This window comes from Massiliimicrobium timonense (genome assembly GCF_002160865.1).
Classification (GTDB): Bacteria; Bacillota_I; Bacilli_A; order Erysipelotrichales; family Coprobacillaceae; genus Allocoprobacillus.
In genome coordinates, this window is the sequence record NZ_NFLJ01000016.1 from 1 (window position 1) to 57671 (window position 57671).

A 57671-nucleotide genomic window follows, 5' to 3' on the forward strand; every position below is an offset into this window, starting at 1 on the left:
CCGAACACAGAAGTTAAGCATCATAGCGGCGAAGATAGTGGGCAACTGCGACAATAGCACGCTGCCAGTTCACATGACGGTCCAGTCTTCTTCTGGTTCCGTCCTTTTTTTTATTCTTTCATCATGATTTCCTTAAGATGGAGTTATTTAAAATCATTTCATTTTTCCTGACATATTAGATATGCTTTTTTGATTCCCTGTGAATTTCTTTATTTCATAGGGAGTTTTTTGCAATTTAATGTAAATTTATATTAAACCGCTTCCTACATTCGTTTTAATAAAACCCATTTATTAAAAAACTGTGGTGATTTAGAAATGACTTCATTATTTTCTAATATTTTGAACATCTTATTACGTTGATCAATAGTGGTATGTTTATTTTCTAGAGATATTTTCATTCATATCATTAACCTATAAAATGATGAACAGATATTCAATAGTATATAACAATAAAATTCCTAATATTAAATCCCACTTTATTTTTTTAAGCAGAATTTACTTTTACAATTAACCCCACTAAAAAAAGATTTCAAAAGATATAAAAAATGCTTGATTTAAAAGGAAAAATAGTGTAAAATGCATTTGTTGTGAATGCGAAGAAGTGCGAGGTTGCTGAAACGCTGAAAGCCGTTGTCATGAGCGGAGGACGTATTCAGGGAATTCGCATCGAGCAGCCAATAAATTGGCAAGAAGGAGGAATAATTCATGGCAAACAACAAAATTAGAATTCGTTTGAAATCATTTGATCACAAAATCTTGGATACTTCTGCTGAAAAAATTGTTTCAGCTGCTAAGAAGTCAGGGGCTCAAGTTGTAGGTCCTGTACCTCTACCAACTGAAAAAGAAGTTTATACAATTTTAAGAGCAGTTCACAAGTATAAAGATTCTCGTGAACAATTTGAAATCAGAACTCACAAACGTCTAATTGACATTGTGAATCCAACACCAGAAACAGTTGATGTATTAACTCGTTTAGAATTACCAAGTGGTGTGGATATTGAAATTAAATTATAAGGAAAGGTAAAGGTGTAACTCATGAAAGGAATCTTAGGTCGTAAGATTGGAATGACTCAAGTGTTCACTACTGATGGAAAATTAATCCCAGTAACAGTTGTAGAAGCAACACCAAATGTTGTTTTACAAAAGAAAACAGTTGCTACTGATGGATATGATGCTATCCAAGTTGGTTTTGAAGACAAGAGAGAAAAATTAGCAACTAAACCACACATGGGACATGTTGCAAAAGCTAAAACAGCTCCTAAGCGCTTCATTAAAGAATTTCGTTTTGACGAAATGATGAGTTATGAAGTTGGTCAAGAAATAAAGGTTGATAGCTTTGTAGCTGGTGAAGTGGTTGATGTAACTGGAACTAGCAAAGGTAAAGGTTATCAAGGTGTTATAAAAAGACATGGACAACAAAGAGGTCCAATGGGGCATGGTTCAGGTGCTCATAGAATCGTAGGTTCAATGGGACCAATCGCTCCAAATAGAATCGCTCCAGGTAAGAAATTACCAGGACATATGGGTAATGTAACAAGAACAGTTCAAAACTTGGAAATCGTTGCTGTTGATGTAGAAAACAATGTATTGTTAATTAGCGGATCAATTCCAGGACCTAAAAAAGGTTTGGTTGTTGTAAAATCAGCAATCAAAGGAAATGGAAAAGTGAATCCTGCTAAAGATTTAGTTGTATATGAAACTGAAAGCCCAGTAGTAGAAGAAACTACTGATGCAGTGGAAACTGCTAAATAATGAAGCGAAAGGAGGAAAACTAATGTTAAAAGTTGCAGTATATAATCAAGAAGGACAAAAAGTAAAAGATACAGAATTAAATGAATCTGTATTTGGTATTGAACCAAACAACCAAGCAATCTTTGATATGGTCTTACTACAAAGAGCTTCATGGAGACAAGGGACTCATAAAGTGAAAAACCGTACTGAAGTTAAAGGTGGAGGGAAGAAACCTTGGCGTCAAAAAGGTACAGGTAGAGCAAGACAAGGATCTATCCGTGCTCCACAATGGAGAGGTGGAGGAGTTGTATTTGGGCCTACACCAGATAGAAACTATAAATTAAAAATGAATAAAAAAGTAAGACGTTTAGCACTTAAATCAGCTTTAAGTCAAAAAGTGATTGATAGTGAATTAACAGTATTAGATAACATCGCTATGGAAGCACCAAAGACAAAAGCAATGGTTAAAGTGTTAGAAAACTTAGAAGCAAATAGAAAAACATTAATCGTTATGGATGAAGTTGATGAAAACGTAGCTTTATCAGCAAGAAATATTCCTGGTGTTAAAGTTATTAATTCAAAAGGTCTTAACGTTTATGATATTGTAGATAGCACTAAGCTAGTTATGACTGAAGGAGCTATCAAAGCTGTTGAGGAGGTATTGGCATAATGGCACATATAACTGATGTATTAAAGAAACCAGTACTTACTGAAAAATCTTTATTGTTACAACAAAACGAAAACAAATATACATTTGATGTTGATGTAAACACAAATAAAACTGAAGTAAAAGTTGCAGTTGAAAAAATGTTTGACGTTAAAGTTGAAAAAGTAAACATTATGAATGTGAAACCTAAAACAAAAAGAATGGGTAGATACGTTGGTAAAACAAAAAGAAGAAAGAAAGCTATTGTAAAATTAAAAGAAGGATATTCAATCGATTTATTCGGTGAAGAATAATTCGATATACTATTGGAATGTACTCCATTCCAGATAAGAAAAATAAGGAGGAAAACAGATGCCTATTAAAGTATATAAGCCTACAACAAATGGTCGTCGTAATATGACTTCTTTAACTTATGAAGAAATTACTACTAATAAGCCTGAGAAATCATTGACTGTTCGTTTATCAAAAACTGGTGGGCGTAATAATCAAGGTGTAATCACTACTCGCCATCACGGTGGTGGACATAAACGTTTATATCGTATTATTGATTTTAAACGTAATAAAGATGATATTGTTGGTAAAGTTGCAACAATTGAATATGATCCAAATAGATCTGCAAATATTGCATTAATTCACTATGTAGATGGTGAAAAAAGATATATTTTAGCTCCTAAAGGATTAGAAGTTGGAATGAAAATTGTTTCTGGAGAAAATGCTGATATTATTGTTGGTAATAGTTTACCAATGGGAAATATGCCTGAAGGTACAGTTATCCACAATATTGAAATGCATCCAGGAAAAGGTGGACAAATTGCTAGATCTGCAGGTGTTTCTGCTCAAATCTTAGGTAAAGAAGGAAAATATGTAACTGTAAGATTAGCTTCTGGTGAAGTAAGAAAATTCTTAGCAGTTTGTAGAGCAACAGTTGGTGTTGTTGGAAATGAAGATCATGGATTAGTTAACATTGGTAAAGCAGGACGTAACAGATGGAAAGGTATTAGACCTACAGTTCGTGGTTCTGTTATGAACCCTAATGATCACCCTCATGGTGGTGGTGAAGGTAGAACTTCAATCGGTCGTAAAGCACCAATGACTCCATGGGGTAAAAAAGCACTTGGTGTTAAAACAAGAAATACAAAGAAAGCTTCAAATAAATTAATCGTACGTCGTCGTAACGGTAAATAAGAAGGAGGGTTATAGAATATGGCAAGAAGTTTGAAAAAAGGTCCATTCGTGGATGAACACTTAATGAAAAAAGTTGAAGCATTAAATGCTGCAAACAAAAAAGAAGTCATTAAAACATGGTCAAGACGTTCTACAATCTTCCCACAATTTATTGAACATACGTTCGCAGTTTATAACGGAAGAGAACACATCCCAGTATATGTTACTGAAGATATGGTTGGACATAAATTAGGAGAATTTGCTCCTACAAGAACTTATCATGGTCATGATGCTGATGATAAAAAATCTGGTAAATAGAAAGAGAGGAGAAAATAAACATGGAAGCAAGAGCTCAAGCTAAAATGATTCGTGTTTCACCTCAAAAAGCAAGATTAGTTGTTGACTTGGTAAGAGGGAAGCAAGTAAAAGAAGCACTTGGAATTTTAGAATTCGTTAATAAAAGTGCAACTCCTGCAATCATTAAAGTCGTTAAATCTGCTGCACAAAACGCTGTATTCAATGAAGGTGCAGAAGAAGATAAATTATACATCAAAGAAATTTATGTAGACGAAGGTCCTACATTAAAAAGATTCCGTGCAAGAGCAAAAGGAAGCGGAACTCAAATTTTAAAAAGAACAAGCCACATCACTTGTGTGGTTGCTGAAAGATAGGAGGGCAAAGTATGGGTCAAAAAGTAAGTCCAGTAGGATTACGTGTTGGCGTTAACCGTAATTGGAATTCAAGATGGTACGCTAATGATAAAGACTTTGCTTCATTATTACACGAAGATATCAAAATTCGTGAATTCTTATATGCAAAGTTAAAAGGCGCTTATGTCGCTAATATTGAAATTGAAAGATCTAAAAATCGTGTAAGCATCTATGTTCATACATCTCGTCCAGGTGTTGTTATTGGAAAAGATGGTGAAGCTGTTGATGCATTAAGAAAAGAAGTTGCAAAAATGGTTAATGGTAAACAAGTGTTTATCAATATCGTTGAAATTAAAAATCCAGATGTTGTTGCTCAACTTGTAGCAAACAAGATTGCTGAACAATTAGAAAACCGTGCTTCATTTAGAACAGTTCAAAAAAGAGCTATTCAAGCTGCTATGAGAGCTGGTGCTAAAGGAATCAAAACAGCTGTTTCAGGACGTTTAGGTGGTGCTGATATGGCAAGAACTGAAGGTTATTCTGAAGGTGTTGTACCTCTTCATACATTAAGAGCTGACATTGATTATGCGACTGCTGAAGCTGACACAACTTATGGAAAATTAGGAGTAAAAGTTTGGATTTGTAAGGGAGAAATTCTTCCTGCAAAGAAGAAAGGGGATAAATAATCATGTTGATGCCTAAGAGAACTAAATATAGAAGACCTCATAGAATCAAATATGAAGGTAAAGCTAAAGGTGGAACTCAAGTTTCTTTTGGTGAATATGGATTACAAGCTCAAGAAGGTGCTTGGATTACTTCAAGACAAATCGAAGCAGCTCGTATTGCTATGAACCGTTATATGAAACGTGGTGGGCAAGTTTGGATTAGAATCTTCCCTCATTTAGCTAAAACAAAGAAACCTCTTGAAGTCCGTATGGGTTCAGGTAAAGGTGCTCCAGAAGAATGGGTAGCAGTTGTAAAAACAGGTCGCGTTATGTTCGAAGTTGCTGGTGTAGAAGAAGAAGTTGCAAGAGAAGCATTAAGACTTGCATCTCACAAATTACCAGTGAAATGTAAGATTATTGGAAGAGGTGAGTAATTGTGACAGTTCAAGATATTAGAAATACAGAAACTCAAGAATTACTTAACAAAGTAGAAGAGTACAAAAAAGAATTATTTGGATTAAGATTCCAACAGGCAACAGGACAATTAGAAAATACTGCTCGTATTAGAACAGTTAGAAAAAATATCGCAAGAATTAAAACAATTATTAGAGAAAGAGAATTAAACAAATAGAAGGAGTAGACTATGGAAAGAAATAATCGTAAGGTTTACACTGGAACAGTTGTTTCTACAAAAATGGATAAAACAATTACTGTTTTAGTTGAAACTCATGTTAAACACAAAAAATACGGAAAACGTGTTAAATCTTCTAAAAAGTTTAAGGCTCATGATGAAGAAAACATTGCTAGAGATGGAGACGTTGTAAAAATCATGGCAACTCGTCCATTATCAGCAACTAAACGTTTCCGTTTAGTAGAAGTTGTAAAAAAAGCAGAAATTATTTAATGAATAGAATCTGAAAGGAGGTCACTTGAATGATCCAAAATGAAAGCAGATTAAAAGTTGCTGACAATACAGGAGCAAAAGAAGTACTAGTAATCAGAAACCTTGGTGGTTCAAATAGAAAATTTAGTAACATCGGTGATATAGTCGTAGCGACAGTGAAACAAGCGACTCCAGGTGGTACAGTTAAAAAAGGTGAAGTTGTAAAAGCTGTTATCGTAAGAACAAAATATGGTGTTAACCGTGAAAATGGTTCATATATTAAATTTGATGATAATGCTTGTGTTATTATCAAAGATGATAATTCACCTAGAGGAACTCGTATCTTTGGACCGGTAGCAAGAGAGTTAAGAGATGCTGATTTTATGAAAATCGTATCATTAGCTCCTGAGGTATTATAGGAGGAAACGAGAAGATGAAATTACGTGTAGGTGATACAGTTCAAGTTATCGCTGGTAGCGATAAAGGGAAAACTGGAGAAATTATTCAAATTCTAAGAAAAGAAGATAGAGTGATTGTTGAAGGTGTGAACATGGTAACAAAACACATTAAACCTTCACAAGCAGATCCAGAAGGTGGTATTGTAACAAGAGAAGCACCTATTCATGTTTCTAATGTTGCATATTATGATTCAAAAGCAAAACAAGCTGTTAAAATTGGTTATGCTTTTGATGAAGATGGTAAAAAATACCGTATTAATAAAAAAACAGGTAAAGCCTTAGATAAAACTACAAAGAAGAAAAAGTAATCGGAAGGAGGTTAAATAATGAACCGACTAAAGGAACGTTATGAAAATGAAATCGTTAAGTCATTAATGACTAAATTTAACTATAGTTCTGTAATGCAAGTTCCAGCTATGGAAAAAATCGTTATCAACATTGGTGTTGGTGATGCAGTTAGCAACTCTAAATTATTAGATGAAGCTGTTGAAGAATTAACTTTAATTTCAGGACAAAAACCAGTGATTACGAAAGCTAAAAAATCAATTGCTGGATTTAAATTACGTGAAGGAATGCCAATTGGTTGTAAAGTTACTTTACGTGGAGAAAGAATGTATGAATTCTTAGATAAATTAATTAGTATTTCTTTACCTCGTGTAAGAGATTTTAGAGGTGTACCAAAGAATTCTTTTGATGGGAGAGGAAATTATACTTTAGGTGTTAAAGAACAATTAATTTTCCCAGAAATCAATTTTGATAAAGTAAACAAAATCAGAGGAATGGATATTGTATTCGTAACAACTGCTAAAACTGATGAAGAAGGTCATGAATTATTAGCACAATTAGGAATGCCATTCCATAAATAAGGAGGACTTAATTAATGGCTAAAACATCAATGAAAGTTAAACAACAACGTCCTCAAAAATACAAAGTTCGTGAATATACAAGATGCGAACGTTGTGGACGTCCACATGCAGTAATTAGAAAATTTAAATTATGCCGTATTTGCTTCAGAGAATTAGCTTACAAAGGTGAAATTCCTGGTGTTAAAAAAGCAAGTTGGTAATCAAATCATCCAAATGGAAGGAGGACATTTCAAATGACAGATCCAATTGCAGATATGTTAACAAGAATTCGTAATGCGAATCAACAACGTCATGAAGAAGTTATGATTCCTGCATCAAAATTAAAAGTGCAATTAGCTGAAATTTTGAAAAACGAAGGATTTATTAAAGGATATAAAGTTGAGGGTGAAGGTGTCATTAAAAACATTGTCATCACTTTAAAATATAAAGGAAATGATAGAGTCATCACTGGATTAAAGAGAGTATCTAAACCAGGACTTCGTCAGTACGCTAAAGTAAATGAAATTCCTAAAGTATTAAATGGTTTAGGAATCGTTGTATTATCTACTTCTCAAGGATTAATGACTGATAAAGAAGCAAGAGCTAAACAAATCGGTGGAGAAGTATTAGCATATATCTGGTAATAAAATAAGAAAACAGGAGGTGTAACTGATGTCTCGTGTAGGTAATAAGATTATCAATGTACCTGAAGGTGTAAAAGTTGAAATCGCTGATGATAATACTGTTACAGTTACAGGTGCAAAAGGGACTTTAGTCAGACAATTTTCTCCATTAATTAATATTAATATGGATGAAAATGTTATTACAGTAAGCAGAACAAGTGAACAAAAACATGTAAAACAATTACACGGAACAACAAGAGCATTACTTGCTAATATGATCGAAGGTGTACACAACGGTTATAAAAAAGAGCTTGAAGTTGTTGGTATTGGATACCGTGCTCAAATGCAAGGTAATAAATTAGTATTAAATGTTGGATTTTCTCATCCAGTAGAAGTTGAAGGTGAAGAAGGAGTTAAAATTGAAACTCCATCTCAGACATCAATTATTGTATCAGGAATCTCTAAAGAAAGAGTTGGAGAAATTGCAGCAAGAATTAGAGCTGTGAAAAAACCTGAACCTTACAAAGGAAAAGGTATTAAATACGTTGATGAAAGAATTATTAGAAAAGAAGGTAAAACTGCTGGTAAGAAGTAGTTGATGAAATAAGGAAGGAGCTAAAATCATGGCTAAATCTATGTCAAGAAACGATTTACGTAAAAAACGTCATGCGAGAGTTCGTAGAAAAATCAGTGGAACTCCTGAATGTCCTCGTTTAAATGTATTCCGTTCAAGCTCTCATATCCACGCACAAATTATTGATGATGTTAATGGTGTAACATTAGTTGCAGCATCATCAGTAGATATGAAATTAGCAAACGGTGGAAATATTGAAGCTGCAACTCAAGTTGGTACTGAAATTGCAAAGAGAGCTATTGCCAAAAATATTGAAAATGTAGTATTTGATCGTGGTGGATATATTTATCATGGTCGTGTGAAAGCACTAGCTGAAGCTGCTAGAGAAGCTGGATTAAAATTCTAATAGGAGGTTAAAGAATGGAACAACGTAAACCAAGAGAAAATGGACCAAGAAGAAATGGACCAAGAAGAAATGGACCAAGAAGAAATGGACCAAGAGTTGAAAAAGAATTCGAAGAACGTGTTGTCACAATTAACCGTGTAACTAAAGTTGTTAAAGGGGGACGTAAATTCCGCTTTGCTGCATTAGTTGTTATCGGTGATAAAAAAGGTCGCGTTGGATTTGGAACAGGTAAAGCTAACGAAGTACCTGATGCTATTAGAAAAGCATCTGAAGCAGCTAAAAGAAATGTTATTAATGTACCAATTATTCATGGAACAATTCCTCATGAAATTAATGGTATGTATGGATCAGGAAATGTATTCTTAAGACCTGCATCTGAAGGTACTGGAATCATTGCTGGTGGTCCAGTTCGTGCGGTTGTTGAATTAGCTGGATATTCAGATATTATTTCTAAATCAATTGGTTCTAGAACTCCAATCAACATGGTTCGTGCAACAGTTGAAGGTTTAAAATTATTAAAAACAGTACAACAAGTTGCTGAATTAAGAGATAAAAAAGTAGAAGAAATTTACGGATAGGAGGAGCGTAAGAAATGGCAGAAAATAATAAAGTTATCATTACGCTTGTAAAAAGTCCAATTGGTGCAAAAAAGAATCAAAAGGATACTCTTAAAGCGTTAGGTTTAACAAAAATGCATAAATCAGTTGAAAAAGTTAACAACGAATTTATTCAAGGTATGATTAATACTGTTAGCCACCTTGTTAAAGTTGAAGAAAGTAAGTAGGAGGTGTAAAAATGAAATTACACGAATTACAATATACTGAAGGAGCACGTAGAAATAGAAAACGTGTTGGACGTGGAACGAGTTCAGGACATGGTAAAACTTCTGGTAGAGGTCAAAAAGGTGCTGGAGCAAGAAGTGGTGGAGGAAAGAAACCTGGATTTGAAGGGGGACAAACACCATTATTCATGCGTTTACCTAAACGTGGTTTCACAAACTTCAATAGAGTTGAATATGCTATTGTCAATGTAGAAGACTTAAATAAATTTGAAGCTGGAAGTGTCGTAGATATGGAAGCTTTAAAAGCATGTGGACTTGTGAAAAAAGAATTAGATGGTTTAAAAGTTTTAGGTAATGGAAAATTAGAAGTTGCTTTAACAGTTAAAGCAAAGAAATTCTCAAAGTCAGCCATTGCTGCAATTGAAGCCGCAGGTGGAAAAACTGAGGTGATCTAGGATGTTAAACTTTTTTAAGAATGTTTTTAAAAAAGGTGAATTACGTCGTAGAATTATATTTACACTTGGTATGTTGTTTGTATTCCGTTTAGGTGCCGCTATTACAATTCCATCAATTAATGCTGATGCAATTACTGCTTCAGCAGCTAATAGTGGTATCTTAGGAATTATGAACATGTTAGGTGGGGGAATGCTGGAAAGATTTTCAATTTTTTCATTAGGGATTTCTCCATATATTACAGCATCCATTATTATTGAATTGTTATCAATGGATGTTATCCCAGTATTAGCTCAATGGCAAAAAGAAGGAAATACTGGAAAAAAGAAAAAGGATCGTGTTACTCGATATGTAACTCTTGTTTTAGCAGCAATCCAGGGTGGATCATTGACATATGCATTTGATAAAATGTATGGAATCCTTGATTCATCATCATTGTTGAGTTATGCATACGTAGTTATAGTTATGATGGCAGGAAGTATGTTAGCCATGTGGATTGGCGATCAAATTACTCAAAAAGGTGTTGGTAATGGAACTTCATTACTTATCTTTACGGGGATTGTTGCCAATTTACCAGCAAACTTTATTACAACATTCAATAACTTAGTTTCTTTTTCTGAAGGAACACAAACTATGGTTTTTGGAATTTTATGGTATGCATTATTTGTTGTTGTATATCTTGCAATTGTTATCTTTGTTGTTTTCAATGAAGGTGCAGTTAGAAAAATTCCGATTATGTATGCAACAAATTCTAATCCAACAATGCGAACAAAAGATACAACACATATGCCTATTAAAATTAATAGTTCTGGAGTGTTACCAGTTATCTTTGCTTCATCAGTTTTAGCTGCTCCTAGAACAATCATTAGTTTTATGGAGTCAAATGATGTAACGCAGATGATTGATACAATCTTAAATTATCAAGAACCTTTTGGTTTTTGCCTATATTTAGTCATGATTGTTTTGTTTGCTTTCTTCTATTCTAATTTGCAAATTGATGCACATAAGATTAGTGAGGATTTGAAGAAAAATGGTGGTTCTATTCCAGGAGTAAGAACTGGAAAAGATACCGAACATTTTATCAGTACAGTTTTAAATAGAGTTACTGTCGTTGGATCAATTTTCTTAGTGATTGTTGCGGCAATTCCTATTATGACACCAGTCATCTGGTCACAAACTTCTAATGCTTCATTAACATTAGGAGGAACTGGTTTAATTATCATCACAGGGGTTGCATTAGAAACAACAAGACAAATTAAAACTTTAATTACTCGTAAAGAGTATCATGGATATATAAGAAAATAGTATAATAAAAGGGGTGTAGAAAAATGAACATTATTTTAATGGGGCCTCCTGGTGCTGGTAAAGGGACTCAAGCTGAAAGACTTGTTAATAAATACGGCTTAACACAAATATCAACTGGCGATTTATTTAGAAAGGCTTTGCGTGAACAAACAAAATTTGGTGTTATCGCTAAATATTTCATGCAATTTGGGCACCTTGTACCAGACGATTATACGATTGAAATGGTAAGGGAATATTTAAAAGAAAATACTTTTGAAAATGGATTTATTTTAGATGGTTTCCCTCGAACAATAGTTCAAGCAAGAGAGCTTGAAAGTATTGCGAAAGAATTTGATTTTACAATTGATGCAATTATTAACTTAGATATTCCTGTTGAAAAATTGATTACAAGATTATCTGGAAGAAGAACTTGCAAAAATTGTGGAGCAACATTCCATGTTGAGTTTAATCCACCTAAAGTTGAAGGCATTTGTGATAAATGTGGTGGAGCTTTATATCAAAGAGAAGATGAAAGCGAAGAAGCAGTCAAGATTAGACTTGATACTTATAACAAACAAACAAGACCTTTAATTGATTATTATACAATGAAAGGTTCAATCATTAATATTAATGGTGACCAACCAATGGAAGACGTCTTTAAGGACATTGAAAAAAGCTTGGAGGGTAAATAATGATTGTCACAAAAGACCAAAGAGAAATTGAATTAATGCGTGAAGCTGGTCGCATTGTGGCACTTGTTCACAGTCAATTAAAAGAATTTATTAAACCGGGTATAACGACTGCTCAAATTAATAAATTTTGTGAAAAGGTCATACGTGATGCTGGTGCAACACCATCATTTCTCAATCTTTATGGTTTTCCGGGAGCTGTTTGCACTTCAATTAATGAAGTTGTAGTTCATGGAATTCCTAGTCAAAGAAAATTAAAAGATGGTGATATTATTTCAGTGGATGTTGGTGCTTGTTATAAGGGTTATCATGGTGATAGTGCATGGACATATGCAGTAGGCCAAATTAGTGATGAAGCTGCTCATTTAATGAAAGTGACAGAAGAATCACTTTATGCAGGTTTATCTCAAGTGAAACCTGGCAATCGTTTATCCGATATATCTCATGCTGTACAAACATATCTAGAAAGTCATGGGTGTTCTACACCAAGAGATTATACAGGTCATGGTATTGGAACAAAGGTTCATGAAGATCCTTCAGTTCCTAATTATGGAGCACCTGGTAAAGGACCTAGATTAAAAGAGGGAATGACTCTTGCAATAGAGCCAATGGCACATTTGGGAAGATGTGAAACAAATGTGTTAGATGATGATTGGACTGTTGTAACGAAAGATGGCTCTCTTGCAGCTCACTATGAACATACTATTGTCATTACAAGTGATGGGTATGAGATTTTGACAAAACTTTAAAAGGGAGTTATAATCAATGGCAAAAAAAGATGACGTTATTGAAGTAGAAGCAACTGTTCTTGAAACATTACCAAATGCAATGTTTAAAGTAGAGTTGCAAAATGGAGCGGTTATTCTGGCTCACGTTTCTGGTAAAATCCGTATGAATTACATTCGCATTTTACCGGGGGATAAAGTAACCGTAGAGATTTCTCCATATGATTTAACACGTGGGCGAATCACATTTAGACATAAGTAGAAAATCTTCCCAAAGGAGGTAAAGATTAAGATGAAAGTAAGACCATCTGTAAAACCAATATGCGATAAATGCAGAGTAATTAAACGTAAGGGTAGAGTAATGGTAATCTGTGAAAACCCAAAACATAAACAAAGACAAGGTTAATAGGAGGAGAAACAATGGCTCGTATAGCAGGTGTTGATATCCCACGTGATAAACGTGTGGTAGTTTCTTTAACTTATATTTATGGTATCGGTTTATCTACAGCTCAAAAAATTTGTGCTGCAACTGGCATCAGTGAAGATGTAAGAGTTAAAGACTTAACAGAAGAAGAAGAAGGAAAATTAAGAAAAGAAGTAGAAAATTATAAAGTTGAAGGAGATCTTCGTAGAGAAGTTGCATTAAATATTAAACGTTTAATGGAAATTGGATGCTATAGAGGAATCCGTCATCGTAAAGGACTTCCAGTACGTGGACAAAAAACAAAAACAAATGCTCGTACTCGTAAAGGTAAAGCTCGTCCAATTGCTGGTAAGAAAAAATAGGAGGTTGAACGAAAATGGCAAGAAACAATACTCGTGGTAAAAGACGTGTTAAAAAGAATATAGCAAAAGGTGTCGCACATGTACATTCAACTTTCAATAACACAATTGTTACTGTAACTGATGAACATGGGAATGTAATCACTTGGTCAAGTGCTGGTGCACTTGGTTTCAAAGGATCAAGAAAATCTACTCCATATGCTGCTCAAATGGCTGCTGAAGCTGCTGCAAAAGCATCGATGGATCATGGTATGAAAACTGTTGACGTCTGTGTTAAAGGACCTGGACCAGGACGTGAAGCTGCAGTTAGAGCTTTACAAGCTGCTGGATTAGAAGTTACTTCAATTAATGATGTGACACCAATTCCACATAATGGTTGTCGTCCACCAAAACGTCCTCGTGGATAATGAAGTTAAAAAGTAGTTATTTCTAAGTGAGGAGGGAAATAATGCAAAAGTTTGAAAAAGCAAATTTTAATGTCGCAGAATATGATGAAACAGATTTCTATGGTAAGTTTGTAATTGAACCACTTGAAAGAGGGTTTGGGACAACTTTAGGAAATGCATTACGTAGAGTTTTGTTGTCATCTATTCCTGGATGTGCAGTACATGCAATTAAAGTTCAGGGAGCAATCCATGAATTTTCTGCAGTTGATGGTGTCGTTGAAGATGTCACTTCAATTATCTTAAACATTAAAAAATTGGTTTTTGCAATTGATGGTGATGATGATGTAACGATGGTTATTGATGTTAAGGGACCAGCTGTTGTTACTGGTGCTGATATTCAATGCCCATCTAATGTGACTATGATTTCAAATGATATGGAAATTGCACATGTTGCAGAAGGAGCACATTTCTATATGGAAATGTATGCTCATAAAGATCGTGGTTACATGAGTGCTGATCAAAATAAGAAAATGATTAATACAATTGGTGTTATTGCAACAGATTCCATTTATTCACCAGTTGTAAAAGTTGCTTATGATGTTGAGCCAACTCGTGTAGGTCAAAGTGCAAAATATGATCAACTGACTTTAGAAGTCACTACTGACGGTTCTATTCAGCCACATGAAGCTTTAGCGTTAGCTGCTAAAATTTTAGTGGAACACTTAAATATGTTTGTTGAGTTAACTGATATGGCAATGAACATGGAAGTTATGAGTGAAACTGAAGAAGATACAAGTAATAAAGTATTAGATATGACTATTGAAGAATTAGACTTATCTGTACGTTCATATAATTGCTTAAAAAGAGCTGGTATTCAAACAGTTCAAGAACTCGCTTCTAAGAGTGAAGACGATATGATTAAAGTAAGAAACTTAGGTAAGAAATCTCTTAAAGAGGTTAAAGAAAAATTAATCGAATTAGGTTTAGGATTTAAACAAGTTGATTAATGATAGACGAAAAATATTGGAAGGAGCACTAATTTATGGCACACAATAGAAAATTAGGGCGTGTATCATCTCATAGAAAAGCAATGTTACGTAACTTAGCTACAGATGTTATCATGTATGGAAAAATTGAAACAACAGTGACTAGAGCTAAAGAAGTTCGTTCAATCGTTGATGAATTGATTACTTTAGGTAAACGTGGAGATTTACATGCAAGAAGACAAGCAGCACAAGTATTACAAGATGTTGTTGATCCTGCTACTGGTAAGACAGCTGTTCAAAAATTATTTGATGAAGTTGCACCAAAATATGCAGATAAAAATGGTGGATACACTCGTGTTTTAAAAACATATAATCGTAAAGGTGATAATGCACCAATGGCAATTATTGGTTTATTCTAAAAGGTGATGATAATTCATCCCTTTTTCTTTTATTTTATTAACAAAAAGAGCATTTTTTATTTCATTATTTGTTAATAGAGTTATCAAATGCTTTACTTATATAGATATTTCTATTTTTACATTTTATAATGAAGTCGTCAAATAAAGGAGGACAAATATTATGAAAGCAAATAGAAATGAAATTAATGAAAAAGCTAAAGAAGCTTATCAAAAAATTTTTCATGAGGAACCTCAAAAGAAGAACCTGGATAAAGAACAAGATGTTGTATTGAATATAAATGATTTAGAAAATGAAGTAGAGGAAATGAAAGAAAAAGAGGAAAAAAGAATTTCATCATTACATCTTTTAAGAAAACAAATTGATGAGAAAGCAAAGAAAAGATTGAATCAGCACTTTGTAGAAAATCATAAAGATCCTTTAGAACATCAATCAATGGATACAGAAACAATGTATCAGCAAATGAAAGAGCAAGAATGTCAGTTATTAGAAGAGGTTGCAATGATGAAAGAAAAACAATTGAACTCAAAGTAGAAAAGCACATCATTTGATGTGTTTTTATTTTGCATATTATACATCTTTCGTTTATAATTAGTAGTTAAAAAGAGGTGATCATATGCTTATACATAAAATAGAAAAAACTCATTTTTCACCAAGTGAAACAGTCATTATTGATTATATCTTACAAAAAGGTTTAGAAATAAAAGACATGACTATTTCTCAAATTGCCCAACAAACATATACATCTGCTCCTTTATTCGTACGAATTGCTAAAAAACTAGGATACGATGGATGGAATGAGTTGAAAGAAGCTTATCTTAGAGAATTAGAATATTTATATCTAAATCAGCAAGTGGATGCCAATATTCCATTTGTTATTAATGATGATATGATGACTATTGCTAATAATTTATGTATTTTAGAAAGAGAAACAATTCAAGATACTTATTCATTGTTAAGACATGATGATTTACAAAAAGCGATGAGATTGTTGCGTGACTGTCAAGTCATTGATGTATATGGTCGTAAACAAAATATTGATATTGCTCGTTCTTTTCAAAGTCGTATGTACATTTTAAAGCAACATGTTCAATTATGTTCCTTGAGCGATGAATTAGATTCAACATATTTATTAAGTGACCATAATCATTGTGCTATCATCGTTTCTTATTCAGGACATGCTCCATGCATTCAACGTCTTATACAAACCTTAAAAAAGAAAGGAACAGCTATCATTGCGATTACGAATATTGAAGAAAACTATTTATCACAGATGGCTGATGTAACATTAAAAATGTCTTCACGAGAATTGATTTATACTAAAATTGCTGATTATGCAAGTAGCCTATCTTTGAAATATTTATTTGATTTGTTATATAGCTGTTTATTTTCTATCCATTATAAGCAAAATTTAGATAGCTGTATAAAAATTGCTATGGAATTAGATGAAATGCAACATGAAGAATTTATGTAATAACAACATAATCATTATAAAAAGATGAAGTTGACAACAGAAATAAATCATACTAAAATTGAACTACTTGGAGGCTAGGTATGGAAAAAATAATTGAAGTGAAACACTTATCTTTTGGATATGATGAGGATATATTAACTATAGATGATATCTCATTTCAAATTCAAAAAGGTTCATATACAACAATTTTAGGACATAATGGAAGTGGAAAAAGTACGATTGCGAAACTTCTTATGGGATTATTAGAAAAAAAATCTGGAGATATTATTGTAGGTGGAATTTCCTTATCTGAAGAAACATTAAGTCAAGTGAGAAATCAGATGGGAATTGTTTTTCAAAATCCTGATAATCAATTTATTGGTTCTACAGTGAGGGATGATATTGCTTTTGGATTAGAAAATAATTGTGTTGATCCTGCTTTAATGGATGATATTATTAATGAATATGCTAAAAAAGTCAATATGTATGAATTTTTAGATCATGAACCTACAAAACTCTCTGGTGGTCAAAAACAAAGAGTTGCCATTGCAGGTATACTTGCAATGAGTCCATCCATCATTATTTTAGACGAAGCAACAAGTATGTTGGATCCAAGAGGAAAAAATGAAATAAATGCATTGGTTCATCAATTAAATAAAGATAAAAATATGACAATTGTGTCTATAACTCATGATATTGAAGAAGCAGCTTTATCGGATTATGTCATTTTATTAAGTGATGGGCATGTTGTGGATGAAGGAAAACCAGAAGATGTTCTAATGAAAAAAGATGAAATAGAACGTCTATCATTAGATATCCCGTTTGCCTATAAAGTGAGTGAAGGATTACAGAAGTTAGGAATTTCTATAACAAATCAAATTGATAGAGAAAAGTTGGTGAAAGAATTATGTCAATTACATTCAAAGAAGTAGAACATACATATTCTGCAGATACTCCTTTTGCATATCATGCTTTAAAAGGTGTGAATCTGAATATAAAAAAAGGCAGTATGACAGCACTTATAGGGCATACAGGGAGTGGAAAATCAACACTCATTCAACATATTAATGCACTGTTGTTGCCTACTTCTGGTCAAGTACAAATAGAAGATATTTTAATAACCGCAACAAATAAACCCTCATCCTTAAAACCATTAAGAAAAAAAGCGGGACTTGTTTTTCAATTTCCTGAATATCAGCTTTTTGAAGAAACAATACTCAAAGATATTATTTTTGGACCAAAAAACTTTGGAATCAGTGAAGAAGAAGCCATTAAGATTGCTAAAGACATGATTCAACTTGTTGGTTTAGATGAATCTTATTTAGAACGTTCTCCTTTTGATTTATCAGGAGGACAAAAGCGTCGTATTGCTATAGCGGGAATTTTAGCTATGAATCCAGATATTCTGATTTTAGATGAACCTACAGCTGGTCTTGATCCACAAGGAGCTAAAGAGATGCTTCAATTATTTAAAAAAGTGAATCAAGAAGGAAAAACAGTTATCTTGGTATCTCATGATATGAATCAGGTTTTAGAGTACTGTGATGATGTAGTTGTGATGAATCATGGACATGTAGAAAAACATGTAACAGTCAATGAGTTATTTAAAGAAACAGATTATTTAACATCTTTAAGTATTGATTTACCAATAATAACATCCTTTATTTTAAAACTGAATGAAAATGGCTTTCATTTAGATCCTTCTATTAAAGATATCAACGTTTTAATACAAGAAATAGGAGGGCAACTCTATGAATAATATGATGTTTGGAAAATACATACCTATTGATAGCTTTATCCACCGTTTAGACCCAAGATTAAAAATTGGTTCATTACTTTTATTGTTAATTGCAGTCTTTTTTGATGCTGGATTTTTAGGATATGGTATTTTAGGAATATTTGTGATTATAATGGCATTACTATCACATATTAAAGTGTCCCAAATTTTAAAAGCAATTAAACCAATGCTTTTTATGATGGCTTTTTTAATGATCTTTAATCTCTTGTTTATCCAGCAGGGAAATTTACTCATATCTATTGGTTTTATAAAGATTTATGATCAGGCAGTTTTACAAACATTATATATTTTTATAAGATTGATTTTAATTATTGTTATGACAACAATTCTTACAGCAACGACAAAACCCTTAGATTTAACATTGGGAATAGAACATCTTTTATCTCCTTTTAAAAGAATTGGATTCCCTACACATGAAGTCGCTATGATGATTTCTATTGCATTACGTTTTATTCCAACATTGTTAGAAGAAACGCAAAGAATTATGAAGGCTCAAGCCAGTCGAGGTGTAGAATTTTCTGAAGGGACTTTAAAAGAAAAAATTCTTTCTATTGTTTCTTTGATTATTCCTCTATTTATTTCTGCTTTTCAAAGAGCAGAAGATTTAGCCAATGCTATGGAAAGTCGTAATTATAATCCAGAAGCTAAACGTACAAGATATAAACAGCTTGTATGGACAGTATCTGATACGATTGCATTTTTATGTGTCATTGTCATATGTAGTGCAATGGTTATAATGAGTATTGTTTTATGAGAGTAAAATGTATAGTGAGTTACGATGGAAGTCGTTTTCATGGCTTTCAAGTACAAAATCGTGAACGTACAATTCAAGGAGAAATTCAAAAAGCAATTAAAAAAATAAATGAAGTAGAAACAGTCATTCATGCATCAGGAAGAACTGATGCTAAGGTTCATGCCGTTCATCAGGTTTTTCATTTTGATACAGAGAAGACATTACCTGAAATGCAATGGAAAAGAGCTATTAATCATTTTTTACCTAATGATATTTATATTTTAGATGCTCAATATGTTGATGAAAATTTTCATTCACGTTATAGTGCTCTCAAAAAAGAATATCGATATTTATTGAGTACAAAAGAATATGATCCATTTCAAACAAATTATATTTATCAGTATGGTCGTTCTTTAGATATAGACTTGATGAGAGATGCTGCAAAAATTTTTATAGGAGAACATAATTTTGCGTCATTTTGTAGTTATGATCAATATGGAAATACAATTCGTACACTATATACTTTTGATATTGAAGAAGAGGATGGTATCATTACTTTCCGATTAATTGGTAATGGTTTTAGACGTTATATGGTGAGGCATCTTGTAGGAGGAATCATACAAGTTGGGGCACATAGAATTGAAAAAGAAAAACTTTTAGAAATGTTAGAAAGCTGTGGTGAAAAGAAGTGCCTTTTTAAGGCAAAACCACAAGGCCTATATTTACAGGAGGTGTATTATGAAGAAGACTAATTTTCATACACATACTTATCGCTGTGGTCATGCAAATGGAACAGAAGAAGATATGGTTCAGGCTGCTATTCATATGGGAATAGAAGAATTAGGTATTTCAGAACACGTTCCTTTACCACATTATCGTCAACATCTTTTGAAATCTCTTCCTGCTGTTAGAGGGGTAAGGAGTTTATTATCTCTTGCTTATTCTTTAGTTAAAAATGGTCCTGGAATGAGAATGCCTCATAAAGATTTAGATAGCTATCTGGAAGCTATTGAAGATTGTCAAAAAAAGTATCAGGATCAAATTATAATCTATAAAGGTTTTGAAGCTGAAGGTTTAGAAGAATATTTTGATTATTATCAAAGTTTGTTATATGAACATAAAGTAGATTATTTGATTTTAGGACATCATTTTCATAAACATTGCATTCATAGTGATTATTATGGTAAAGACCATATGAAAAAGAAGGATATTTATCAATATTGTAATGATGTAGAAAAAGCCTTAGAAACGGGATTGTTTAGTTATTTGGCACATCCAGATTTATTTTTGATTGGTTATCAGGAATTTGATTTGGATGCGAGAACAGTGAGTCAAAGAATTTGTGAAAAAGCTAAGGCATTACATATTCCTTTAGAAGTGAATGCTGGAGGAATGAGGAGAGGATTAAGAAATGTTCAAGGAGAAATGCTTTATCCATATCCGAATGCTCATTTCTGGGAAATTGCTGGAGAAATTGGGAATGATGTTATTTTAGGGTTTGATGCTCATGATCCTTCTGATTTTAATGAAGGTATGTATAAACAAATGATGCAATTTTGTGAAGAACATCATTTAAATGTGATTGATCATTTTGATTTTTTACAAGGACATTTTGAAAAATTTCAAGGAGAATATGATATTCGTTAATGAATATCATTTCTTTTTTATATAACTTCAAAATATTGTATATAACATCATTTATATCTTAAAAATCTATGCGTTTTTTATGATGAATAGGCAAAAATTTGTATTGACAAATAGAGGAATGTTGCTATAATAAAAGTTGCCTTATTTTAACTTTGTAGCCCCGGAAACTACAGGAGGATTAAAAATGAGACAAACAACAATGGCTAAGGAAGCCACAATTGAACGTAAATGGTACGTTGTTGATGCTGATGGAATGACTTTAGGACGTTTAGCATCAGAAGTAGCATCTGTATTAAGAGGAAAACATAAACCAACATTTACACCACATGTAGATACTGGTGATTATGTTATTGTTATTAATGCAGATAAAGTAGTAATGACTGGAAAAAAATTAGATACAGTTAAATACTATCATCATTCAGGTTGGTTAGGTGGTTTAAAAGTAAAAACTGCTCGCCAATTCAAAGAATCAAATCCTACAGGATTTGTAGAAGCAGCTGTTAAAGGTATGTTACCTCATAACACACTTGGAAGAAAACAAGGGATGAAATTATTTGTTTACGCTGGTAGTGAACATCCACACGCTGCACAACAACCAGTTGAATTAAAAATTAAGGGATAAGGAGGACGAGAATAAATGGCTAATGTACAATACAGAGGAACTGGACGTAGAAAGTCTTCAGTAGCACGTGTTATTTTAACACCAGGTGCTGGTAAAATTGTCATCAATGGTAGAGAAGCAAAAGATTATTTACCATCAGATGTATTATTAATGATCGTCAACCAACCACTTGAATTAACTGGTACAACTGGTAAGTTTGATGTGACTGTTAATGTTAAAGGTGGAGGTTACAGTGGACAAGCTGGAGCTATCCGTCATGGTATTTCAAGAGCTTTATTAGAAGCTGGAGAAGATTATAGACCAGCATTAAAAGCAGCTGGATTCTTAACTCGTGATGCAAGAGTTAAAGAACGTAAAAAATACGGTCTTAAAGCAGCTCGTAGAGCACCACAATTCTCAAAACGTTAGTAATAATTGTTGTGAGAAGATTAGAGAAGTATTTAGACTTTGTGAGAAGTTTGAATACTTCTTTTTTTGATGCAAAATATAAAATCTGATTGAGTAATATGTTATTTATAAATTCAAGGTTATCTTGTATTTTGTTCTAATAAATATATAGAATGCTGTATTAGTAAATGATATAATTTCTTGAAAAGGGAGGGAATATTATATGTTAGAAAATGGTACTTTAGAATTAAAAAATCACGAACGATAGAAGATAGGATAGATAAATTACAAAAAAGACATTTGTTAATTGATGATTATCATTTACTATATAATTATATAAAAAATGTAAATACTTATTATCATATTACTGGATATAGATTTTTACTGGATAATTATAATGTTGAAGAAGATGACTATCATAATCATAAGTGTACAGAGCTGATAGCTTTATGTGAGCTAGATAAAAAAATTTCTATAATGCTTTTTCAGGAAACTAGGAAAATAGAAGAATCTCTAAGAACAAGATTAGCAAATCTATGTGGCCAAGATGATATGGTAACTTTTAAACTTGATGATATTCATAAAATATCTTTGTTAAAAGATAATTATTGTCTTGTTAATAATTCAACAGAAAAATTCATTGCTGAAGATACATATAATCGTATTTTGAGTAAAACTCTTTATGATGATATTAATAAAACAAGAGAAGAACCGGCAATCAAGCATTATATCAATGCATATAATGGTATTATTCCTATTTGGGTAGCAATAAACTTTATTAGTTTTGGTACTTTAATAAAATTAATCGATTGCTTAACTACTGTAAAGCTTAATGAATTTATGGAAGGAAAACCATATAAAAAACCTAAAGGGCTAATGATTCCTAGTAGAGTTGATTTGAAATCTATCCATATGCTACGTAATAAAATATCTCATCATTCCAATATTTTAGGAAAACAATCTCCCTATATTGTTAAAGGAAAGTTCTATTCAATCTTCTTTTTAGGATATATTTCAATTTGTCATTGGTCAAATTTTTTATTTAATGAAAATTTAACATTACCTTTAAGACAAAAAATAGATGAAATTATTGAAGAAACTAACACAGAATACAATACAAAATTTGATTTTTCTATAATTCACAATAGAAAAATCAAATAATACTTTACATATAGAAAAAATTAAGGTATTATATATGTACGTTGTGAGAGGACCTGCGCGCCTCTCATTTTAATTTATGTGAATACTCATGTTAAATAGTTATAAGATGTTCTGGCAATGCAACAAGTAAGCAACAAAAAACTTTGAATTCTTATTTTGTAAAGACTTGGTATTTTATAAACATGAATTTTCATTTATTGTGTGAGGATGGAAGAAGTATTTAGATTTTTTATAATCCAAATACTTTTTCTTTTAATGATTCATCATAAGTTATTAAAATAACAAAAATCTATGAACTGATATAAGAAATATATACAATTTTATATAGCTAAACAGATAAAATGTGACCAAAATGTGACCAAATTCGTCAAAATGTATTGAATATTTCCAATTTAAATTGTATGATGATAACATGTATGATTATGCTTAAATTAATTTAGGGAGTTTATAAAGATGGATATAGTTCTTATTGTCGCTGCATTTATTTTATATTTCTTATATGACAAAAATCAGATACAATTACATCAAAAATGGCTTCAACCATCTTTTTTCTTAGGAAGTTTTTTACTCGCTGTAGGCATTATATATGCTTATATTCAATCTTGGCATCAAAATGTCAATTATGTATTTGTGGTTATAGCTATAGTTTTCTTTATTTTTCTCATCTATGTATTGTTTTTTGCTTTACCCTTTTCAGATACCTATGTTGAAGAAAACATACATAAAGTTTGTCAGACAGGATGCTATGCTCTATGTCGTCATCCTGGCTTTTGGCTTTTAGCAGGAATGATGATTAGTCTATCATTAAGTGTTATGACATGGCATATGTGGATAGTTGCATTAATCGTCAACATTGGTAATTTTATGTATATATGTTATCAAGATAAAGTCAGTTTTCCTTGTCAATTTGAGGATTATAATGAATATAAAAAGGAAGTTCCTTTTTTGCTTTTTACTTATCAATCAATAAGAAAATGTATAGATACATGGAGGTGAGAATATGCGATTTGAAGATAAAAGGAAAATACTATCAAAAGAAGCTATCTGGCAGGAATATTGTGGCTTTTTAGATTTATCTATTGATAAGTTTATGCAAATGCAACATCGATTATTAGAAGAACAAATGGATTTATGGAAAAAGAGCGTATTAGGGCAATCTATTTTAAAGGGAAAATCACTAGATTCATTTGAAGATTTTCAAAAGCATATCCCTCTTACAACATATGAAGATTATGCTGATTTATTATTGAATAAAGATTCATCAGTTTTACCAGGTGAAGCTGTCTTATGGATTCAGACAACATGGGAAGGAGGCAGTCATCCCATTAAAGTGGCTCCATATACTGAAAACATGTTAAAAAGCTTTCAACATAATACCATAGCCTGTCTTCTATTAGCAACAAGTCAAAAGAAAAATGATTTTCATGTTTCTGATAAAGATACTATTTTATATGGTTTAGCGCCGCTGCCTTATGCTACAGGATTAGTATCACTGGTTTTTGAACAAGAAACTAATATCAAATTTCTACCACCAGTAAAACAAGCTCAATCCATGTCATTTTCACAGAGAAATAAACTGGGATTTAAACAAGGATTGGCTCAAAATATTGATTATTTTTTTGGATTGGGTTCTGTGACCTATTACATTAGTTTAGCATTAGATAGTATGAGTAGTGGCAGTCATTCTCATTCTTCGATGTTGAAGTCTATCCCAGTACATCGTTTGTATAAGATATTAAAAGCAAAGATGATATGTAAAAAAGAACAGCGAAGTTTAATGCCTAAAGATTTATTCCAACTCAAAGGATTTATGGTTGCTGGAACGGATAATGATTTATATAAAGATGATTTAGAAAGATTATGGGGTATTCGTCCTATGGAAATTTTTGCTGGAACTGAGCCAACTTTGATTGGAACAGAAACATGGCAAAGAGATGGACTTTATTTCTTTCCCGATGCCTGTTTTTATGAATTTTTACCAGTCAGTGAAAGAGAAAGAATGAAAATAGACCCTTCCTATGTTCCTAAAACATGTTTGTTGAATGAAGTTTGTGAAAATGAAACTTATGAAATTGTCTTAAGTGTACTTAAAGGTGGTGCCTTTATGCGATATAGAGTAGGGGATATGTATCGTTGCGTTTCATATACTCAACAAGATCAAGGAAATCTACCTAAATTTAAATATATTGATCGTGTACCAGAAGTTATTGATATTGCCGGATTTACACGTATTACACAAACTTCTATAGAAATGGTTATCCAATTGTCAGGATTACCTATTACAGAATTTTGTGCTAAAAAAGAACTCTATAATAATCGTCCTTTCTTGCATCTTTATGTTGAAGTGTCACCTTCTTCAGCTTATGAACGTGCTATTACAGTAGAGGTTTTACGTCAACATCTTTCTGTTTATTTTCATTATGTTGATCAAGATTATAAAGATCTTAAGAAAATACTTGGTATTGAGCCATTACAAATAACATTATTGAAAATAGGAACATTTGCGATGTATAAAAAAGCATATGGACAGAGTATGGAACGTATTAACCCTTCAATACATGCGATTCAAAAACTGCTATCATTACAACAATCTTATTATGAAATGGAGGGAAAGATTTAAAATGAGTTATGCTTCTTTTTCAATTTTTGCTTTAGTATGCTATATTTATCTTTTTTTAGCTTTACTGGCAAGTCAAAAAAATCGATTAATCTTTTCCTTTTTAATTTTACTTGTTGATATGATTTTATGGACAGGTGGTTCTTTTGCCATGCGAATGTGCTTTGGACCATCAACTTCGTTCTGGTTCGATGTGTCCTTAATTGGTCTTATTTTTATGCCTTATGTTTTTTATAACTTTATTTCTGAATTTATTGGTAAAAAAGATGAAAAAATACGTCGTTTCTGGTTATATATTTCTATTATTTTAAATGTTTTAAATTACACAACACATGTTTTTTTAGAAGCTCCAGAAATGATTATGCTACACAATGATGTTGTCTTTATTTATCATTTTACATGGCACATTTACATTGTTATTGGTATTTGCATTATTTGTGCATTACAGATTGTTTATAATGTTTATTGTTGTGTTAAAAATGGGGATCGTATGCTTTATCAGTTTACACCTATTTTAGCAGGTATTTCTATCCTGCTACTTGGTCATGGACTCATCATGCTTGATATTTTTAAAGGAATACCTTTAGATATATTAAGTGGAATTATTAATGCTTTACTATTGTTCTATGCATTGTATAAAAAACATCTTTTTAATTTAAAGTTGCTTGTATCTAAAAGAAATTGTTATGCTATTTCAGCAATCATTACGATTTTATTATTTAGTAATTACTTAGTTCCATTACGCAATTTTATTGTCCAACATTTTTCTTATTACTTAGATCCAATGATTCTTGTTTTTATTATTTTTATGTTCGTTTTTGTTTGTATTCAGACATTATTAAAACGTTTTATTGATCAAATCTTTATTAAAGAAGAAAAGCAACAGGCAGATTATTTGAAAAGCTTTTCAGATCATGTAAGAAATACTTTAAGCGTTTATGAAATTGCACAAGATATTTGTGAAATTATCACAGAAACATTGGGTGTGCATCGTGTCTATGTCTGTATGCAGGAAGGTAACCATCAAGATTATCATATTATATATGGTAATGCTTCCTTAGAACGTCAGAATTTTACTTTTCAAGTAGATAATCCAATAGTAGAAGAATTAAAAGAAAAGAAAGATTGTTTGCTTTATGATGATTTTAAACGTAGTTTAAATTATCGTTCAATGTGGGAAAATGAGAAACAATTATTAGAACATTTGCAGATAGAATGTATTGTTCCTTTAATAGAAGATGAATTAATTGGAATGGTATTATTAACAAAAAAGTTAAAAAATCAATATACTTATGAAGATATGAAATTTTTATCATCAGTTGCTTCTATTAGTACAATTGCCTTAAAAAATTCTCGTTTATATGAAATGGTCTATCAAGAAGCAATTAGTGACGAGATGACTGGTTTATTAAATAGAAAATATTTCTATAAACAATTTGAAGAACTTTTTACTCAAAAAGGAAAAGAGTGTACTTTGACTTTGATTTTAGTCAGTTTAGATGATGTGAGGCTTTATAATCAGCTTTATGGTACAAAAGAAGGCGATAAAGCTATTATGAAAGCTGCTCAAATCATGCAAAAAACAATGCCTGATACAGCTATTATTTCTCGTCTATCAGGAAAAGAATTTGCAATTTTATTACCAGAATGCAGTTTGCAGACAGCTCGTGATTTAGCAGAAAATGTTCGCTATCAATTAGCTAATGCTAATAATGATCAAGATGATTTTGCTTTAAGATCTGTGACCGGAAGCTTTGGAATTGCTTCTATACCTCTACTTGCCAGTAATCCAAAGCAGTTAGAAGAATATGCCAACCAGGCTTTATACCAAGCCAAAAGAAGGGGAAAGAATCAGGTTGTTATTTATAATGAAGAAACAAAGTCTTCTATGCAGACACAAAAAGATTCCAAAGATAAAGAAAATATTTATTCAGAATATGCTGAAATGATTTATGCCTTAACAGCAACCATTGATACCAAAGATCATTATACATTTACCCATTCTAAAAATGTGGCTTATTATGCTTGTGAATTGGCTTATGCAATTGGGTTGAAAGAAGATGTTGTTGAAATTATTCGAGAAGCTGCACTTTTGCATGATATTGGAAAAATTGGTATTCGAGAAGATATACTCAATAAACAAGGTAAATTAACAAGTGAAGAATATGAAATTATGAAAGGTCATGTGGAAAACTCTATTGGCATTATTCGTTATTTACCATCACTTGATTATGTTATTCCTGTTGTTATATCGCATCATGAAAGATGGGATGGCAGAGGTTATCCACGAGGTATTTCTAAAGAAGATATTCCTATTGGAGGTAGAATTCTTTGTGTTGCCGATTCTTTTGATGCGATGACATCAAAGCGTTCCTATAAAGAATCTTTTACACTTGAGTATGCAATCAAAGAATTAAAAAATCAGGCAGGAAAGCAATTTGATCCTCAATTGGCTGAAGTTTTTGTTCGTCTATTAGAAAGTGGACACATCAAATTACAAGTAGAACAAAGAGAAAAAAATCATTCTACAGATTAAGAAGGAGAAATCCTTCTTTTTTTGTTGGGGTATATAAATTTTATATGGATTAAGATATGAGATTTATATTATGCAAGCGAACCGATATGCGATATAAATAGACTTGTATATTTTGAATATACAGAAAGGATTTGTTATGAATGAAAATAAACTTTATCAAAGAATAACTTTATATTTTTTTATGACTGCTTGCATCTTATGGTTTTTATTATCTTATTTGATTTTTCAAAGATTTGCAGCACTATGGTTTTTAAATATCATCCAGCTTGTCTTTACTATTTTTCTTCTCATTATTTTTCATTTCATGATGATGTATATCATGTTAATCAAATATTTAAAAAAATTTGATCATCACCCTAAATTACAAATATTCTGTCATCATCAGTCCTTTATTCCTCTACCTCATCAAGATATTGCCATGTTTTTATATTTGCATAAAAATCATTCTACCTATCATTCCATGAATATAGCATCTTTATTAGGACTAGATTTTCAACAACGTCAAACATTAAAAAAGGCACCAGATCAGTTTTGTGAATATATTTTAAATTTAGAAAAACAAATGAATGAAGATCATCTTATTGAAATCAATGGAAAGTTCTTATCAATTTATACTTATTCTTTAGAACATGAATTTCTTGGAATTATTATTGACCGTACTCAAGATATGATTAAAAAAACATGTTTAATCAATCAATTAAAAGAAGTAGAAATCAATTCACAGATTGATTCACTTACAAAAGTATATAATCGTAGAGGTTTTGAATTACATGTCCAAAACTGTCTTTGTTTAAATTGTCAAGAAGGTGTCATGATGGCTTTAGATGTAGATAATTTTAAATCTATTAATGATAATTATGGTCACCAAGAGGGTGATAAAGTACTACAACAGATTGCACAATTTTTAACGCACCATTGTTCTTTACAAGATATTATTGGAAGAATAGGTGGTGATGAATTTTTGATTTTTATACCACATACATTACCTATGACTCACTTAGAAACTCAACTCAAATGTTTGATTCAAAAACTTCAAAAGAGTTTAGGTCACTATTACCATGATAATCACGTATCTATGAGTATTGGTGTTGTCTTTGTTGGTCCTACCATTCATGATTATCATTCACTATATTATTTTGCTGACATGGCCTTATATCATGCGAAAAAATCAGGAAAAAATAAATATTATATTTATTATGATTATGAATATAAAAATAGAAAGAGGTTGTTATGAACAATACATGTATTTTAATTCCAGCTTTAGAACCTTCATATCATTTTATAGATTATGTTAAAGCATTAAAACAAATATCTCATCTTTATATCGTTGTTGTTAATGATGGTTCAAATCAAGACTATCAAGTGATTTTTGATACTATTGATCAAATACCACAATGTTATGTCATTAAGCATTCAAAAAATCTAGGCAAAGGAGAAGCTTTAAAAAGTGGTTATCGTTTTATTCAAAAACATTTATCATTTTGTCAAAAAATCATCTGTGTCGATTGTGATGGACAACATGCTGTGACAGATATTCAAAACATCATTGAAAAAATGTATCATCAAGAAAGTTTATTTATGCTTGGTGTCAGAGATTTTTCTTTACACCATGTTCCCATTAAATCGTGGCTAGGGAATCGTATAGCTTCCATTCTTTTATGGTTTTCTACAGGTTATTATATTCAAGATACTCAAACGGGATTAAGAGGTTATGATTATCAATTGCTGGATTCACTTTTAAAAATTCATGGACAAAGATTTGAATATGAAATGAATGCATTGGTAGTTCTTTTAAAACAAGGTATTTTGGATACGACAGAGATTCAAACCATTTATTACCATCACAATCAACATAGTCATTTTAGACCTATTCAAGATACATGGCTGATTATTAAGAATCTATATCTCCCATTTTGCTTATATACATCTTTTTCTTTTTTATGTTTTATTGTAGATTGGCTCCTTTTTATCAGTTTTTATTTCTTGTTTACACTTTTCAATTTATCTTCTTTTGAAATAATCTTTTTGGGTAGTTTGTTTGCTCGTCTATTTTCACTTATTTGTCATTATCATCTTATCCAAAAATATGTGTTTCAACCTATTTTTCAAAAGTATCGATTGCCTCGCTATATGATTTTGTGCATGACTATTTTCCTTTTATCAGCCACAGGAACGTATTTTCTTCAATCTTTTCTGCCAGTCCAAATGAGTAAAATCATGATAGATGGATGCTTATTTATTCTTTCATATTATCTACAAAAAAAGTGGGTTTTCTATGATTAAGAAAAGCAATATCATCTTTATTTTATCCTTTATCTTTTCATCTCTTTATCTGATCTGGCGAACATTCTGGACTTTGCCATTGAATCAAAGTATGGGTGAAATTATATTTGCAGTCATATTATTGTTATCTGAAATTATCACAACTTTTACAAGTTTTGAGCTGATCATTCATAAAATGAGGAATGTTGAAAAAAGATTGGTTCCACCTGTTTTACAAGCCCAAGATTATCCTGAAATTGATATTTTTATCGCCACTCACAATGAAAGTGTTGACTTACTATATAAAACAGTGAATGCCTGTACTTTCTTAGAATATCCGGACTTACAGCTTGTACATATTTATATTTGTGATGACCAAAATCGACCAGAAGTCAAACACCTGGCTGAACATTTTGGTGTTGGATATATTGGTTTAGAATATAATCAACATGCAAAAGCAGGTAATTTTAATCATGCCTTATCAATGACACATTCACCACTCATTGTGACTTTTGATGCTGATATGATACCAGAAAGAACTTTTTTAATGAAGACAGTTCCTTATTTTTTTATGAAAGATACAAAGACATCTTCTTATTTACCAATTGCTTTAGTGCAAACACCCCAAAGTTTCTATAATCAGGATTTGTTTCAATTTCATCTTTTTTCAGAAACAACAATTCCCAATGAACAGGACTTTTTTTCAAAAGAAATCAATGTTTTAAGAAATGCACATTTTGGTGCTAGTTATACAGGAAGTAATGCTGTGATATTACGTGAAGCTCTTGAAAAGATAGGTGGTTTTCCTTACCATACTGTTACAGAAGATTTTGAAACAAGCATTCGTTTACAAAAAGCAGGATATTGGACTTATTCGACTCAAGAATCTCTTGCTTCTGGCTTATCAACAACAACAATTCCAAGTATGATCCAACAAAGAATTCGTTGGGCTCAAGGTGTCATTCAAAGTATATATAATACACATGCCTGTACAACATCATCTCTTTCTTTAGGTTTAAGATTATCCTATCTGTGTGCGTTTCTTTATTGGTGGTCTTTTTTGACACGTCTTATTTTTATTTTAGCTCCGATTCTCTTTGCTTTATTTGATTTACAGTTTGTTCAATGCCATTTTGGAGAGTTACTGATCTTTTGGTTACCATCTTCTATTTTTTATCATCTTTCTTTAAACGCTTTATCTACACAAACAAGAAATCAACGATGGAGTCAAATCATTGATACCATTCTTGCACCATTTTTAATTATTCCTGTCCTTTTAGAAACATTAGGAATACATCAAAAAATATTTAAAGTCACAAATAAAAAGAAAGCAACTATGCATACACGTTCATTATTCTATATGATTCCTCATTTGATCCTGGTTATTCTAACGATATTGGCAATTATCCGCTATGGCATGGGAAAATATGGCTCTGCCTTATTTTACAGCAGTGTTATTTTATTTTGGCTATTTTATAATCTGGTAACTTTGTGTTTTGCTATTTTCTTTATGTTAGGAAGACCATCATATCGTGCATATGAACGTTTTTCTATTCAAGAAGCTATTGATATTCATTTTCATCATCAAACATATCAGGGAATGAGTGTTGATTTCTCTTATGTCAGTTTATCATTTTCTTTATCATTACCTTTTTATGTTCCAGCTGATATTCCTTTTTATATAGAAATCAAAACTGATCAATATCAAACCACGTTACCTGTACAACTTTTATATGTCAAAGTTGTACAAGAACAATGGGTTTATGTAGTGCTACTACAGGATACACCAGAAGAAGACTATCGCCAATATCTTCAAATTATCCATGATCGTAAACATTCTTTACCTTCACATATTGATGAGTGGTCTTCTCTATATGATGATCTCTATCGTAATATTCAATCACGTTTTCAAAAAAGGCAACAAGAACAAAGGCAAACTTTTCGTATTCCTGTTGAACAGGTATTTCATTTGACAAATGGTATGGAAATTTTTGTAGTTGATTTTAATTATCATTATCTTCTTGTGAAAGACTTTCAAGGAGATAAGCTAAAGGAATATTGTTTAAATTGGTATGGAATGATTTTTCAATTACGTTTTAAAAAGCAAGTCAATCATCAACTTTGCCTTTTAGAAGTTATCAATTTTGAGGAACTTTTCTTCAATAAAAAAGCGTTAAAAGTATTTCTACAACATCTCATATACACAAAGGTGGATGAAACATGATTTTTATATTTTTTATATCTTTAGCTGGTTATATATCTTTTCTATCAACAAAAGTTACGAAAACATATGTTCCAGTACTCACTTTAAGTTTGATAGGTTTATGTATTTATATTGGAGGTATTTTTCACATTCTTCAAATCATGGCATATATTGTCCTATTGATTGGGATGATATTAGGAATCATCGCCATCAAAAGAATAAACATCAAAAGATTATCTTTTCCATATTGTTCTTTATGGACCTTATGTTTTATGATCATAGCTATCCTATTTTTTATTCTGTCATTATTTTTAAAATTTGATCATTTTGATAATTTTTCACATTGGGGAATTGTTGTAAAAAATATGCTTACTAATCATCGCTTTCCAGAAGCTAGAGATATGCTTATTGCATTTAAAGATTATCCATTAGGTATGTCATCATTAATTTATTATTTTTGCTTATTTTTAGGAAACAATCAGGGCATAATGATTATGTGCCAAAATGTGTTTATATTTTCATGCTTTTATGCTATGTTTGGTATCATAGAGGAAAAAAAGAGATTTTTACTTTATGTTATATTATCTACAGGATGTACTTTTATGATTTATTTGAATATCACAATTCGCATTCAAAACCTACTTGTAGATTTTATATTACCATTACTAACTTTAGCAATATGCTCGTATATCTATCATCAACGAGATGATTTGATGAGTGCTTTGTATTTGATACCATTACTAGGTTTTTTAACTGTTATTAAAGAAATAGGTTTCTTTTTCATGTTGATAGCTTTTATATATTGGCAATGGTATTGTTGGCATAGTTCAGTTTCTTTGATGCAAAAATTAATCATGACAATAACAATTCTGATTATGAGTTTATTACCATTTTTATTATGGAAATATCATATGTCTATAACTTTTGCAGGAATGACACATAAGTTCGACTTATTATCAAAAACAATATCTGTGAATCAATATCCTACGATGATTTTATTCTTTTTTCAATCGCTTTTTCATTTATCCAATCGTTCTACACAAACATTTCTTTTCTTTGAAATTCTTGTGATTGGATTATTGATTTTTCATCATTTCTTGATAAAGAAAAAATGGCAATTAAAAAAAGCATGGTTATTAGGACATATGATTGTGGTGGTCTATGTATTTGGATTATTAGGGATGTATTTGTTTTCTATGCCTGAAGATGAGGCTATTCGTTTAGCAGGGATGGAACGCTATATATGTAGTATCGTTGTTTTTTATGTGGGGATGATTATGATGACTATAGTCAAAGATATTGAACGTTCGTTTTATATTCAATTGAAAGACAGTTATCATTATCAAGCTTTTTATTCACCACAGACAAAGAAAATTTATCAAAATACAACTTTAGTATTCATGATAATCACTTTCTCATGTGTATATTCAGAATTATGTGAATTAATCGCTTTGCGACAAAATCATTCTTCTTCTCTTGCCAGTCAAGTTGAACAATTGGTAGGAGATCAATGGTATAGTCGTAATCAAATGGACTTATCACGTTATTTAGTCATTGCTTCTAATCAAAATCAGCAAGTTTCTCAATATCAGTTAAGTTATACGATGAAATATTTCTTATACGCACCTTATGTAGATACATTATCCTATTTAAATGAGGATATAGATATAGAAAGCTATGATTATGTGATTATTCTTAATCGGGAATATATTGATGAAACAGTGATAAAAAAGTATCCAGTCTTTTGTGAAGAAGGAATTTATAAGATAAAGAGATGAAATGATGGAAAAAAATCAATTGGAACAATATGTCACAGTTGTAGAAGCAGGAAGTATCAGTAAAGCAGCGAAAATACTTTATTTAGCTCAGCCTAATTTAAGTAAGACTATTCAAATGATGGAAGAAGAAATGGGCCAAAAGCTCTTATTAAGAAGTCATAGAGGGGTGGAAACAACACCACTTGGCAAAGAGCTTTATTACCACGCTAAAAATATTCTAGAACGTTTTGGTATGATTGATGAGTGGAAAACTATGCATCAAAAGACATTACCTTGTTATTTGAATGTTTCTATATCTTCATTATTTTTAGATAAACGTATTTTACAAGAATTTTCTAGACAGACACAATCTATGGAAACGTTTATTCAACTACATGAAACAACACCTAAATCAGTATTAGAAGATTTAGTGAATGGACAAGCAGAATTAGGAATTGTTATTTTGAATGATCAGATTTTACCTGCTTTTCAAAAGATTGCAGAAGCAAAAGAAATTCATGTTGAAGTGATAGATCGAAAACCATACTGTCTGCATTATCATCGTCATTACCATTTAGAAAAAGATTTATCACAAGATCTCAGATTTTTGAACCACTATATCTGGATACACTTTCCATTAGATTTTTTTGGTTATTTAAATGCGTCATTATCGCAATACGGTTTCATGATTCAAGTATCTCAAAAAAGAATAGTCAGTAATAATTATCATGCGATGATTCAAATGCTTTGTTTTTTAGATGCCTTTATTTTTGGAAACATTTGGCAAAAAGAAGAATTTGCCAGAACAAATATTGCATCAATACCTTTATCTTATATCCATATCCAACAGAATTTTATAATTCTTACAAAAAAAAGAGAAGCTCTTTCTCATGCAGGAAGTCTTTATTTAAAAATCTTGAAAGAGATTTATCAACTTTGATAATGAAATTTTCATTATCATTTTTTGTTGTTTCTTAAAATTTTTCATGAGATAATTATAAGTATGGAAATAGAAAGAAAGGATGGTTATATGAAAAAGTATAAAGCTGTGATTTATGATATTGATGGAACAGTTTTAAATACATTAAATATGAATATGTATCCATTAATGAAAATCATTAAAGAAGAATTAAATGAAGATTGGACATTTGAAGAAGTGTTAAAATTTGCAGCTTATCCTGGTATGAAAGTGATGGAAGAATTAAATATAAAAGATAAAGAAAAAACATATGCCAGATGGGTTCAATATGTTAATGAATATGAAGAAGGAGCAACACTTTATGAAGGATTTGAAGACGTTTTTTCAAAGTCTGAAGAAGCCGGAATCATTCAAGCTATTGTATCTGCCAAGACAAAAGCGCAATATCAAATTGATATGGGACAAAAAGGACTAGATAAGTATATGAAAGCAACGATACTTGCTGAAGACACTGATAAACATAAACCAGATCCTACACCATTATTAGAATGTCTGAAGAAATTACAGTTACAACCAGATGAAGTGATTTACATAGGAGATGCAAAATCGGATGAATTGGCATCAAAGAATGCTCATATTGATTTTGGATATGCGAAGTGGGGAAATGTCGCTCAAGAAGAAATGAAAGATGCAACAATTGTTTTAGAAAAACCTCTTGATTTATTACAGTTGATTTAATGAATACCCAAAATAATTTTGCTTTAGGAAATGTGTCCCAGCATATTTTACGTATTGCAGGACCTATGATTGTTGCACAATTTATTAATGTTTTATATAACGTTGTTGATCGTATTTATATTGGAAGATTACCTGAGGTTGCTTCATTAGCTATGAGTGGTTTAGGATTATGCTTACCTTTAATTTCAATAATTATTGCTTTTGCGAATTTATTTGGAATGGGTGGATCACCACTGTGTTCTATTGCAAGAGGTAGTGGAAATAATGATCTGGCTGAAGAAATTATGGGAAATGCGTTTTCTTTATTAATCATTTGTTCTATTCTTATTATGTTAGTTGGTTTTATTTTTAAGGAGCCTTTATTATGGGCTTTTGGAGCAAGTGAAAATACGATTGATTATGCAAACGATTATATGACGATTTATTTATTGGGAACGCCCTTTGTTTTAATTGGATTAGGACTGAATAGCTTTATTAATAGTCAAGGATTTGCGAAAATAGGGATGATGACAGTTTTATTAGGAGCAGTGACAAATATTATTTTAGATCCTCTTTTTATATTTGTCTTTTCAATGGGAGTCAAAGGTGCTGCTATAGCAACTGTTATTTCTCAATGTATATCTGCATTATGGACTTTGCAGTTTTTAACTGGAAAGAAAACAATTTTAAAATTAAAAAAAGAAAAAATGATTTTGAAAATCAAACATGTTCAAAAGATATTTGCTTTAGGTATGGCTGGATTTATGATGGGGATTACAAATTCAGTTGTGACAATTGTCTGTAATGTGACTTTGCAGACTTATGGTGGAGATTTCTATATTGCCATTATGACTATTATTAATTCTATTAGAGAGGTTGTGTCTTTACCCGGTCAAGGTTTAGCCAATGCTTCACAGCCAGTTCTTGGTTATAACTATGGAGCAAAACAATATCAAAGAGTTTTAAAAGGCATTCGTTTTACGACATTGACTTGTTTTTTAACGAGTTTTGTATTGTGGTTGAGTATTACCTTATTTCCTCAGCTCTATATTCAAATCTTTAGTCACAATCCTGATATTTTAAAAGAAGGAGTTCAAGCCATTCATTTATATTTCTTTGGTTTCTTTATGATGGCTTTTCAAATGAGTGGACAATCTATAGCCGTAGGACTAGGAAAATCAAAACAGGCTGTTTTCTTTTCTATATTTAGAAAAGTCATGATTGTTGTACCACTGACTTTCATATTACCTATATATATTGGTATTCAGGGTGTTTTTATCGCTGAAGCTATTAGTAATTTTATTGGTGGGGGAGCCTGTTATTTAACAATGTTATTAACGATTGGAAAAGATCTCAAGAAAAAAGTGAGAACTTTAGAATAATAAGGATTCTTGTTGAAATGATGGCAAGGAGGAAAATGGAAATGATTGTAGATTTTATGGATGGAGCATTTTTCTGGATTGTATTAGCTTTATTTGTGGCTATATCTTGTATGTTGTTGAGTCAAAAGAAATAATAATAGGGGGAGCATATTGAAGATATGCTTTCTTTTTTGATTCAAGTCATAAAGGAATTTCTTTTTTCATATAAATAAACGGGTGATGATTCATATGAAAAAAACGATGTCTTTTATTATCCTTTTTGCTTTATGTACATGTTTATATAAACCAGTGATTCATGTATCATCATCAAAATTATTAAATCAAAGAGTGATTGTATTAGACCCAGGTCATGGTGGTTTAGATAATGGTGCCAGTGTAGCAGGGGTGGATGAGGATACTTTAAATTTGAAAATCAGTTTTGCTTTAAAAGAGGAATTAGAATCACGAGGGGCTACAGTATATATGACACGTACTGATGATCAAGATATGACAAAAAGAAATTATAACTATTCTAAACAAGATGATATGTATCTAAGAGCTTTGCAAGTAGATGCATATCAACCAGATCTATTTTTGAGTATACATCTTAATTCTTCCACATCTAGTGCTTGGGGTTCTCAAGTGTTTTATTATAAAAAAAGTGAAGATGGAAAAAGATTAGCCAATTGCATTCATGATCAGATGAAAACATTAACAGGAACAAGGAAGAATGTTTCATCAAGTAGTTTTTATATTTTACGTGCAACTCAATCATTGGGAGTTTTAATAGAATGTGGTTTTTTATCTAATGCTAATGAACGAGGACAATTAAAAAGTCGTGCGTATCATCAAAAATTAGCAATTGTCATTAGTGATGGTATAGAAGACTATTTTCATTCACTAGCAGCACCTCTATAAAAATATATATAAAAACGAAAAAAAGTATTGACGAAAAATGAAGGCTATGCTAATATATTAGGGCAGTCGTTAATGGGCCTGTAGCTCAGCTGGTTAGAGCGCACCCCTGATAAGGGTGAGGTCGATGGTTCAAGTCCATTCAGGCCCACCATTAATTACTGTCACATATATACATGGGCCTGTAGCTCAGCTGGTTAGAGCGCACCCCTGATAAGGGTGAGGTCGATGGTTCAAGTCCATTCAGGCCCACCATGTATAATATATATTTTTATGGGGCTTTAGCTCAGCTGGGAGAGCGCCTGCTTTGCACGCAGGAGGTCAGCGGTTCGATCCCGCTAAGCTCCACCATATAGGATATAACCTGCATTGGATGTTTTATAAAGCATTTGATACAGGTTTTTTGTTATTTCATGGAAAATAGTCTATAATAATAAAAAGAGGTGATTAACGATGTGTACAGCTTTTCAATGTCATGGATATTTTGGAAGAAATCTTGATTTAGAAACAGGATTTCAAGAAGAAGTTGTTGTTACACCAAGATTCTATAATTTTCCATTCAAAAATGGAACGGATTTTAAAAATCAATATGCTTTGATAGGTATGGCAACAGTTGTTGAAGATTATCCATTATATGCTGAAGCAATGAATGAAAAAGGTTTATGTATGGCTGGCTTATATTTTCCAGATAATGCACATTATTTTGATCAAGAAGATAAAAAGTTAAATCTAACACCTTATGAATTAATTCCTTATTTTTTAGGTCAATATCAAAGTGTTCATGAAATCAAATCCATCATACATCAACTCCATATCATCAATATACCATTTCTGCCACAAATGCCTTTAGCTCCTTTGCATTGGATTATTGCTGATCAAAACGAAAGTCTAATTTTAGAATCAACAAAAACAGGGTTGCAGATATATGAAGATTCATTACATATATTGACAAATAATCCACCTTATCCATATCATCACTGGAATGTTCATCATTATATGCATTTAACATCAGCATATCCACAAGATAATTTGATTCATCAAAATATGAAACCTTATGGTAATGGTTTAGGAACAGTTGGATTACCGGGTGATTATTCTCCTGCATCACGCTTTATTAAAGCGTTATGGTTAAAAGACAATGCAAAGATGAGTGATTGTGAACATGAAAATATCAGCCAGATTTTTCATATTTTAGATGCTGTCGCAATGGTCAAAGGTTCAGTAAAAACAATGAAAAATCAAGATGATTATACGGTTTATTCCTGTTGTATGAGCATGGATCAGTTGACTTACTATTATAAAACATATGATAATAATCAAATTCAAGGTATACAAATGAAAAAACTTGATCTTCAAGCTTCTCAATTATATATATTTATTTTAAATAGACAACAAAATATCCAATATTATGAAACTGCTTAGGCAGTTTCTTTTGTTTATTATTGATAATAAAAATATTAAAAATGAAACATTTTAAAATAAAGAAGTAAGATATACTTTTTTCTAGAAAATGAAATGATTTTAGCGCTATGAGTTTCATAATAGGAGGAGGAAAAAACATGAATTTTTTTAATAAGCTGCAAGTAGGCTTAGAAAAAATTGTCGGACCATTTGCAACAATGGTCGCTAACAGTAAGTATATTAAAGCCTTAACAGAAGGGTTTATGTATACTATGCCAATTACTTTAGGTGTAGCAGTTATTGCTGTCTTATCTAATTTGCCTATTGATCCATGGGTTGATTTTTTAAACAGTACAGGATTATATACAGTAGGGCAAGAGGTTGTATCTTTAACATTATCTTTACTTGCTATTTATGTTGTGGGAGCAATTGGATATTGTTTTACTAGAAATGAAGGGGAACAAGGTATTATTGGAGCTGTCATGTCAACAGCAGCCTTTATTATTTTAATGCCGATTCAAACATTTACAAATGAAGCAGGAACTTCTGTATCAGCTTTATCAACAAGCTATATGGGTAGTGATGGAATTTTCTTAGCTTTGATCTTAGGTTTATTGATTCCTAGACTATACTGTTATTTAATGAGTAAGAATTTAAAATTAAAATTACCAGATTCTGTTCCACCTATGGTAAGTATGTCATTAGCACCAACATTTGTCGCTATGATTATCTTTACATTTGTTTTTGCCTTAAAATGGGCATGTACATTTACACCATATGGTAATGTCTTTAATGTTGTTTCAACATTGATTGGTCAACCTATTTCATATTTTGGAGCTTCACCAATTTCATTAATTATTGTTTTCTCATTAATGAATTTAATCTGGTTCTTTGGAATTCATCCAAATGCTATTTTAATGCCATATATGCCTGTATTAATGATGGCCTCTATGGCAAATACAGAAGCTTTTCTAGCTGGAGAAACAATGCCTTATCTTGTGTTTGGAATCTTAGGGGCATGTGTGCAAATTGGTGGTGCTGGAAATACATTAGGATTATGTATTGCGACATTATTTGCGAAATCAGAAAAATATAAAGCTATGCGAAAACTTGTGATTCCAGCTAATATTTTTAATATTAATGAGCCAATTATATTTGGTTTCCCAATCATGTTAAATCCATTATATGTTATCCCAATGGTCTTTTCACCAGCTGCATCTGGACTTGTTGCTTGGGCATTAATTGGTATTTTCCCAATTCAGTTTAATCCAACAATTTCAATGCCTTGGGTTACACCTGGATTTATTACAACGTTCTTCCAAGGTGGTATATTCATGTTGTTGTTATGGTTAATCAGTTTGGCTATTCATTTTATCATGTATTTACCATTCTTCTTAATTGATGACAACAATGCATTAAAACAAGAACAGGAAATGAAAGCTCAATAGAAGTTTGTATTGACAAACTTCTTTTTTGAAAGGAGAAGATATTATGGCAAAAATACAATGTAATGTTATTTCTTATACACTGATGAGAACTGTTGATATTGATGTTATTTTACCAACAGTGACAATTCCTGAAAGTATGATGAATCAAGGAAAGATTCATCATGACTACCATCAAAAGTTTCCAGTATTATATCTATTGCATGGTTTTGGAAATAATCATGCACAGTGGTGTGGTTATACAAATGTTGAATTATATGCTGAAGAACGACAGATTGCTGTGGTTATGATTTCAGGTGAAAATAAAAAATATATCGATCAAGATGAGGATTTATTTGCAGATTTTATAGAAAATGAATTACCAGAATTTATTACTCAAGTTTTCCCAGTTTCTACAAGAAAAGAAGATACTTATATTGCAGGACTTTCTATGGGGGGATTTGGTGCTCTTTATCATGGATTGAGTCATCCAGAAAAATATAGGGCTATTGGTGCATTTTCACCAGGTATTGAAATGCAAGGAAATCCAATTGATCTTTATGAAGTTTTGGAACAATGTCAACAAGAGATTCCTATTTATATGGCTTGTGGTGATCAGGATTTCCTGTATGATACAAATGTTGAATTTGTTAAAAGTCTTCAACAAAAAAAGATGCCATTAACATGGTTCAGTGTTCCTGGTTATGAACACGAATGGCGTTTCTGGGATAAATGTATTGAGGAATTTTTGGATTGGATTCCACGCAGTGATGCTTATGCAAATGCAAAAAGAAAAATTTAAGGAGGTAAAATATGGGATTTCCTAAAGACTTTTTATGGGGTGGTGCTACAGCAGCCAATCAATACGAAGGTGGTTATTTGAGTGGTGGTAAAGGTTTAGCGACTGCTGATACCATTACAAATGGTGATCAAAAACATCCTCGACGTATTATGATTGAACTTGAGGATGGAACAAAAAAAGAAATTAATCGTTTTGAAGATGTGCCAAAAGGTGCAAAAGCTATTGTTGACGAAGATGTTTATTATCCAAGTCATGTAGCAACTGATTTTTATCATCACTATAAAGAAGATATTGCTTTAATGGGTGAAATGGGATATAAAACATTTAGAATGTCCATTAACTGGTCACGTATTTTTCCTCATGGTGATGATGATCAACCTAATGAAGAAGGTTTAAAATTCTATGATGATGTTTTTGATGAATGCCATAAATATGGAATTGAACCACTTGTGACAATTAATCATTTTGATTTACCACTTCATTTAGCTCATCAATATGAAGGCTGGTTAGATCGTAGAACAATAGATTTCTTTATGAACTACTGTCGTACTATTTTTACGCGTTATCAAAATAAAGTTAAATACTGGTTGACTTTTAATGAAATTAATTTTTTAAGAGATTATTCTACTTTAGGTATTACAGAAGCATCCAATCCTCAAAAACAGCAACAGGCCATTTATCATTTGTTACTTGCTAGTGCAAAAGCTGTTTATTTAGGACATCAAATCAATCCTGATTTTCAGATTGGTTTAATGATCGCTAATATTCTTTTCTATCCTGAAACATGCAATCCAAATGACGCTATTGCTGAAATGGAAATGGCGAGAGATTTTAAAGATTTTTATTATGATGTACAATGTCGTGGTTATTATCCAAGTTATAAATTAAAAGAGTTAGAAAGACAGAATGTGGTGCTTCAAAAAGAAGATGGAGATGATCAGATATTACTTTTAGGAACAGTCGATTTTATTTCATTTAGTTATTATAATTCAGCAGTAATAGCAACACGTGAAAATACTGAAAAATCTGGAGGTAATCAATTAGGTGGTGTTAAAAACCCATATCTAGAAGAAAGTGAATGGGGATGGCCAATTGATCCACAAGGTTTAAGACTTGTTTTAAATCGACTCTATGATAAATATCAATTACCATTGATGATTGTTGAAAATGGTTTAGGGGCATTGGATCATGTTGAGGAAGATGGTTCTATCCAAGATGATTATCGTATTGATTATTTAAGAAAGCATATTCAACAAATTCAAAAAGCTATTGATTATGACGGTGTAGATGTTATAGGTTATACACCTTGGGGCTGTATTGATCTTGTTTCTGCTGGAACAGGAGAAATGAAAAAACGTTATGGCTTTGTCTATGTTGATATGGATGATTTAGGACAAGGAACACTTCAAAGAACACGTAAGAAATCTTTTGAGTGGTATAAAAAAGTCATTCGTACAAATGGAAAAGATCTTGATTGATGTGATATAGAAAAATATGTTAGAATGTTGCTGGTGATAAAGATGCGATTGATTTTTGATGAAGAATATGAAGATGTTGATAGTAGTATACGTAATTATGATAGTAATAAATACTGCTTATTTATAGATTCTGCTGGACATAATGAAAATAAATCTATCATAGATGTTCATTGGCATGAATGGCTGGAAATTGTTCATATTATTGATGGGCATATGATAACAATGACACCTGAAGGACTATTTGAAGTGAATCCTGGTGATGTGATTGTGATTGGAATGCAGGCACTTCATAAAATGATTGGCAATGCTGGTAATTTTCGTTTCCAATGTCTGCATATCAATATTGGTTTTATTTTACAACATATGCCTTCAACTTTACTTATTGATAAAGTCTTTATGATTAAAGATCAAAAGTCTTTTATTGATTTGTTTTCCCAAGTTATTTTAAAAATGAATCATGATGATATTGTTTCTCAATTAGAATATAAAGCATCCCTTCTTTCCTTATTATCCCAATGTTTAAAAGAAAGTCATTATGATCCTACATCCTATCATCATGAAAACAACGATACTTTTTCAAGAATTCTTTTCTATGTCAGTACGCATTATCGAGAAGATATTTCTTTACAGTATTTATCAAATCATTTTGGTTATACAACGCAACATATTTCATTAATGTTTAAACGTTATTTAAATACAAATTATTATACTTATTTAACGAAATTACGTTTAGATCGTGCAAAATTCTTATTAATGACATCACAAAAACGTATTATAGATATTGCTTTTGAATGTGGCTTTTCTAGTGAGCATACCTTAATTAATCATTTTAAGAAATGGTATGGAAAAACACCATCTCAATATCGTAAACAGGAACATTCATAAATAGACGGGGACTTTTCTTTAAAAAAGTCCCTCTTTTATAGGAGGTTAAAATGAAAGAAAAAGTATTAGTCATTGATGTAGGTGGAACATTTATTAAGTATGGTTTAATTGATGAACAGTGTCATTTAACACAGACATCAAAAATAAAAACACCTTATGAGTCACAGGAACATTTTTTAGAAACATTACAAAATATTTATTTTTCTTTTCAACAAGAAAATATTCAAGGGATTGCGATGAGTGTACCAGGAAAAATAGATGTTGAAAATGGTGTCATGTTGACAAGTGGGGCACTGGTTTATTTAGAAGGGTTAGAACTTGCTAAAAGATTATCTGCTTTATGCCATGATATTCCTGTATCTGTTGAAAATGATGGTAAAGCTGCAGCTTTATGTGAATCATGGGTAGGACAGGCAAAAGAATGTCAAAGCTGCGTCGTTTTGATTTTTGGTTCTGGTATAGGTGGAGGTATTGTCATTGATCATCAGGTACTACGAGGTTTAGATTTGATTGCAGGAGAATTTAGTCCTATTTTTGTTGATTTGCGTCAAGGACAATATGAGAGTTTTGCTGGAACATATTCAACATTAGCTATTGTTAAAAAAGTCCAAGACATCAAACAAGATGAAAATATTGATGGAGAAGCCATGATGCAGCTTTATCGTCAAAAAGATCAAGAAGTGATTTCAGTCATGGATGATTGGTTTGAAGCAATAGCTAAGTTTTGTTATAACATTGATAATATCATCAATCCTGAATGTATTTGTATTGGAGGAGGAATCAGCCAAGACCCACTGTTTGTAGAAAAAATTCAGGAAAAGATTGACAAAATCTTTACAAAGGCTTATCTGTTTAGAAAACCGCAAGTGAAAACTTGTCAATATCATAATGATTCTAATTTGATTGGTGCTTACTATACATATTGTCAACTTTATAATAAAGGTGGTGTGAAATAATGAAATTAATTTTACGTGCAGATGATTTAGGCATCAGTGAAGGTGTCAATTATGGTATCTTAAAAGCTATTCAAGATGGTGTAATCAGTTGTGTGGGGCTGATGCCTAATATGGAAAGTGCAAAGCATGGCTATCAATTAATCAAAGATTTAGATATTTGTTTAGGACAACATACAAATATTTGCTTAGGAAAACCGGTTTGTTCTCCTGATCTTATTCCTTCTTTGGTTAATGAAAATGGGGAATTTTATTCAAGTCATGATATTAACCATCGTCAAGAAGATACAATCAATATTTTAGAGTGTGAGTTGGAAATTGAAGCACAATTACAAAGATTTATTGAAATCACAGGTCAAAAACCAGAGTATTTTGAGGGACATGCTGTTTTTTCAAGAAATTATTTACAGGCTTTAGAAAATGTGGCTGCCAGGCATCATTTATTTTATGACAATCCGATGGATCAACAATGGCAAAAACAATATCGTATTCAATCTTTAGATTTCTTTGCTTTTGATGAAAGTGGACTCTATGACCCTTATCAATATTTTGAAAGTCAATTATCAAATATTCAAAGAAATGAATGCAGTTTGGTGGTTTTTCATCCTGGTTATCTTGACCAATATATTTTAGAACATTCTTCATATACATTGATTAGACCAATGGAATGTGAATTTTTATGTAGTCAGTGGTTAAAAGACTGGTTAAAACATCATCATATTGAAGTCGCCAGTTTTCGAGATTATCAATAAAACATTTGTTTTCAGTAAAAGGAGTACCACTCCTTTTTTTCTTGCTTAATCATAAAAACAAAGTATAATATCCTTATATAGGAGTCAGTTATGGAAAAATATATTAGTGCTTACATTATAACTTTTTATATATATGGTTTTGCTGGATGGATTTGGGAGTCACTCATTTGCCCTATTATGACGAGACATAGGATCAAAAACAGTGGTTTTTTAAATGGACCCATTGTTCCTATTTATGGAGTAGGAGCTTTAACAGTGTCTTTACTATTCTCTCCAACAGAAAGTTATTTATCTATTTTTATTGAAGGGGCTTTTGTAGCTTGTGTGATTGAATATTTAACATCTTGGGGTATGGAAAAGATTTACCATCGTCGCTGGTGGGATTATTCTGATAAAGCTTTTCATGTCAATGGGAGAGTATGTCTAGAAGGCTTTCTTGTTTTTGGATTATTTAGTGTAATAGCAGTGAAATATGTTCAACCCATGTTATTGGAGTGGATTATGCAATATGGTTTAATTACTTTGGTTGTTTTTGCGACTATGCTGACAACACTTTTTGGTATTGATTTTATTTATACAGTTGTTTCTTTAATGCATTTGGATGAACGTTTAGATGCATTAAGAAAAGATATGGAATTGACGGTTCAGACATTGATTGAAAATGTTGAACAGAGTAGACATGATTTTGAAGAAATTATGGAATTGTGGAAAGAAAATGATCATGAGAGTTATCGTCAGTGGGTTCATGAAAAATCTATGATGGAAAGACGTATTATGAAAGCTTTCCCAATGTTGATGCAACATCAAGGAAAAGAGGAGAAAGAAGATGGCAAGAAGTAAACGTGATAATTATCTATCTCGTACTTTTCATGGCTTAGCTGCTGGATATTTTATGAGTTTTGTTTTAGGAACAATCTGTCAGGAAATAGGACAATTGTTTCATCTTTCATTGTTGAATCAATGGGGAATTATACTCACTTATATGCTTGGTCCTATTATTGGTACCACAATGGCATGGTGTATGGAAGCAAAAGGTATCAATTTAGTGACAGCGTGTTTAGCCGGTATGATTGGTGCAGGAACTTTAGTCGTTGATGGCAGTCATGTGACATTAACAACGGGCTCTCCTTTTCTAGCTTATCTGGCAGTGATTTTGACTGTAGAAGTTGTTCGACTCATTCAAGGAAAAACATCACTGGATTGGCTTTTAGCCCCTATAGTTGCGTTAATATGTAGTGGAGTCTTCATCTGGTTTATTAAGCCATTTTATTTACAATTGTTATACTGGTTTCAAGATTTGATGTTACAATGTACACAGCTACCACTTGTTTTGATGGGAATGTGTGTAGCCTTATTGAGTGCTATGATTACAACATCACCATTGACATCACTCTTTTTAATGTCGGTTTTAAGTGGGTTAGATGGCGTGGCTTTGGGTTGTGTTTTGGCAGGTGTCTGTGGACAGATGGTAGGATTGGCAGTTATGTCTATTCATGATAATCCTATTGGAAATGTTTTGGCTGTCAGTATAGGAACAAGTTTTTTACAGTTCAAAAACATAATCAAAAGACCTTTGATCTGGGTGCCACCTCTTATCGCAAGTCTTATCAGCGGTATATTGACAGCGTTATTGTCTTTAAGCTGTACTGTTCAAGGGGCTTCACTTGGTTTAACAGGACTTATAGGATTACGTGAAGCAATGCGTTTGATGTCACCTACTTATTGGATTGTCTTTATTTTGATAGATGTTGTTTTACCAATGGGTATTTGTTTTGGTATGTATAAGGTTATGAGAAAATTAAATTATATAAAAAGTGGAGATATGTATATATCTGGAATATGAAAAGGTGAGGGAAATGAAATTAAGTGAATTATTGAAGGAATTAGATTATCAATTTATACAAGGAGAATTAGATAATGAAGTAACACAAATTGATTATGATTCAAGATGTGTAAAAGAGGGAAGTTTATTTGTCTGTATTCCTGGTGCGAAAGTCGATGGACATTCTTTTATCAAACAGGTTATTCAAAATGGTGCGAAAACAATTGTTGTGGAACATCCTGTAGAATATCAGCAAGGCATTACATATATCATGGTTGAAAATGCAAGAAAGGCATTGGCTTTACTTTCTTGTGCTTTCTTTCATCATCCAAGTCGTGAAATGACAGTGATTGGTTTAACCGGAACCAAAGGAAAAACAACAACGTCTTATATGGTGGCATCTATTTTAGAAAAGGCTCATCAAAAAGTAGGTATTATTGGAACAATTGGTTCTATGATTAATGGTGAGTTAAGAAAAACGAAAAATACGACACCGGAATCTTTTGAATTGCAGCGTTTAATGCGTGAAATGGTCGATGCAGGATGTGAATATTGTGTCATGGAAGTATCTTCACAAGGTTTAATGTTAGACCGTGTCACAGGTATTGATTTTGATATCGGTGTTTTTACAAACCTATCTCCTGATCATATTGGTGAAAATGAACATCATTCTTTTGAACATTATATGTCATGTAAAAAGAAATTATTTCAAATGTGTCGTATAGGTTTATTCAATAGAGATGATGACCATTATTTAGATATGATTGATCAGGCAAAATGTCAAATCAAAACTTATTCTATTCAACAGCCAAGTGACTTACAAGCTTCACATATTGAACTTTATAAAGAAGAAAATATTTTGGGTGTCACATTTGATACAAAGGGAGCCATTGAAGCATCATTCCAGACGAATATACCTGGAAAATTCAGTGTCTATAATTCATTAGTAGCAATTATGATTTGTCATTTATTACACATTGATATTCCTTATATTCAAGCAGCTTTAAAAAAGGTTAGTGTAAAAGGACGTGTTGAAATTGTTCCTGTTCCACGCCCTTATACGGTATTGATTGATTATGCACATAATGCTTTATCATTTGATAGTATTTTATCCACTATGAGTGAATACCATCCTCATCGTATATATTGTGTCTATGGTTTAGGAGGACATCGAGATGTTCATCGTCGTTATGATGCAGGTGCTATTGTCGCTAAATATCATGCTTTTTCTATCTTAACAGCGGACAATCCACGTGGCGAATCTGTTCATGATATATGTGACAATATTATTGAAGGTATTCAACAGGAAAAAGGCGAATATATTGTCATTGAAGATCGTCAAGAAGCCATTCACTATGCTTTAAGTCATGCTCAAGAGGGAGATGTTATTCTTTGTTTAGGAAAAGGACATGAAGATTATCAGATTTTAAATGATGAACCATTACCTTTTAGTGAACGACAAATCATTGAGGAATATTTTCAAGAAAAGGACTAAAAAAGACTTTGATTTCATATAGTATTTTTGGTGATACATATGAAAAAAGTCTTTTTTTATAGTCTAATATTTATTATTGCTTGTTTGATTTGTATATATTTTTATTTTCAACCCAAAATCATTTTTGTAGATCAGGAAATTCATTTGGCTTTATATCAAGAAGTGAATCCTTTACAATATATTCAAAAACTTTCACATATAGAAATAGATGACATTCAAGTAGATAATCAAGTTGATAATGGAAAGCTTGGAAAATATCAGATTCATTATTCTTATCAACAAAAAACATATAGTTTAACTGTTTATATTGATGATATGTTAGCACCTCAATTTGAAATTCAAAATAGAACGATTCTCAAAAATGAAACAGTAAAACCCGAAGAACTTGTTAAAAATATTCAAGATGATTCAGATACAAAGGTATATTTTGTAAAAGAATATATTTTTGATGAAGAAAAAACATATCAGGTAGGCGTTGTTGTTGAAGATAGTTATGGCAATAAAACAGAAAAAAACGCTTATATTCAAGTCCAGAATCAAGATAAGCAGCCTCCCACAGTGACAGGGTTAACCCCTATTACATTACTTATTGGTGATGAAATAGATTTAAAAAAAGATGTTGTTGTCAAAGATGACCATGATGAATCTCCACTATTAACAATTGATGATTCTAAGTTAAATATTCGTCAAATGGGTGAATATGAAGTTTATTATCATGTTAAAGATGCGAGTGGAAATGAAGATACACTGATAAGAAAAGTAGAAGTTTTAAGTCAATACGATAATCGAGAAGCTCTCAAAGATGGTATCAAGACATGTTATTTAACGTTTGATGATGGACCATCATCAAATACCAAAGAGATTTTAGATATTTTAGATGAATATCATATTAAAGCGACTTTCTTTGTGACAGGAACTTCTCCCAAAGATTTCCATTATATTAAAGAAGCCTATCAAAAAGGACATACGATAGGTTTACACACATATAGTCATGATTATGAATATATTTATAGTTCTTTAAAGAATTATATTAGTGATTTAAATAAAATTAAGGATGTTGTTTATCAACAAATAGGAAAGAATGTTGATTTGATACGTTTTCCCGGTGGTTCTAGTAATTTAGTTTCTAAAAAATATAATGAAGGCATTATGACACGTTTAACAAAAAAAGTCATTGATTTAGGTTATCAGTACTATGATTGGACTTCTATTAATGGTGATGGAGAAGGTATTAAAACGGTTGATGGTCTTATTAAAAAAGCAAAGGAAGAAATTGGTGAACAGGAAGATATTATGTTTTTAATGCATGATAGTGGTACACAGGAAAATACTGTCAAAGCTTTACCTGCTATTTTGGATTATTTGATTGAACAGGGCTATGTTTTCCAAATTTTAGATGAAACATCTCCTACTTTTCATCATCATGTCCAAAATTAATCAAATTTATCTTGCCTATCACGTGGCGTTATCCTTTATAATAAAGGTAACAGGAGGGAAGAATATAATGTATACAACAGGTGAAGTTGCCAAAATATGTCATGTCAGCAAAAGGACAGTGCAATATTATGATTATGAGGGAATTGTCCAACCATCTCAAATTCTTGAACATGGAAAAAGAGTATATTCTAAAGAAGATATCCAAAAATTTCAATTGGTTTTACTATATAAAGATTTGGGTTTATCTTTAAAAGATATTCGTTATATTTTTGAACAAGATCATCAAGATACTCTTTTAATTCAAATACTAGAACAACAATACCAAAAAAATCAAAAACAGCTGACACATCTCCAACAACAAAATCAAGAAATATCTGTTTTATTACAGGAACTTCAGAATAATCATGCATTAACTGTCTTTAATTACCAAGAATTACATGACTTGATTAAAGATCAGAAATATCAAAAAACAATTCATTTGACTTATCTTTTTCTATGTTTATATGTTCTTGTTATGATATTTACAATATTTTTAAGTCGCTTTATTCATGATAAATATGTTGCTTATATGTTTATTTTTGATTTCATTTTATTACTCATGTTAATCAAATTCCATCAATCACACTATGCTTATATTTGCCCTCAATGTCATCAAAGAATAACGATTTCTTTTTTTCAGGATTTATTATGTCTTCATAATGGAAGCAAAGGAAAATATTTGAAATGTCCTCATTGTCATCATCGTTCCTGGATGAAAGAAACCTATCGTGATGAATCTTGAATGATTTGAAAAAAGTTTTGAAGTTGTGGACTGATTGATTGATTTGTAATAACTCCATAAGGAATCTGATAATCTTGACTGAGAGGAATATGAACAAGTGATGGATGAACACTTTTCCAGCATTCTAAAGATAATAAGAGATTTTGTGTCTTAGCACATTGATTAAAAGTGGAAGTATCATAGGAAGGTTCAATATCCATAATTTCTATATGCGGACAGTGAGTGAGCAAATCTTGTCTTATTTTATCATTAATAGGGCTATAGTTTGTTTTCATAATCATGATTTTTTCATGACTCAAATCTTGCCAGTGGATGATTTTATTATGAGCAAGAGGATGGCGCTTATTTATGGCGATTTGAAAATGATAATGTCCTAGTGGAATAAAACGATATATAGCATCCTTGTATAAAGCGTTATAAGGTCCAATTAAACAATCAAATTGAGATCCTAATAATTGTAAACGATGAGCATCATCTGTAAAAGGGACCATTTGTATGTCAAATTGCGGGTAATGATGGCTGATTTGTTCCCATATTTTCATTAAAGGCTGACAGGGATAAAGTGTTGATACACCAACACGAATAAGAACGGGTAAATGAAGATTAGCTTCTTGTACTTTTAAAATGATCTGTTGACTTAAGCTCATGATATGTTTCGTTTCATCATAAAGAACTTGCCCGGCAGGTGTGAGGCTAATGCCTTGATGACTACGATAAAAGAGTTGTGTTTGTAGCTGTTCTTCTAAAGTGTTCATTTGTTTAATAACAGCTGTATGTGTAAGAAATAAATGTTGTGCTGCTTTTGAAAAACTTCCCTTTTTAACAACCATCATAAAAACATCTAAAATGGGATTATACATATAAAACCTCCTAGTAGAAACTTTAAGTTTCTACTATTGTATCATCTTAAAACTTCTCAATCAATGAGGTTTTCTTTACAATAACAATAGAAAGAGAGGTTAAGATCATGAAAAAACGTATGATTGGAAATTTAGAAGTATCTGAAATTGGTATGGGATGTATGGGATTTTCACATGGATATGGAAAAGCTCCCAGCGAACTGGATAGTATTCAAGCTATTTACAAAGCTTATGAAGCTGGATGTACATTTTTTGATACTGCTGAAAGTTATGGGAAAGAACAATTCTATTCTGGACATAATGAACAGTTAGTAGGAAAAGCAGTTGAATCATTTAGAAAGAAAATAATTCTTGCGACAAAATTACATATTCATAATGATGAACTCAATAATCAAGAAACATTGTATGATATTGTTTTTAGACATTTACAACAATCTCTAAAAAATTTAAGAACAGATTATATTGATTTATATTATCTGCATCGTATTAATGAAAATATACCTGTTGAAGATGTCGCCAAAGTCATGGGACAGTTGATTCAAGAAGGCTATATCAAAGGATGGGGATTATCACAGGTGACAGTAGATACATTGGATAAAGCTCATCATGTGACACCAGTAACTGCCGTACAAAATCTTTATTCAATGATAGAAAGAGATTGTGAAAAAGAAGTCATTCCATATTGTTTGAAACATCATATTGGTGTCGTTGCTTTTTCACCTATTGGCAGTGGCTTTTTATCAGGTAAAGTTACAACACATACTCATTTTGAAGGTGATGATGTTCGTCAATGGGTTCCACAGTTATCAAAAGAAAATATATCAAAAAATCAGCCAATCATTGAATTATTGAACCAATATGCACAAAAGAAAAAAGCAACCTTGGCTCAAATTTCTCTAGCATGGATGTTATATAAATATCCTCATGTCGTGCCTATTCCGGGTTCTAAAAATCAAGAAAGAATCTTAGAAAACTTAAATGCCAGTCAAGTGATATTGACTGATGAAGAATTTAATCAATTAGAAAAAGCACTGCATAATATTGAAATTTATGGACATCGAGGTATAGAAGAATCAGAAGGAAAAACATTTAGTCAAAACTGGCAAAAATAAATGAAAAAACATCTCTTTTGTTGTATCATAAAAAAGAGGTGTTTTTATGCTTTTAAATGAACAACAATATCAACATGCATTTCATTTATTATGTCGTTTAGAACCAAAAAGTCTATTTTTATTAGAATTTGAACAATGGTTTCAACAAACTTTTCATTTAAAACTCTATGATTACTTTTATGATCAGACACATGATAATCAATCCAGATTGAAACTTTTATTATGGAATCATCAAGAGTGCCAAAAGATGAAGAAAGGTATTCATTTTGATGAAACAAAACAACAGAAAATTGGTAAACAATTTGTTTTTCTTTGTCAAAAATATCATATACACACAAAATCACCTTCGATTATTACTTATGACACATTAGAAGATGAAATAAGAAAAAGAATTTTAAAACAGGTACAAAAAGAAATACAAAGTATTCATAGACCTTATATATGGAAAATAGAAATTATTTTTGATCAAGTACATGTTTTCTATAAAACGGATGAGCAATGTGAAGCTTGTCAGCAAACTGGTATATCGCAAGAAATCAATCAAAAAATTTTAAACATAGTCAAGCCATTGGATTCATTTCATGTTTTTCATGACAATTTTTCTTGTGTATTTACGAGTCAACAGACATTAAATGAAAAATATGATGGGAAAATGTTTTTATATACGAGATAAATTCAAGTATTTATAACTTGAATTTCAAGTTGTTATAAAACAAAATAATAATGAAAGTGAGGAGTTGAAACAATGATCTTAAGAAAAGATTTTTTATGGGGTGGAGCAGTGACTGCTCATCAAAGTGAAGGTGCATACAATGAAGGAGGAAAAGTTCCAGCTGTCTGTGATTTAACTGTTACTGGAAAATTCTCTGATTTTAAAGATGGTATTGATAGCTATCATAGATACCAGGAAGATTTTGATTTATATCAAGAAATGGGATTTAATGCTTATCGTTTTTCAATGGACTGGTCAAGACTGATGAGTGATGAAAACACATATAATGAAACAGGGTTTGAATTCTATGATCAATTTGTTGATGCATTAAAAGAAAGAGGAATGGAACCTATTCCTACATTATATCATTTTGAAATGCCAGTAGTTTTACAAGAAAAATATAATGGTTTTGCCAGTCGTAAAGTAGTAGATATTTTTGTAGAACTATGCAAAAAAATTGTAGATCGTTATAAAGATAAAGTTCATTACTGGATTATTTTTAATGAACAAAATGGTATCTTACAAAAAGGACCTAAAATGTTTTTTGGAGGAATTTGTCCTGAAGGAATGAATCCTCAGACTTTTGACAATCAGATTATGCATAATACATTAATTGCTCATAGTTTGGTCAATGACTATATTCATCAACAGGGTGGAAAAGTCATGGGTATGGCAACTGTTGTACAAAGTTATCCTGAAACTTGTCATCCTTTAGATACACTTGAAAGTATGAAAGCACAGAGTGAAGCTTATGTTTTCTTAGATGTTTTTGCAAGAGGACATTACAACTCTTATTATTATGCCAATATGAAAAATGAAGGAACAATACCTGAAATTCTTGATGGTGATTTAGATATTTTAAAATTAGGAAAAACGGATTATTTATCTATTAGTTATTACATGTCTACGATTTCTCATTATGGTGAAGAAAGTTTAACAAATGTAGAAGATGTTGTGATTAAGAAAAATCCTTATTTGGAAATGTCTGAATTTGGATGGACAATTGATCCTGTTGGTTTAAGAATTACATTACGTCAGTTATACGATCGTTATGAAATGCCTATCTATGTTGTAGAAAATGGTTTTGGATGTGATGATGAAATCAATGAAAATGGGGAAATCATTGATGATTATCGTATTGATTATATGAGAAAACATATTGCGGAAATGAAAAAAGCTGTTGAAGAAGGAGTAGACTGTCGAGGATATCTTGTTTGGGGACCTGTTGATATTTTAAGTAGTCGTGCGAATATGAATAAACGTTATGGTATGGTTTATGTTAATCGTACAAATGATGATTTGAAAGATTTAAAGAGAATGAAGAAAAAATCTTTTGGATGGTATAAACATGTTATTGAAACAAATGGGGAAGAATTGTAAAAGTCATGAATACATGGCTTTTTCGTTTATCTGATGATATATTATAAATAATAGGTGTGGAGGTGAGCATATGAAGGTGACTATGAAAGATATAGCCAAAAAATTGAATATTTCTATTAATGCTGTTTCAATTGCATTAAATGATAAACCAGGTGTGAGTGATGAAATGCGTTTATTAATTTTACGTACAGCTGATGAAATGGGCTATATTAATGAAAAGAGGAAATATTTATCTGTGTTTTCAAGGTCTAATATTTGTATATTGATGCAGAGTTATTATGCTGATACAGGGCATTTCTATTCCATTGTTTTAAAATCTATTGTAGAAGAAGCTAAAAATTTGGGATATTCATCTATAATGAATTATTTTGAAGATCAGCATATGGAAATACCAGAATGTATTACAGAGAGAAAAGTAGCTGGAATTATTATTATTGGTAAGATTTCTGATATGAATTTAAGGAAATTAAAGATAACTGGAATACCTATTGTATTGGTTGATTTTACATCATTGTATGATAGCTTGGATTGTGTATTGACACACAATAAACAAGGTGGTTATATGATGACAAATTATATTATACAAAAAGGATATCGAAAAATAGGATTTTTTGGTGATTTAGATTATTCTTTAAGTTTTCAAGATCGTTTTTTAGGATATAAATTAGCTTTGATGAATCATCAAGTAATCAATACATTTAATGATGATGCTTATATTCAAAAATATTCATTTTTAGATCATATTGAAAAATATGTTCTCAATCACCAAACTGATGAGATAGAAAAAAGACTTCAATCAAAAGAATTGCCTGAAGTTTTGATTTGTGCTAATGATTCTAATGCTTTTATTGTTATACAGGCATTAACAAATTTAGGAATAAAAGTTCCTGAAGATATAGGTGTGACCGGCTTTGATGATACACCATTAGCAGCAAAGTTGAAACCGCCACTAACAACTATGCAAGTACAAAAAGAAAGTATGGGGAAGGAAGCAGTGCATCGTTTAGTAGATCGTATTCAAAGAAAGGATTATATTCAAAAAACAGAATTATTAAGTGTTCAACTCATAGAAAGATCTTCTGTGCAATGAAAATTTATTGAATTTAAAAAAGGAGTTAGTTCAACTCCAATGTCATGTATATTTTTTCTTTAGAGAAGATGATTAATATTTTGAATAGCTGTTTCAATACGCTGTAATGCTTCTTCTTTACCAAAAATATGAATTAATTCTACAGCACCACCGGCACTAGAACGTTTGTTTGTTAGAGCAGCTCTAACAGGTTCCATGATTTGACCATTTTTAAGTCCATTTTCTCTAGCAAGTTCTCTAAAAAATGTAAGAATATGATCATCATTTTGAAAATCTTTGATTTCATGAAAATGCTTTTCTACAAGTGTTAAAGCATGTAAAGATTTTTCAGGATTGGTTTTGAATTTTTTATGTGTATAAATAGTGATATCAAAAGGAAGGGGCTGATTGATAAAATCAAGCAGTTCTTGAATAATATCATCTTGAATTTGTAGAAGTCTAGGTTGAAGAATACGTGAAATTTCTAAGTCGTCAACAGGTTGAGATATAAAATGATAGTGAGGTTGTAATAATTGATGAAATTGAGATAAAGGCATTTGTCTTAAGTACATACCATTCATCCACTTGAGTTTTTCTAGATCAAAGATGGCAGGAGCTTTCGATATATGATGAACATCAAATTGTTGTATAAGTTCTTCTAAAGACAGGATTTCATTGCTTTCAGGGGACCAGCCTAGTAGTGCTATATAATTGATAATGGCTTGAGGAAGAAACCCTTGCTTCTTGAGATCAAGATATGAAGCATCGCCATCTCTTTTACTGAGTTTATGAGTTTCATCTTTGTTGACAGTTGGCAGATGAATATAAGTTGGAATTTCCCAATCAAAAGCTTGATAAATTAAATTATATTTAGGTGTACTAGAAAGATATTCGTTTCCTCTGACAACATGTGTGATATGCATCAAATGATCATCAATAACATTAGCAAAATTGTAAGTAGGGAAGCCATCGCTTTTTATAAGAATACCTTCATTTAAAGTTTTATTTTCAACTTCAATATGTCCATAGACTTCATCATCAAAAGAAGTT

General features: G+C 31.5%; 69 protein-coding genes and 3 tRNA genes (1 of these 72 running past the window's edge). 70 read left to right on the forward strand and 2 right to left on the reverse strand.

Features of this window, described 5'->3' with window-relative positions:
- Positions 1-705: 705 nt before the first annotated feature.
- From rpsJ to B5E75_RS06785, 66 genes are all read left to right on the forward strand, one after another.
- Positions 706-1014, forward strand: a complete 309-nt coding sequence (rpsJ, locus tag B5E75_RS06460; RefSeq protein ID WP_087245344.1) for a 30S ribosomal protein S10 — start codon at positions 706-708, stop codon at positions 1012-1014.
- A 21-nt stretch (positions 1015-1035) separates the two neighbouring features.
- On the forward strand, positions 1036-1752 hold the full coding sequence (gene rplC / locus B5E75_RS06465; RefSeq protein ID WP_087357955.1) for a 50S ribosomal protein L3: 717 nt from the start codon (positions 1036-1038) through the stop codon (positions 1750-1752).
- Between the two features lie 22 nt (positions 1753-1774).
- Entirely contained in the window at positions 1775-2401 is a 627-nt protein-coding gene (gene rplD, locus B5E75_RS06470) for a 50S ribosomal protein L4 (protein ID WP_087357956.1), read from the forward strand.
- Positions 2401-2691 (forward strand): 50S ribosomal protein L23, encoded by a 291-nt coding sequence (gene rplW / locus B5E75_RS06475; RefSeq protein WP_087357957.1) that lies wholly within the window; start codon positions 2401-2403, stop codon positions 2689-2691. The genes rplD and rplW overlap by 1 nt, the downstream gene beginning before the upstream one ends.
- 58 nt (positions 2692-2749) lie before the next feature.
- Entirely contained in the window at positions 2750-3583 is an 834-nt protein-coding gene (gene rplB / locus B5E75_RS06480; protein WP_087357958.1) for a 50S ribosomal protein L2, read from the forward strand.
- A gap of 18 nt (positions 3584-3601) precedes the next feature.
- Positions 3602-3880: a 30S ribosomal protein S19 gene (gene rpsS, locus B5E75_RS06485; RefSeq protein WP_087245354.1), complete on the forward strand. Its 279-nt coding sequence runs from the start codon at positions 3602-3604 to the stop codon at positions 3878-3880.
- Between the two features lie 20 nt (positions 3881-3900).
- Positions 3901-4233 carry a 50S ribosomal protein L22 gene (gene rplV, locus B5E75_RS06490; protein WP_087245356.1) on the forward strand — a complete coding sequence of 111 codons (333 nt, stop codon included), beginning with the start codon at positions 3901-3903 and terminating at the stop codon, positions 4231-4233.
- Between the two features lie 11 nt (positions 4234-4244).
- A complete protein-coding gene (gene rpsC / locus B5E75_RS06495; protein WP_087245358.1) occupies positions 4245-4898 on the forward strand; it encodes a 30S ribosomal protein S3 in 654 nt (217 codons plus the stop codon).
- 2 nt (positions 4899-4900) lie between these two features.
- Positions 4901-5311: a 50S ribosomal protein L16 gene (gene rplP / locus B5E75_RS06500; protein WP_087245360.1), complete on the forward strand. Its 411-nt coding sequence runs from the start codon at positions 4901-4903 to the stop codon at positions 5309-5311.
- Positions 5312-5313: 2 nt separating this feature from the next.
- Positions 5314-5508, forward strand: coding sequence for a 50S ribosomal protein L29 (gene rpmC / locus B5E75_RS06505; protein ID WP_087245362.1), 195 nt, complete (start codon positions 5314-5316; stop codon positions 5506-5508).
- A gap of 12 nt (positions 5509-5520) precedes the next feature.
- Entirely contained in the window at positions 5521-5781 is a 261-nt protein-coding gene (gene rpsQ / locus B5E75_RS06510; protein ID WP_087357959.1) for a 30S ribosomal protein S17, read from the forward strand.
- Between the two features lie 29 nt (positions 5782-5810).
- Positions 5811-6179: a 50S ribosomal protein L14 gene (gene rplN, locus B5E75_RS06515; RefSeq protein ID WP_087357960.1), complete on the forward strand. Its 369-nt coding sequence runs from the start codon at positions 5811-5813 to the stop codon at positions 6177-6179.
- A 14-nt stretch (positions 6180-6193) separates the two neighbouring features.
- A complete protein-coding gene (rplX, locus tag B5E75_RS06520) occupies positions 6194-6526 on the forward strand; it encodes a 50S ribosomal protein L24 (protein ID WP_087245368.1) in 333 nt (110 codons plus the stop codon).
- Positions 6527-6544: 18 nt separating this feature from the next.
- The gene (gene rplE / locus B5E75_RS06525; protein WP_087357961.1) at positions 6545-7084 is read left to right on the forward strand and encodes a 50S ribosomal protein L5; all 540 of its coding nucleotides are present in this window, start codon (positions 6545-6547) and stop codon (positions 7082-7084) included.
- Between the two features lie 14 nt (positions 7085-7098).
- Positions 7099-7284 (forward strand): type Z 30S ribosomal protein S14, encoded by a 186-nt coding sequence (locus B5E75_RS06530; RefSeq protein WP_066447586.1) that lies wholly within the window; start codon positions 7099-7101, stop codon positions 7282-7284.
- A 33-nt stretch (positions 7285-7317) separates the two neighbouring features.
- Positions 7318-7707 carry a 30S ribosomal protein S8 gene (gene rpsH / locus B5E75_RS06535; protein WP_087357962.1) on the forward strand — a complete coding sequence of 130 codons (390 nt, stop codon included), beginning with the start codon at positions 7318-7320 and terminating at the stop codon, positions 7705-7707.
- Between the two features lie 28 nt (positions 7708-7735).
- Positions 7736-8281 (forward strand): 50S ribosomal protein L6, encoded by a 546-nt coding sequence (rplF, locus tag B5E75_RS06540; protein WP_087357963.1) that lies wholly within the window; start codon positions 7736-7738, stop codon positions 8279-8281.
- A 28-nt stretch (positions 8282-8309) separates the two neighbouring features.
- The gene (gene rplR, locus B5E75_RS06545; protein ID WP_087357964.1) at positions 8310-8666 is read left to right on the forward strand and encodes a 50S ribosomal protein L18; all 357 of its coding nucleotides are present in this window, start codon (positions 8310-8312) and stop codon (positions 8664-8666) included.
- A 14-nt stretch (positions 8667-8680) separates the two neighbouring features.
- On the forward strand, positions 8681-9244 hold the full coding sequence (rpsE, locus tag B5E75_RS06550) for a 30S ribosomal protein S5 (RefSeq protein WP_087357965.1): 564 nt from the start codon (positions 8681-8683) through the stop codon (positions 9242-9244).
- Between the two features lie 14 nt (positions 9245-9258).
- Positions 9259-9450 carry a 50S ribosomal protein L30 gene (gene rpmD / locus B5E75_RS06555; protein WP_087357966.1) on the forward strand — a complete coding sequence of 64 codons (192 nt, stop codon included), beginning with the start codon at positions 9259-9261 and terminating at the stop codon, positions 9448-9450.
- Between the two features lie 11 nt (positions 9451-9461).
- Entirely contained in the window at positions 9462-9902 is a 441-nt protein-coding gene (gene rplO / locus B5E75_RS06560) for a 50S ribosomal protein L15 (protein WP_087357967.1), read from the forward strand.
- Between the two features lies 1 nt (position 9903).
- A complete protein-coding gene (gene secY / locus B5E75_RS06565) occupies positions 9904-11205 on the forward strand; it encodes a preprotein translocase subunit SecY (protein ID WP_087357968.1) in 1302 nt (433 codons plus the stop codon).
- Between the two features lie 23 nt (positions 11206-11228).
- Positions 11229-11876 carry an adenylate kinase gene (locus B5E75_RS06570; RefSeq protein WP_087357969.1) on the forward strand — a complete coding sequence of 216 codons (648 nt, stop codon included), beginning with the start codon at positions 11229-11231 and terminating at the stop codon, positions 11874-11876.
- Positions 11876-12622, forward strand: coding sequence for a type I methionyl aminopeptidase (map, locus tag B5E75_RS06575; RefSeq protein WP_087357970.1), 747 nt, complete (start codon positions 11876-11878; stop codon positions 12620-12622). The genes B5E75_RS06570 and map overlap by 1 nt, the downstream gene beginning before the upstream one ends.
- A 16-nt stretch (positions 12623-12638) precedes the next feature.
- Positions 12639-12860: a translation initiation factor IF-1 gene (gene infA, locus B5E75_RS06580; protein WP_087357971.1), complete on the forward strand. Its 222-nt coding sequence runs from the start codon at positions 12639-12641 to the stop codon at positions 12858-12860.
- 30 nt (positions 12861-12890) lie between these two features.
- On the forward strand, positions 12891-13004 hold the full coding sequence (gene rpmJ, locus B5E75_RS06585; protein ID WP_006505646.1) for a 50S ribosomal protein L36: 114 nt from the start codon (positions 12891-12893) through the stop codon (positions 13002-13004).
- A gap of 14 nt (positions 13005-13018) precedes the next feature.
- Complete coding sequence (gene rpsM / locus B5E75_RS06590) at positions 13019-13384, forward strand: 30S ribosomal protein S13 (protein WP_087245394.1); 366 nt, start codon at positions 13019-13021, stop codon at positions 13382-13384.
- Positions 13385-13398: 14 nt separating this feature from the next.
- Positions 13399-13788: a 30S ribosomal protein S11 gene (gene rpsK, locus B5E75_RS06595; RefSeq protein ID WP_087245396.1), complete on the forward strand. Its 390-nt coding sequence runs from the start codon at positions 13399-13401 to the stop codon at positions 13786-13788.
- 41 nt (positions 13789-13829) lie between these two features.
- A complete protein-coding gene (locus B5E75_RS06600; RefSeq protein WP_087357972.1) occupies positions 13830-14774 on the forward strand; it encodes a DNA-directed RNA polymerase subunit alpha in 945 nt (314 codons plus the stop codon).
- Positions 14775-14809: 35 nt separating this feature from the next.
- On the forward strand, positions 14810-15172 hold the full coding sequence (rplQ, locus tag B5E75_RS06605; protein WP_087357973.1) for a 50S ribosomal protein L17: 363 nt from the start codon (positions 14810-14812) through the stop codon (positions 15170-15172).
- Between the two features lie 160 nt (positions 15173-15332).
- Positions 15333-15704, forward strand: a complete 372-nt coding sequence (locus tag B5E75_RS06610; RefSeq protein ID WP_087357974.1) for a hypothetical protein — start codon at positions 15333-15335, stop codon at positions 15702-15704.
- An 82-nt stretch (positions 15705-15786) separates the two neighbouring features.
- Positions 15787-16644 carry a MurR/RpiR family transcriptional regulator gene (locus B5E75_RS06615; RefSeq protein WP_087357975.1) on the forward strand — a complete coding sequence of 286 codons (858 nt, stop codon included), beginning with the start codon at positions 15787-15789 and terminating at the stop codon, positions 16642-16644.
- Positions 16645-16724: 80 nt separating this feature from the next.
- Positions 16725-17555 carry an energy-coupling factor transporter ATPase gene (locus tag B5E75_RS06620; RefSeq protein WP_087357976.1) on the forward strand — a complete coding sequence of 277 codons (831 nt, stop codon included), beginning with the start codon at positions 16725-16727 and terminating at the stop codon, positions 17553-17555.
- On the forward strand, positions 17531-18382 hold the full coding sequence (locus B5E75_RS06625; RefSeq protein ID WP_087357977.1) for an energy-coupling factor transporter ATPase: 852 nt from the start codon (positions 17531-17533) through the stop codon (positions 18380-18382). Before B5E75_RS06620 ends, B5E75_RS06625 begins: the two co-directional genes overlap by 25 nt.
- Positions 18375-19175 (forward strand): energy-coupling factor transporter transmembrane component T family protein, encoded by an 801-nt coding sequence (locus tag B5E75_RS06630; protein ID WP_087357978.1) that lies wholly within the window; start codon positions 18375-18377, stop codon positions 19173-19175. Before B5E75_RS06625 ends, B5E75_RS06630 begins: the two co-directional genes overlap by 8 nt.
- Complete coding sequence (gene truA / locus B5E75_RS06635) at positions 19172-19906, forward strand: tRNA pseudouridine(38-40) synthase TruA (RefSeq protein WP_087357979.1); 735 nt, start codon at positions 19172-19174, stop codon at positions 19904-19906. The genes B5E75_RS06630 and truA overlap by 4 nt, the downstream gene beginning before the upstream one ends.
- Positions 19893-20801 (forward strand): histidinol-phosphatase, encoded by a 909-nt coding sequence (locus B5E75_RS06640; RefSeq protein WP_087357980.1) that lies wholly within the window; start codon positions 19893-19895, stop codon positions 20799-20801. Before truA ends, B5E75_RS06640 begins: the two co-directional genes overlap by 14 nt.
- A gap of 184 nt (positions 20802-20985) precedes the next feature.
- On the forward strand, positions 20986-21423 hold the full coding sequence (rplM, locus tag B5E75_RS06645; RefSeq protein ID WP_087357981.1) for a 50S ribosomal protein L13: 438 nt from the start codon (positions 20986-20988) through the stop codon (positions 21421-21423).
- 15 nt (positions 21424-21438) lie between these two features.
- Positions 21439-21831: a 30S ribosomal protein S9 gene (gene rpsI / locus B5E75_RS06650; protein ID WP_087357982.1), complete on the forward strand. Its 393-nt coding sequence runs from the start codon at positions 21439-21441 to the stop codon at positions 21829-21831.
- 180 nt (positions 21832-22011) lie between these two features.
- A complete protein-coding gene (locus tag B5E75_RS06655) occupies positions 22012-22971 on the forward strand; it encodes an Abi family protein (RefSeq protein ID WP_087357983.1) in 960 nt (319 codons plus the stop codon).
- Between the two features lie 453 nt (positions 22972-23424).
- Positions 23425-23967: a hypothetical protein gene (locus tag B5E75_RS06660; RefSeq protein WP_087357984.1), complete on the forward strand. Its 543-nt coding sequence runs from the start codon at positions 23425-23427 to the stop codon at positions 23965-23967.
- A gap of 4 nt (positions 23968-23971) precedes the next feature.
- Positions 23972-25591, forward strand: coding sequence for a GH3 family acyl-acid amido synthetase (locus tag B5E75_RS06665; protein ID WP_087357985.1), 1620 nt, complete (start codon positions 23972-23974; stop codon positions 25589-25591).
- 1 nt (position 25592) lies between these two features.
- Positions 25593-28124, forward strand: coding sequence for a histidine kinase N-terminal 7TM domain-containing diguanylate cyclase/phosphohydrolase (locus B5E75_RS06670; protein ID WP_087357986.1), 2532 nt, complete (start codon positions 25593-25595; stop codon positions 28122-28124).
- A 319-nt stretch (positions 28125-28443) separates the two neighbouring features.
- Positions 28444-29358: a GGDEF domain-containing protein gene (locus B5E75_RS06675; protein WP_162607645.1), complete on the forward strand. Its 915-nt coding sequence runs from the start codon at positions 28444-28446 to the stop codon at positions 29356-29358.
- Positions 29355-30407 carry a glycosyltransferase gene (locus tag B5E75_RS06680; protein ID WP_087357988.1) on the forward strand — a complete coding sequence of 351 codons (1053 nt, stop codon included), beginning with the start codon at positions 29355-29357 and terminating at the stop codon, positions 30405-30407. The genes B5E75_RS06675 and B5E75_RS06680 overlap by 4 nt, the downstream gene beginning before the upstream one ends.
- Positions 30400-32610: a glycosyltransferase family 2 protein gene (locus B5E75_RS06685; protein WP_162607646.1), complete on the forward strand. Its 2211-nt coding sequence runs from the start codon at positions 30400-30402 to the stop codon at positions 32608-32610. Before B5E75_RS06680 ends, B5E75_RS06685 begins: the two co-directional genes overlap by 8 nt.
- Positions 32607-34367, forward strand: coding sequence for a hypothetical protein (locus B5E75_RS06690; RefSeq protein WP_087357990.1), 1761 nt, complete (start codon positions 32607-32609; stop codon positions 34365-34367). The genes B5E75_RS06685 and B5E75_RS06690 overlap by 4 nt, the downstream gene beginning before the upstream one ends.
- A 4-nt stretch (positions 34368-34371) precedes the next feature.
- Positions 34372-35286 carry a LysR family transcriptional regulator gene (locus tag B5E75_RS06695; RefSeq protein WP_162607647.1) on the forward strand — a complete coding sequence of 305 codons (915 nt, stop codon included), beginning with the start codon at positions 34372-34374 and terminating at the stop codon, positions 35284-35286.
- Positions 35287-35376: 90 nt separating this feature from the next.
- A complete protein-coding gene (locus B5E75_RS06700; protein ID WP_087358014.1) occupies positions 35377-36003 on the forward strand; it encodes an HAD family hydrolase in 627 nt (208 codons plus the stop codon).
- Positions 36003-37364, forward strand: a complete 1362-nt coding sequence (locus tag B5E75_RS06705; protein ID WP_087357992.1) for an MATE family efflux transporter — start codon at positions 36003-36005, stop codon at positions 37362-37364. The genes B5E75_RS06700 and B5E75_RS06705 overlap by 1 nt, the downstream gene beginning before the upstream one ends.
- 228 nt (positions 37365-37592) lie before the next feature.
- Positions 37593-38261 carry an N-acetylmuramoyl-L-alanine amidase gene (locus tag B5E75_RS06710; protein ID WP_087357993.1) on the forward strand — a complete coding sequence of 223 codons (669 nt, stop codon included), beginning with the start codon at positions 37593-37595 and terminating at the stop codon, positions 38259-38261.
- A gap of 74 nt (positions 38262-38335) precedes the next feature.
- Positions 38336-38412, forward strand: a tRNA-Ile gene (locus tag B5E75_RS06715).
- 24 nt (positions 38413-38436) lie between these two features.
- A tRNA-Ile gene (locus B5E75_RS06720) sits at positions 38437-38513 on the forward strand.
- A gap of 20 nt (positions 38514-38533) precedes the next feature.
- A tRNA-Ala gene (locus B5E75_RS06725) sits at positions 38534-38609 on the forward strand.
- 102 nt (positions 38610-38711) lie between these two features.
- Entirely contained in the window at positions 38712-39680 is a 969-nt protein-coding gene (bsh, locus tag B5E75_RS06730) for a choloylglycine hydrolase (protein WP_087357994.1), read from the forward strand.
- A gap of 137 nt (positions 39681-39817) precedes the next feature.
- Positions 39818-41107, forward strand: coding sequence for a PTS sugar transporter subunit IIC (locus B5E75_RS06735; protein WP_087357995.1), 1290 nt, complete (start codon positions 39818-39820; stop codon positions 41105-41107).
- Positions 41108-41150: 43 nt separating this feature from the next.
- Positions 41151-41885 (forward strand): alpha/beta hydrolase, encoded by a 735-nt coding sequence (locus tag B5E75_RS06740; RefSeq protein WP_087357996.1) that lies wholly within the window; start codon positions 41151-41153, stop codon positions 41883-41885.
- Between the two features lie 11 nt (positions 41886-41896).
- The gene (locus B5E75_RS06745) at positions 41897-43363 is read left to right on the forward strand and encodes a glycoside hydrolase family 1 protein (protein WP_087357997.1); all 1467 of its coding nucleotides are present in this window, start codon (positions 41897-41899) and stop codon (positions 43361-43363) included.
- Between the two features lie 42 nt (positions 43364-43405).
- Entirely contained in the window at positions 43406-44248 is an 843-nt protein-coding gene (locus tag B5E75_RS06750) for a helix-turn-helix transcriptional regulator (RefSeq protein ID WP_241146637.1), read from the forward strand.
- Between the two features lie 50 nt (positions 44249-44298).
- The gene (locus B5E75_RS06755; RefSeq protein WP_087357999.1) at positions 44299-45204 is read left to right on the forward strand and encodes an ROK family protein; all 906 of its coding nucleotides are present in this window, start codon (positions 44299-44301) and stop codon (positions 45202-45204) included.
- A complete protein-coding gene (locus B5E75_RS06760) occupies positions 45204-45953 on the forward strand; it encodes a ChbG/HpnK family deacetylase (protein WP_087358000.1) in 750 nt (249 codons plus the stop codon). The genes B5E75_RS06755 and B5E75_RS06760 overlap by 1 nt, the downstream gene beginning before the upstream one ends.
- Positions 45954-46043: 90 nt before the next feature.
- Positions 46044-46793 carry a putative ABC transporter permease gene (locus B5E75_RS06765; RefSeq protein ID WP_087358001.1) on the forward strand — a complete coding sequence of 250 codons (750 nt, stop codon included), beginning with the start codon at positions 46044-46046 and terminating at the stop codon, positions 46791-46793.
- Positions 46780-47796 carry a PTS sugar transporter subunit IIC gene (locus B5E75_RS06770; RefSeq protein ID WP_087358002.1) on the forward strand — a complete coding sequence of 339 codons (1017 nt, stop codon included), beginning with the start codon at positions 46780-46782 and terminating at the stop codon, positions 47794-47796. The genes B5E75_RS06765 and B5E75_RS06770 overlap by 14 nt, the downstream gene beginning before the upstream one ends.
- Before the next feature lie 13 nt (positions 47797-47809).
- The gene (locus B5E75_RS06775) at positions 47810-49270 is read left to right on the forward strand and encodes a UDP-N-acetylmuramoyl-L-alanyl-D-glutamate--2,6-diaminopimelate ligase (protein ID WP_087358003.1); all 1461 of its coding nucleotides are present in this window, start codon (positions 47810-47812) and stop codon (positions 49268-49270) included.
- Between the two features lie 39 nt (positions 49271-49309).
- Positions 49310-50707: a polysaccharide deacetylase family protein gene (locus B5E75_RS06780; RefSeq protein WP_087358004.1), complete on the forward strand. Its 1398-nt coding sequence runs from the start codon at positions 49310-49312 to the stop codon at positions 50705-50707.
- Between the two features lie 67 nt (positions 50708-50774).
- Positions 50775-51488, forward strand: coding sequence for a MerR family transcriptional regulator (locus tag B5E75_RS06785; RefSeq protein WP_162607648.1), 714 nt, complete (start codon positions 50775-50777; stop codon positions 51486-51488).
- On the opposite strand, the gene B5E75_RS06790 is transcribed toward B5E75_RS06785, so the two are convergent.
- The gene (locus B5E75_RS06790) at positions 51470-52348 is read right to left on the reverse strand and encodes a LysR family transcriptional regulator (protein ID WP_087358006.1); all 879 of its coding nucleotides are present in this window, start codon (positions 52346-52348) and stop codon (positions 51470-51472) included. The two genes, B5E75_RS06785 and B5E75_RS06790, sit on opposite strands and share 19 nt — an antisense overlap.
- A 107-nt stretch (positions 52349-52455) precedes the next feature.
- On the opposite strand from B5E75_RS06790, the gene B5E75_RS06795 reads away from it, so the two are divergent.
- The 4 genes from B5E75_RS06795 (at position 52456) to B5E75_RS06810 (ending at position 56642) form a co-directional block, all read left to right on the forward strand.
- A complete protein-coding gene (locus B5E75_RS06795) occupies positions 52456-53460 on the forward strand; it encodes an aldo/keto reductase (RefSeq protein WP_087358007.1) in 1005 nt (334 codons plus the stop codon).
- Between the two features lie 46 nt (positions 53461-53506).
- Positions 53507-54133, forward strand: a complete 627-nt coding sequence (locus tag B5E75_RS06800) for a hypothetical protein (protein WP_087358008.1) — start codon at positions 53507-53509, stop codon at positions 54131-54133.
- A gap of 75 nt (positions 54134-54208) precedes the next feature.
- Positions 54209-55552 carry a glycoside hydrolase family 1 protein gene (locus tag B5E75_RS06805; RefSeq protein ID WP_087358015.1) on the forward strand — a complete coding sequence of 448 codons (1344 nt, stop codon included), beginning with the start codon at positions 54209-54211 and terminating at the stop codon, positions 55550-55552.
- A gap of 70 nt (positions 55553-55622) precedes the next feature.
- A complete protein-coding gene (locus tag B5E75_RS06810) occupies positions 55623-56642 on the forward strand; it encodes a LacI family DNA-binding transcriptional regulator (protein WP_087358009.1) in 1020 nt (339 codons plus the stop codon).
- Between the two features lie 59 nt (positions 56643-56701).
- Here B5E75_RS06810 and gltX read toward each other — a convergent pair whose 3' ends face one another.
- Positions 56702-57671, reverse strand: partial view of a glutamate--tRNA ligase gene (gltX, locus tag B5E75_RS06815; protein ID WP_087358010.1) — the 3' portion only. It continues 437 nt past the right edge of the window; 970 of the gene's 1407 nt are visible here — the last part of the coding sequence; its start codon lies beyond the right edge, outside the window; the stop codon is at positions 56702-56704.

Bases quoted from the DNA above. Each gene is read 5' to 3' on its own strand.
- bsh (WP_087357994.1), top strand. From the start codon at position 38,712: ATGTGTACAGCTTTTCAATGTCATGGATATTTTGGAAGAAATCTTGAT.
- B5E75_RS06600 (WP_087357972.1), top strand. From the start codon at position 13,830: ATGCAAAAGTTTGAAAAAGCAAATTTTAATGTCGCAGAATATGATGAA.
- B5E75_RS06695 (WP_162607647.1), top strand. From the start codon at position 34,372: ATGGAAAAAAATCAATTGGAACAATATGTCACAGTTGTAGAAGCAGGA.
- rplN (WP_087357960.1), top strand. From the start codon at position 5,811: ATGATCCAAAATGAAAGCAGATTAAAAGTTGCTGACAATACAGGAGCA.
- B5E75_RS06630 (WP_087357978.1), top strand. From the start codon at position 18,375: ATGAATAATATGATGTTTGGAAAATACATACCTATTGATAGCTTTATC.
- rplF (WP_087357963.1), top strand. From the start codon at position 7,736: ATGTCTCGTGTAGGTAATAAGATTATCAATGTACCTGAAGGTGTAAAA.
- B5E75_RS06785 (WP_162607648.1), top strand. From the start codon at position 50,775: ATGTATACAACAGGTGAAGTTGCCAAAATATGTCATGTCAGCAAAAGG.
- B5E75_RS06790 (WP_087358006.1), bottom strand. From the start codon at position 52,348: ATGTATAATCCCATTTTAGATGTTTTTATGATGGTTGTTAAAAAGGGA.
- B5E75_RS06625 (WP_087357977.1), top strand. From the start codon at position 17,531: ATGTCAATTACATTCAAAGAAGTAGAACATACATATTCTGCAGATACT.
- B5E75_RS06680 (WP_087357988.1), top strand. From the start codon at position 29,355: ATGAACAATACATGTATTTTAATTCCAGCTTTAGAACCTTCATATCAT.
- B5E75_RS06660 (WP_087357984.1), top strand. From the start codon at position 23,425: ATGGATATAGTTCTTATTGTCGCTGCATTTATTTTATATTTCTTATAT.
- B5E75_RS06615 (WP_087357975.1), top strand. From the start codon at position 15,787: ATGCTTATACATAAAATAGAAAAAACTCATTTTTCACCAAGTGAAACA.
- B5E75_RS06780 (WP_087358004.1), top strand. From the start codon at position 49,310: ATGAAAAAAGTCTTTTTTTATAGTCTAATATTTATTATTGCTTGTTTG.
- B5E75_RS06770 (WP_087358002.1), top strand. From the start codon at position 46,780: ATGGCAAGAAGTAAACGTGATAATTATCTATCTCGTACTTTTCATGGC.
- rplR (WP_087357964.1), top strand. From the start codon at position 8,310: ATGGCTAAATCTATGTCAAGAAACGATTTACGTAAAAAACGTCATGCG.
- B5E75_RS06745 (WP_087357997.1), top strand. From the start codon at position 41,897: ATGGGATTTCCTAAAGACTTTTTATGGGGTGGTGCTACAGCAGCCAAT.
- rplD (WP_087357956.1), top strand. From the start codon at position 1,775: ATGTTAAAAGTTGCAGTATATAATCAAGAAGGACAAAAAGTAAAAGAT.
- B5E75_RS06750 (WP_241146637.1), top strand. From the start codon at position 43,406: ATGCGATTGATTTTTGATGAAGAATATGAAGATGTTGATAGTAGTATA.
- B5E75_RS06800 (WP_087358008.1), top strand. From the start codon at position 53,507: ATGCTTTTAAATGAACAACAATATCAACATGCATTTCATTTATTATGT.
- B5E75_RS06775 (WP_087358003.1), top strand. From the start codon at position 47,810: ATGAAATTAAGTGAATTATTGAAGGAATTAGATTATCAATTTATACAA.
- rplE (WP_087357961.1), top strand. From the start codon at position 6,545: ATGAACCGACTAAAGGAACGTTATGAAAATGAAATCGTTAAGTCATTA.
- B5E75_RS06570 (WP_087357969.1), top strand. From the start codon at position 11,229: ATGAACATTATTTTAATGGGGCCTCCTGGTGCTGGTAAAGGGACTCAA.
- map (WP_087357970.1), top strand. From the start codon at position 11,876: ATGATTGTCACAAAAGACCAAAGAGAAATTGAATTAATGCGTGAAGCT.
- rpsE (WP_087357965.1), top strand. From the start codon at position 8,681: ATGGAACAACGTAAACCAAGAGAAAATGGACCAAGAAGAAATGGACCA.
- B5E75_RS06690 (WP_087357990.1), top strand. From the start codon at position 32,607: ATGATTTTTATATTTTTTATATCTTTAGCTGGTTATATATCTTTTCTA.
- rpsS (WP_087245354.1), top strand. From the start codon at position 3,602: ATGGCAAGAAGTTTGAAAAAAGGTCCATTCGTGGATGAACACTTAATG.
- rpsM (WP_087245394.1), top strand. From the start codon at position 13,019: ATGGCTCGTATAGCAGGTGTTGATATCCCACGTGATAAACGTGTGGTA.
- rpsK (WP_087245396.1), top strand. From the start codon at position 13,399: ATGGCAAGAAACAATACTCGTGGTAAAAGACGTGTTAAAAAGAATATA.
- B5E75_RS06735 (WP_087357995.1), top strand. From the start codon at position 39,818: ATGAATTTTTTTAATAAGCTGCAAGTAGGCTTAGAAAAAATTGTCGGA.
- B5E75_RS06670 (WP_087357986.1), top strand. From the start codon at position 25,593: ATGAGTTATGCTTCTTTTTCAATTTTTGCTTTAGTATGCTATATTTAT.
- rpsQ (WP_087357959.1), top strand. From the start codon at position 5,521: ATGGAAAGAAATAATCGTAAGGTTTACACTGGAACAGTTGTTTCTACA.
- B5E75_RS06705 (WP_087357992.1), top strand. From the start codon at position 36,003: ATGAATACCCAAAATAATTTTGCTTTAGGAAATGTGTCCCAGCATATT.
- B5E75_RS06675 (WP_162607645.1), top strand. From the start codon at position 28,444: ATGTTAATCAAATATTTAAAAAAATTTGATCATCACCCTAAATTACAA.
- B5E75_RS06755 (WP_087357999.1), top strand. From the start codon at position 44,299: ATGAAAGAAAAAGTATTAGTCATTGATGTAGGTGGAACATTTATTAAG.
- rplB (WP_087357958.1), top strand. From the start codon at position 2,750: ATGCCTATTAAAGTATATAAGCCTACAACAAATGGTCGTCGTAATATG.
- rplV (WP_087245356.1), top strand. From the start codon at position 3,901: ATGGAAGCAAGAGCTCAAGCTAAAATGATTCGTGTTTCACCTCAAAAA.
- rplQ (WP_087357973.1), top strand. From the start codon at position 14,810: ATGGCACACAATAGAAAATTAGGGCGTGTATCATCTCATAGAAAAGCA.
- B5E75_RS06810 (WP_087358009.1), top strand. From the start codon at position 55,623: ATGAAGGTGACTATGAAAGATATAGCCAAAAAATTGAATATTTCTATT.
- B5E75_RS06795 (WP_087358007.1), top strand. From the start codon at position 52,456: ATGAAAAAACGTATGATTGGAAATTTAGAAGTATCTGAAATTGGTATG.
- secY (WP_087357968.1), top strand. From the start codon at position 9,904: ATGTTAAACTTTTTTAAGAATGTTTTTAAAAAAGGTGAATTACGTCGT.
- rpmD (WP_087357966.1), top strand. From the start codon at position 9,259: ATGGCAGAAAATAATAAAGTTATCATTACGCTTGTAAAAAGTCCAATT.
- B5E75_RS06610 (WP_087357974.1), top strand. From the start codon at position 15,333: ATGAAAGCAAATAGAAATGAAATTAATGAAAAAGCTAAAGAAGCTTAT.
- B5E75_RS06530 (WP_066447586.1), top strand. From the start codon at position 7,099: ATGGCTAAAACATCAATGAAAGTTAAACAACAACGTCCTCAAAAATAC.
- rplM (WP_087357981.1), top strand. From the start codon at position 20,986: ATGAGACAAACAACAATGGCTAAGGAAGCCACAATTGAACGTAAATGG.
- rplW (WP_087357957.1), top strand. From the start codon at position 2,401: ATGGCACATATAACTGATGTATTAAAGAAACCAGTACTTACTGAAAAA.
- B5E75_RS06710 (WP_087357993.1), top strand. From the start codon at position 37,593: ATGAAAAAAACGATGTCTTTTATTATCCTTTTTGCTTTATGTACATGT.
- rplP (WP_087245360.1), top strand. From the start codon at position 4,901: ATGTTGATGCCTAAGAGAACTAAATATAGAAGACCTCATAGAATCAAA.
- B5E75_RS06740 (WP_087357996.1), top strand. From the start codon at position 41,151: ATGGCAAAAATACAATGTAATGTTATTTCTTATACACTGATGAGAACT.
- rpsI (WP_087357982.1), top strand. From the start codon at position 21,439: ATGGCTAATGTACAATACAGAGGAACTGGACGTAGAAAGTCTTCAGTA.
- rpsC (WP_087245358.1), top strand. From the start codon at position 4,245: ATGGGTCAAAAAGTAAGTCCAGTAGGATTACGTGTTGGCGTTAACCGT.
- rpmJ (WP_006505646.1), top strand. From the start codon at position 12,891: ATGAAAGTAAGACCATCTGTAAAACCAATATGCGATAAATGCAGAGTA.
- rplO (WP_087357967.1), top strand. From the start codon at position 9,462: ATGAAATTACACGAATTACAATATACTGAAGGAGCACGTAGAAATAGA.
- B5E75_RS06700 (WP_087358014.1), top strand. From the start codon at position 35,377: ATGAAAAAGTATAAAGCTGTGATTTATGATATTGATGGAACAGTTTTA.
- truA (WP_087357979.1), top strand. From the start codon at position 19,172: ATGAGAGTAAAATGTATAGTGAGTTACGATGGAAGTCGTTTTCATGGC.
- rpsH (WP_087357962.1), top strand. From the start codon at position 7,318: ATGACAGATCCAATTGCAGATATGTTAACAAGAATTCGTAATGCGAAT.
- infA (WP_087357971.1), top strand. From the start codon at position 12,639: ATGGCAAAAAAAGATGACGTTATTGAAGTAGAAGCAACTGTTCTTGAA.
- B5E75_RS06760 (WP_087358000.1), top strand. From the start codon at position 45,204: ATGAAATTAATTTTACGTGCAGATGATTTAGGCATCAGTGAAGGTGTC.
- B5E75_RS06765 (WP_087358001.1), top strand. From the start codon at position 46,044: ATGGAAAAATATATTAGTGCTTACATTATAACTTTTTATATATATGGT.
- B5E75_RS06685 (WP_162607646.1), top strand. From the start codon at position 30,400: ATGATTAAGAAAAGCAATATCATCTTTATTTTATCCTTTATCTTTTCA.
- rplC (WP_087357955.1), top strand. From the start codon at position 1,036: ATGAAAGGAATCTTAGGTCGTAAGATTGGAATGACTCAAGTGTTCACT.
- B5E75_RS06620 (WP_087357976.1), top strand. From the start codon at position 16,725: ATGGAAAAAATAATTGAAGTGAAACACTTATCTTTTGGATATGATGAG.
- B5E75_RS06640 (WP_087357980.1), top strand. From the start codon at position 19,893: ATGAAGAAGACTAATTTTCATACACATACTTATCGCTGTGGTCATGCA.
- B5E75_RS06665 (WP_087357985.1), top strand. From the start codon at position 23,972: ATGCGATTTGAAGATAAAAGGAAAATACTATCAAAAGAAGCTATCTGG.
- rpsJ (WP_087245344.1), top strand. From the start codon at position 706: ATGGCAAACAACAAAATTAGAATTCGTTTGAAATCATTTGATCACAAA.
- rplX (WP_087245368.1), top strand. From the start codon at position 6,194: ATGAAATTACGTGTAGGTGATACAGTTCAAGTTATCGCTGGTAGCGAT.